Origin of the sequence: Serratia sp. FGI94, from assembly GCF_000330865.1 — a bacterium.
GTDB lineage: Bacteria > Pseudomonadota > Gammaproteobacteria > Enterobacterales > Enterobacteriaceae > Serratia_B > Serratia_B rubidaea.
In genome coordinates this window covers 3,207,345-3,265,015 of sequence record NC_020064.1, presented here as the reverse complement: position 1 = coordinate 3,265,015, position 57,671 = coordinate 3,207,345, and the positions used below count along the sequence as shown (strand labels likewise).

The following is a 57,671-nucleotide window of genomic DNA, read 5'->3' as shown; positions in this document are numbered from 1 at the left end:
GTGACCTCGTTTACCGCCGTTCATGACGTTGCGCGTTTTGGTGCGGAAGTGCTGCGTGCTTCCCCGCGTCAGGCCGACTTTATGGTGGTGGCGGGGACCTGCTTCACCAAAATGGCCCCGGTCATCCAGCGCCTGTACGAGCAGATGCTTGAGCCGAAATGGGTGATCTCCATGGGCGCCTGCGCCAACTCCGGCGGCATGTACGATATCTATTCCGTGGTGCAGGGCGTGGACAAGTTCCTGCCGGTCGACGTGTACATTCCGGGCTGTCCGCCGCGTCCGGAAGCTTACATGCAGGCGCTGCTGCTGCTGCAGGAATCCATCGGGAAAGAGCGTCGTCCGCTGTCGTGGGTGGTTGGCGATCAGGGCGTATATCGCGCCAACATGCAGTCGGAAAGAGAACGCAAGCACGGCGAGCGTATCGCAGTCACCAATCTGCGCACGCCTGACGAAGTTTAAGACGTTCATTTAACGTCCATCTTAATACGCTATTGATAAACACAGCGAAAGTTAAGCTTGCAGCGATTTGACCCTTCAGTGTGGTGAAAAAATATTATGACAGATTCAACGACGCACGACGCTCTGCCTGACTGGCAAACCCGCGATCACCAAGGCGATCCGGTGATTGGCGAACTGCGCAACCGTTTTGGGCCGGAAGCCTTTACTGTTCAAGCAACGCGTACCGGTATGCCCGTGGTATGGGTCAAGCGTGAACAGCTCCTGGAAGTAATGACGTTCCTCAGAAAACAGCCGAAGCCGTATGTCATGCTGTTCGACCTGCATGGCGTTGACGAGCGTCTGCGCACGCACCGCCAGGGTCTGCCTGCCGCGGATTTTTCTGTTTTCTATCATCTGATTTCTATCGAACGCAACCGCGATATCATGCTGAAGGTGGCGCTGTCTGAAAAAGACCTGCACGTGCCTACCGCGACCAAGGTGTTCCCGAACGCCAACTGGTACGAGCGTGAGACCTGGGAGATGTTCGGCATCACCTTCGACGGCCACCCGCACCTGACGCGCATCATGATGCCGCAGACCTGGGAAGGCCACCCGCTGCGTAAAGACTACCCGGCGCGCGCGACTGAATTCGATCCGTTCGTTCTGACCAAGCAGAAAGAAGATCTGGAGATGGAGTCGCTGACCTTCAAGCCGGAAGAGTGGGGCATGAAGCGCGGCAACGAGAACGAGGATTACATGTTCCTCAACCTCGGCCCGAACCACCCGTCGGCGCACGGTGCCTTCCGTATTATCCTGCAGCTGGACGGCGAAGAGATCGTCGACTGCGTGCCGGATATCGGCTACCACCACCGCGGCGCGGAGAAAATGGGCGAGCGCCAGTCCTGGCACAGCTACATTCCGTACACCGACCGTATCGAATACCTGGGCGGCTGCGTTAACGAAATGCCGTACGTGCTGGCGGTGGAAAAACTGGCGGGCATCAAGGTGCCTGAGCGCGTCGACACCATCCGCGTGATGCTGTCCGAACTGTTCCGCATCAACAGCCACCTGCTGTATATCAGCACCTTCATTCAGGACGTCGGCGCCATGACGCCGGTGTTCTTCGCCTTCACCGACCGTCAGAAAATCTATGACCTGGTGGAAGCCATCACCGGTTTCCGTATGCACCCGGCCTGGTTCCGCATCGGCGGCGTGGCGCATGACCTGCCGCGCGGCTGGGATCGTCTGCTGCGCGAGTTCCTGGAGTGGATGCCGAAGCGTCTGGACTCCTACGTCAAGGCGGCGCTGAAAAACACCATTCTGAAGGGCCGTTCCGTCGGCGTGGCGGCGTATAACGCCAAAGACGCGCTGGACTGGGGCGTTACCGGCGCCGGCCTGCGCGCCACCGGCATCGAGTTTGACGTGCGTAAATGGCGTCCGTACTCCGGCTATGAAAACTTTGACTTTGACGTGCCGGTCGGCGACGGCGTCAGCGACTGCTACAGCCGCGTGATGCTGAAGGTCGAGGAGCTGCGTCAGAGCCTGCGCATCCTCGAGCAGTGCCTGAACAACATGCCGGAAGGCCCGTTCAAGGCCGATCACCCGCTGACGACGCCGCCGCCGAAAGAGCGCACGTTGCAGCACATTGAAACGCTGATCACCCACTTCCTGCAGGTTTCCTGGGGCCCGGTGATGCCAGCGAACGAATCATTCCAGATGATTGAAGCCACCAAAGGGATCAACAGCTACTACCTGACCAGCGACGGCAGCACCATGAGCTACCGCACCCGGGTACGTACGCCAAGCTTTGCGCACCTGCAGCAGATCCCGTCGGTTATCCGCGGCAGCCTGGTTTCCGACCTGATTGTCTATCTGGGTAGTATCGATTTTGTAATGTCAGATGTGGACCGCTAACTATGCATGATCAAAAAGATAATCACGTGAGTCACCATGTGCCTGAACCTGTCGACGCGGCCGCGCCAGCGAGCGGCGTTGAGGCGTTTGAGCTGAGTGCAGCGGAGCGTGATGCGATTGAGCATGAAAAGCACCATTACGAAGATCCGCGCGCCGCTTCCATTGAAGCGCTGAAAATTGTGCAGAAGCAGCGCGGCTGGGTACCGGATGGGGCGATTTATGCCATCGCGGAAGTGCTGGGCATTCCTGCCAGCGACGTAGAAGGCGTTGCCACGTTCTACAGCCAGATTTTCCGTCAGCCGGTAGGACGTCACGTGATTCGCTACTGTGACAGCGTGGTATGTCACATCACCGGTTACCAGGGCATTCAGGCCGCGATTGAGAAGAAGCTGAACATCAAGCCGGGTCAAACCACCGGCGATGGCCGTTTCACGTTGCTGCCGACCTGCTGTCTGGGCAACTGCGACAAAGGGCCGACCATGATGATTGATGAGGACACTCACAGTCAGCTGAAGCCGGAAGATATCGATAATCTGCTGGAGCAGTACCAATGATCAAAGACATTGTACGCACTCCCGAGATGCATCCGCTGACCTGGCGTTTGCGCGACGACAAACAGCCGGTGTGGCTGGATGAATACCGCAGCAAAAACGGCTACGCGGGAGCGGAAAAGGCCATCAAAGGCATGGCGCCGGATGAAATCGTCAGCCTGGTCAAAGACTCCGGCCTGAAAGGGCGCGGCGGCGCGGGCTTCTCCACCGGTCTGAAGTGGAGCCTGATGCCGAAAGACGAATCCATGAACATCCGCTACCTGCTGTGCAACGCCGATGAGATGGAGCCGGGCACCTATAAGGACCGCCTGCTGATGGAGCAGCTGCCGCACCTGCTGGTGGAAGGCATGCTGATCTCCGCCTTTGCGCTCAAGGCTTACCGCGGCTACATCTTCCTGCGCGGCGAATACGTCGAGGCGGCGGAGCGTCTGCGCCGCGCCATCGCCGAAGCCACCGAAGCGGGCTATCTGGGTAAAAACATTATGGGCAGCGGCTTCGATTTCGAGCTGTTCGTCCACACCGGCGCCGGCCGCTATATCTGCGGCGAAGAGACGGCGCTGATCAACTCGCTGGAAGGCCGCCGCGCCAACCCGCGCTCCAAGCCGCCATTCCCGGCCTCCGCCGGCGTCTGGGGCAAGCCGACCTGCGTTAACAACGTGGAAACGCTGTGCAACGTGCCGGCGATTCTGGCCAACGGCGTGGAGTGGTACACCGGCATTTCCGGCAGCGAAGACAAAGGCACCAAGCTGATGGGCTTCTCCGGCCGGGTAAAAAACCCGGGCGTCTGGGAGCTGCCGTTCGGCACCACCGCGCGCGAAATTCTGGAAGATTACGCCGGCGGCATGCGCGACGGTCTGAAATTCAAAGCCTGGCAGCCGGGCGGGGCGGGGACCGACTTCCTGACCGCCGACCACCTCGATCTGCCGATGGAATACGGCGCGATCGGCAAGGCCGGCAGCCGTCTGGGCACCGCGCTGGCGATGGCGGTGGACCACGAAATCGGCATGGTTTCCCTGGTGCGCAACCTGGAAGAGTTCTTCGCACGCGAGTCCTGCGGCTGGTGTACGCCGTGCCGCGACGGCCTGCCGTGGAGCGTGAAAATCCTGCGTGCGCTGGAAAAAGGCGAAGGGCAGCCGGGGGATATTGAAACCCTGGAACAGCTGTGCCGCTTCCTTGGCCCGGGTAAAACCTTCTGCGCACACGCGCCGGGCGCCGTAGAGCCGCTGCAAAGCGCAATTAAATATTTCCGTGACGAGTTTGAAGCCGGCATCGCCGTACAGCATTTCAGCAATGCGCATGCCATCGGCGGTATTCAGGCCAACAACTTGTTGAAGCAACGCTGGTAAGCCCGCTTTTAGCCCGGCGTATTTCGCGGACGGCCACTCATGGCGCCGCCGGAAAATACGCGGGATAACAGAATTTTTGATTAACGCCTGCCGCAAGGCAGGCCATTTGGAAGCATGCTGACTATGGCTACGATTCATGTAGACGGCAAAGAATACGACGTTGACGGAGCAGACAACCTGTTGCAGGCCTGTCTCTCCCTCGGCCTCGATATTCCTTACTTTTGCTGGCACCCGGCGCTGGGAAGCGTCGGCGCTTGCCGCCAATGTGCGGTTAAGCAGTACCAAAACGCGGAAGACACGCGCGGCCGTTTGGTGATGTCCTGTATGACGCCGGCGTCTGATGGCACCTTTATCTCCATCGATGACGACGAAGCCAAACAGTTCCGCGAAAGCGTGGTTGAGTGGCTGATGACCAACCACCCGCACGACTGTCCGGTGTGTGAAGAGGGCGGCAACTGTCATTTGCAGGATATGACGGTAATGACCGGCCACAGCTTCCGCCGCTACCGCTTCACCAAACGCACCCACCAGAACCAGGAGCTGGGGCCGTTTATCTCCCATGAGATGAACCGCTGCATCGCCTGCTACCGCTGCGTGCGCTACTACAAAGACTATGCCGACGGCACCGATTTCGGCGTCTACGGCGCGCACGACAACGTCTACTTCGGCCGTCCGGAAAGCGGCACGCTGGAAAGCGAGTTCTCCGGCAACCTGGTGGAAGTGTGCCCGACCGGCGTCTTTACCGACAAAACCCACTCCGAGCGCTACAACCGTAAGTGGGACATGCAGTTTGCGCCAAGCATCTGCCAGCAGTGCAGCATCGGCTGTAACACCAGCCCCGGCGAGCGCTATGGCGAGCTGCGCCGTATCGAAAACCGTTACAACGGCAGCGTAAACCACTACTTCCTGTGCGACCGCGGCCGCTTCGGCTATGGCTACGTCAACCTGAAGGATCGTCCGCGTCAGCCGCAGCAGCTGCGCGGCAATGACTGGATTGCGCTGAATGCCGAACAGGCGATGGAAGGGGCGGCGGATATTCTGCGCCAGGCCAAGAAAACCATCGGCATCGGCTCGCCGCGCGCCAGCCTGGAAAGCAACTTCGCGCTGCGTGAGCTGGTCGGCGCCGAGAACTTCTATACCGGCATCGCGCAGGCGGAACAGCAGCGTCTGGAACTGATGCTCAACGTGCTGAAAAACAGCGGCGTACATACGCCGGCGCTGCGTGAAATCGAAGAGTACGACGCGGTGCTGGTGCTGGGCGAAGATCTGACGCAGACCGGCGCGCGCATTGCGCTGTCGGTGCGTCAGGCGGTGAAAGGCAAAGCCCGGGCGATGGCGGCGGCGCAGCGCGTGGCCGACTGGCAGATCGCGGCGGTGCAGAACATCGGCCAGCATGCCAAATACCCGCTGTTCGTCACCAACGTCGACAGCACCCGTCTGGATGATATCGCCGCCTGGAACTACCGCGCGCCGGTGGATGAGCAGGCGCGCCTCGGCTTCGCCATCGCGCACGCGCTGGACGCGGCTTCGCCGGCGGTTGACGGCCTGACGGACGATCTGCACAAGAAAGTCGATATTATCGTGCAGGCGCTGACCGGCGCGCGTAAACCGCTGATCGTGACCGGCAGCAGCGCCGGCAGCGAGGCGATGATCGAAGCGGCGGCCAACATCGCCACCGCGCTGAAGGGCCGTGGTTCCGAGGTGGGCATCACCCTGGTGGCCGGCGCCGCCAACAGCCTGGGTCTGGCGATGATCGGCGGCGGTTCGCTCGATCGCGCGCTGGAACAGCTGGCGAGCGGCCAGGCCGACACCGCCATCGTGATGGAGAACGATCTGTACCGTCACGCCGCGGCGGACAAGATCGACGCCGCACTCGCCAAGGTCAGCAACCTGATCGTGGCCGATCATCAGCGCACCGCGATTATGGATAAAGCCAGCCTGATTCTGTCAGCCGCCAGCTTTGCCGAAAGCGACGGTACGCTGGTTAACCAGGAAGGCCGCGCGCAGCGCTTCTTCCAGGTGTACGATCCGGCTTACTACGACGACGCCAAAAACAACGTGCGGACGGAAATTCTGGAGAGCTGGCGCTGGATGCACTCGCTGCACTCCACCTACACCAGCCGCCACGTGGACTGGACCCAGCTTGACGACGTGATCGAAGCCTGCGTCGAGGCGCTGCCGCAGCTGCAGGGCATCAAGGATGCCGCGCCGGACGCCAGCTTCCGCATCCGCGGACAGAAACTGGCGCGTTCACCGCACCGTTACAGCGGCCGCACCGCGATGCGCGCCAATATCAGCGTGCACGAACCGCGTCAGCCGCAGGATAAAGACACCATGTTCGCCTTCTCCATGGAAGGGAACAACAGCCCGCTGGCCGACCGTCAGCAGATCCCGTTCGCCTGGTCGCCAGGCTGGAACTCACCGCAGGCGTGGAACAAATTCCAGGCCGAGGTCGGGGGCAAGCTGCGCCACGGCGATCCGGGCGTGCGCCTGATCGAAGCAGGGGAGGGCAGCCTCGGCTACTTCGCCAACGTGCCGGCCGCATTCCGTGCGGAAGGCTGGCAGGTGGCGCCGTATTACCACCTGTTCGGCAGCGACGAGATGTCGCAGCGCTCCGAGGTGATCCAGCAGCGTATGCCGGCGGCCTATGCGATGGTTAACCCGGCCGACGCCGCGCGTCTGGGCGTTAACGAAGGGGCATTGGTGGAGTTCAGCTGTGCGGGCCAGACGCTGCGTCTGCCGGTGCGCCTGAGTGAAACCCTGACCCAGGGCCAGGTTGGTTTGCCGCTCGGCTTGCCAGGGATCCCGCCGGTGCTGGCGGGTGCGAAGGTTGAAAATCTGCGGGAGGCGGCACGATGAGCTGGTTTACCCCTGAGGCGATCGAAATAGCGATCGCCGTGTTGAAAGCGGTCGTGATCCTGCTGGTCGTGGTCGCCTGCGGGGCGTTCATGAGCTTCGGCGAACGCCGTCTGCTCGGCCTGTTCCAGAACCGCTACGGGCCAAACCGTGTCGGCTGGGGCGGCTCGCTGCAGCTGGTCGCCGACATGATCAAAATGTTCTTTAAGGAAGACTGGGTTCCGACCTTCTCCGACCGGGTGATCTTCACCCTGGCGCCGATGATCGCCTTTACTTCCTTGCTGCTGGCATTCGCCATCGTTCCGGTCAGCCCGACCTGGGCGGTGGCCGATCTCAACATCGGTATTCTGTTCTTCCTGATGCTGGCCGGCCTGGCGGTATACGCCGTGCTGTTCGCCGGCTGGTCGAGCAACAACAAATACTCGCTGTTGGGGGCGATGCGTGCCTCGGCACAAACCCTGAGCTACGAAGTGTTCATCGGCCTGTCGCTGATGGGGGTTGTGGCGCAGGCGGGTTCATTCAACATGCAGGACATCGTTGAATCACAGGCTCACGTCTGGAATGTCATCCCGCAATTCTTTGGTTTTGTGACCTTTGCGATTGCCGGCGTGGCGGTGTGTCACCGTCACCCGTTTGACCAGCCGGAAGCGGAGCAGGAGCTGGCCGACGGCTACCACATTGAATATTCCGGTATGAAATTCGGTCTGTTCTTCGTGGGGGAATATATCGGCATCGTGACCGTTTCCGCCCTGATTGTGACGTTGTTCTTCGGCGGCTGGCAGGGGCCATTCCTGCCGCCGTTCATCTGGTTCGCGCTGAAAACGGCCTTCTTCATGATGATGTTCATCCTGATCCGCGCCGCGTTGCCGCGTCCGCGCTATGACCAGGTGATGTCATTCGGCTGGAAAGTCTGCCTGCCGCTGACGCTGCTGAACCTGCTGGCGACCGCCGCAGTTATTTTGTACAACGCTCAATAAGGGGTGAATAAACCATGACATTGAAAGAGTTAGTGGTTGGTTTCGGCACCCAGGTACGCAGTATTTGGATGATTGGCATGCACGCCTTCGCCAAACGCGAAACCCGGATGTATCCGGAAGAAGAGGTTTACCTGCCGCCGCGCTACCGTGGCCGCATCGTGCTGACGCGCGATCCGGACGGCGAAGAGCGCTGCGTTGCCTGTAACCTGTGTGCGGTTGCCTGCCCGGTCGGCTGTATTTCGCTGCAAAAGGCAGAGCAGAAAGACGGCCGCTGGTATCCGGAGTTCTTCCGCATCAACTTCTCGCGCTGCATTTTCTGCGGCCTGTGCGAAGAAGCCTGCCCGACCACCGCAATCCAGCTGACGCCGGATTTCGAACTGGGCGAGTTCAAGCGCCAGGATCTGGTGTATGAGAAAGAAGATCTGTTGATCTCGGGCCCGGGTAAATATCCGGAATATAACTTCTACCGGATGGCCGGTATGGCGATCGACGGCAAAGCGAAAGGCGAAGCCGAAAACGAAGCCAAGCCGATCGACGTGAAAAGCCTGTTGCCGTAAGGAGCCAGCAAGCATGGAAATTGCATTTTATCTGGCAGGTTTGATTGCGATTCTCGCGACGCTTCGCGTGATTTCGCATACCAACCCTGTGCATGCGCTGCTGTATTTAATCGTCTCACTGTTGGCGATCTCGGCAGTCTTTTTCTCACTGGGCGCCTATTTTGCCGCCGCGCTGGAAATCATCGTCTACGCCGGCGCCATTATGGTGCTGTTCGTCTTCGTGGTGATGATGCTGAACCTCGGCAACGCGGTGCAGCAACAGGAGCGCGAATGGCTGAAGCCGTCGGTGTGGATTGGCCCCGGCCTGATGTCGCTGGTGTTGCTGGTGGTGCTGGTTATCGCCATCCGCAGCGTCTCCGACCAGGGGATCAGCGGCGAGATGGTCGACGCCAAGGCGGTCGGCATCAGCCTGTTCGGCCCTTACGTCCTGGCGGTGGAGCTGGCTTCAATGCTGCTGCTGGCCGGTCTGGTGGTTGCCTTCCATATTGGCCGTGAGCACAAGCCGGGCGAAGTGCTGAGCAGCGCCCCGGCGAGCAGCGAAATGGCGAAAAGAAAATCGGAGGAGCAAGCATGATCCCTCTTCAACATGGGCTGATTCTGGCGGCGATTCTGTTCGTACTCGGGCTGACCGGGTTGCTGATCCGTCGTAACCTGCTGTTTATGCTGATCAGTCTGGAAGTGATGATCAACGCCGCGGCGTTGGCGTTTATCGTGGCGGGAAGCTACTGGGGTCAGGCGGACGGGCAGGTGATGTATATCCTGGCCATCAGCCTGGCGGCGGCGGAGGCCAGTATCGGTCTGGCGCTGTTGCTGCAGCTCTATCGTCGTCGTCATACCCTGAATATTGATACTGTCAGTGAGATGCGCGGATGAACCTATTATATTTAACTATTCTGCTGCCGCTGATCGGGTTCCTGCTGCTGGCGTTCTCCCGCGGCCGCTGGTCTGAAAATACGGCGGCGACCGTCGGCGTCGGTTCTATCGGCCTGGCGGCGGTAGTCACCCTTTATGCGGCGCTGGATTTCTTCAGCCAGAAAGCCGCCGGCGTACAGCTGTTTGAGCAGCACCTGTGGACCTGGATGACGGTCGGCAACTTCAACATCGACGTGACGCTGGTGCTGGACGGTCTGTCGCTGACCATGCTGTCGGTGGTCACCGGCGTCGGCTTCTTCATCCACATGTTCGCCTCCTGGTACATGCGCGGTGAAGAAGGCTACTCGCGCTTCTTCGCCTACACCAACCTGTTTATCGCCAGCATGGTGGTTCTGGTACTGGCGGACAACCTGCTGCTGATGTACCTGGGTTGGGAAGGCGTGGGCCTGTGCAGCTACCTGCTGATCGGCTTCTACTACAAAGATCCGGCCAACGGCGCGGCGGCGATGAAAGCCTTTATCGTTACCCGCGTGGGCGACGTGTTCCTGGCCTTTGCGCTGTTTATCCTGTACCACGAACTGGGCACGCTGAACTTCCGCGAGCTGATGGTGCTGGCGCCGCAGAAACTGGCGATGGGCGACACCGCCATTACCTGGGCGACCCTGATGCTGCTGGGCGGCGCGGTCGGTAAATCGGCGCAGCTGCCGCTGCAGACCTGGCTGGCGGACGCGATGGCCGGCCCGACGCCTGTATCGGCGCTGATCCACGCCGCCACCATGGTGACCGCGGGCGTCTACCTGATTGCCCGTACGCACGGCCTGTTCCTGATGGCGCCGGAAGTGCTGAACCTGGTGGGCATCGTCGGTGCGGTAACCCTGCTGCTGGCCGGCTTCGCCGCGCTGGTGCAGACCGACATCAAACGCGTGCTGGCCTACTCCACCATGAGCCAGATCGGCTATATGTTCCTGGCGCTGGGCGTACAGGCCTGGGACGCGGCGATCTTCCACCTGATGACCCACGCGTTCTTCAAGGCGCTGCTGTTCCTGTCATCCGGTTCGGTGATCCTGGCCTGCCACCACGAGCAGAACATCTTCAAGATGGGCGGCCTGCGTAAGAGCATTCCGCTGGTGTACGTCTGCTTCCTGGTGGGCGGCGCGGCGCTGTCGGCGCTGCCGCTGTTGACCGCCGGCTTCTTCAGTAAGGATGAGATCCTGGCCGGGGCGATGGCCAACGGCCATATCAACCTGATGATCGCCGGTCTGGTCGGCGCGTTTATGACCTCACTGTATACCTTCCGTATGATCTTCATCGTGTTCCACGGTAAAGAGCAGATTAAAGCGCATGCGGGCAAGGGCATCACTCACCATCTGCCGCTGCTGGTTCTGCTGGTGCTGTCCACCTTCGTCGGCGCGATGATTGTGCCGCCGCTGCAGGGCGTACTGCCGGCGACGACCGAACTGGCGCACGGCAGCGTGCTGCAGCTTGAAATCACCTCCGGTGTGGTGGCGGTTATCGGCATTCTGCTGGCTGCGGCGCTGTGGCTGGGCAAACGTCGCCTGGTCAGCAGCGTAGCCGCCAGCGCGCCGGGCCGTTTCTTCTCGACCTGGTGGTTCCATGCCTGGGGCTTCGACTGGCTGTATGACAAAGTGTTCGTCAAACCTTATCTGGGCGTCGCGCGTCTGCTGCAAAGCGATCCGCTGAACAGCCTGATGAACATTCCGGCGGTGTTCTCCCGCTGGGGCAACCGCGGTCTGACGGTCAGTGAAAACGGACAGGTGCGCTGGTATATCGCGTCTATGGGTGTGGGTGCAGTGGTCGTATTGGCGCTGTTGATTTTGGTTTAACTGAATAATTTAAACAGACGTAATTTCGGGTTCGGCCCTTGATGCTCAAGGGCCAGATACATGTTTTAGATTATTCATATTAGGGACACAAAACGCCATGCTATTACCTTGGCTAATTCTTATCCCCTTTATCGGCGGTCTGCTGAGCTGGCAGTTCGAGCGTTTCGGCACCAAGGTGCCGCGCTGGATCGCGTTGATTACAATGGGGCTGACACTGGCGCTCTCGCTGCAACTGTGGCTGCAGGGCGGCTATACCTTGACCACGCCGCAGGGCATTCCGCAGTGGCAGGAAGAGTACCTGCGCTCGTGGATCCCGCGCTTCGGCATCAACATTCACCTGGCGTTGGACGGTCTGTCGCTGCTGATGGTGGTGCTGACCGGCCTGCTGGGCGTGCTGGCGATCCTCTGTTCCTGGCGTGAAATTCAGAAGTATCAGGGGTTCTTCCACCTGAACCTGCTGTGGATCCTGGGCGGCGTTATCGGCGTGTTCCTTGCTATCGACATGTTCCTGTTCTTCTTCTTCTGGGAAATGATGTTGGTGCCGATGTACTTCCTGATCGCGCTGTGGGGCCACAAGGCGTCGGACGGTAAAACCCGTATCACCGCGGCCACCAAGTTCTTCATCTATACCCAGGCCAGCGGTCTGGTGATGCTGATTGCGATTCTGGGCCTGGTCTTCGTGCACTACAACGCCACCGGCGTCTGGACCTTCAGCTATGAAGATCTGCTGAAAACGCCGATGTCGCACAACGTGGAATACCTGCTGATGCTGGGCTTCTTCATCGCCTTTGCGGTGAAAATGCCGGTGGTGCCGCTGCATGGCTGGCTGCCGGACGCGCACAGCCAGGCGCCGACCGCCGGTTCCGTTGACCTCGCGGGCATTCTGTTGAAAACCGCGGCCTACGGCCTGCTGCGTTTCAGCCTGCCGCTGTTCCCGGAAACCTCCGCCGAGTTTGCACCGATCGCCATGTGGCTGGGCGTTATCGGCATCTTCTACGGCGCCTGGATGGCGTTCGCGCAGACCGATATCAAGCGCCTGATCGCTTACACCTCGGTGTCCCACATGGGCTTCGTGCTGATTGCCATCTACACCGGCAGCCAGCTGGCTTATCAGGGCGCGGTGATTCAGATGATTGCACACGGCCTGTCCGCGGCCGGTATGTTCATTATCTGCGGCCAGCTGTATGAGCGTCTGCATACCCGTGATATGCGCCAGATGGGCGGCCTGTGGGGACGTATCAAATACATTCCCGCGCTGTCGCTGTTCTTCGCGGTCGCTACGCTGGGGATGCCGGGCACCGGTAACTTCGTCGGCGAATTTATGATCCTGTTCGGCAGCTTCCAGGTGGTGCCGGTGATCACCGTGATCTCTACCTTCGGTCTGGTGTTTGCTTCGGTTTACTCGCTGATCATGATGCAGCGCGCCTATTACGGCACGCCAAAATCTGACCAGCCGTTGCCGGGCATGACCGCACGCGAACTGTTCATCATTCTGCTGCTGGTGGTACTGCTGGTGCTGCTGGGCGTGTATCCGCAGCCGATTCTGGATACCTCTGCTGCCGCAATGAGCAACGTGCAACACTGGTTTGGTTCGTCAGTTTCTGCAATTTCAACAACAAGGCCGTAATTCGCCATGACAATAACTCCTCAACAACTGATCGCACTGTTGCCGCTGTTGATCGTCGGATTGACGGTGGTGGTTGTGATGCTAGGCATTGCGTGGCGACGCGACCACTTTATCAACGCGACCCTGACCGTGATCGGTCTTAACCTGGCGCTGCTTTCGCTGTACTTTGTCGGCCAGGCTGGCCCGATGGACGTTACCCCGCTGCTGCGGGTTGACGGTTACTCCATGTTCTACACCGGGCTGGTGCTGCTGGCGAGTCTGGCGACCTGCACCTTCGCCTATCCTTGGCTGGTCGGTTATCCGGACAACCGTGAAGAGTTCTATCTGCTGGTGCTGATTGCCGCAATGGGCGGCATTCTGCTGGCGAGCGCCAACCATCTGGCCTCGCTGTTCCTGGGGATTGAGCTGATCTCGCTGCCGCTGTTCGGCCTGGTGGGCTACGCCTACCGCCAGAAGCGTCCGCTGGAAGCGGCCATCAAGTACATGCTGCTGTCCGCCGCCGCCTCCAGCTTCCTGCTGTTCGGCATGGCGCTGCTGTATGCGGAATCCGGCACGCTGGCGCTGTCCGGCCTCGGCAAGAGCCTCGGTGAAAACATGATGCACCAGCCGCTGGTTCTGGCCGGTATGGGCATGATGATTGTCGGCCTGGGCTTCAAGCTGTCGCTGGTGCCGTTCCAGCTGTGGACGCCGGATGTGTATCAGGGGGCGCCTGCGCCGGTTTCCACCTTCCTGGCCACCGCCAGCAAAATCGCCATCTTTGCGGTGGTGATGCGTCTGTTCCTGTACGCGCCGGCGGCCGACAGCGAAGCGCTGCGTACGGTGCTGGCGATTATCGCCTTCTGCTCCATCCTGTTCGGTAACCTGATGGCAATCAGCCAGACCAATATCAAGCGTCTGCTGGGCTACTCTTCTATCGCTCACCTGGGCTACCTGCTGGTGGCGCTGATTGCGGTGCAGACGCACCAGCTGTCGCTGGAAACCGTCGGCGTTTACATGGCCGGTTATCTGTTCAGCAGCCTGGGCGCCTTCGGCGTAGTCAGCCTGATGTCCAGCCCGTACAGCGGGCCGGATGCGGACTCGCTGTTCTCCTACCGCGGTCTGTTCTGGCATAAGCCGATTCTGTCGGCGGTGATGACGGTGATGATGCTGTCGCTGGCCGGTATTCCGATGACGCTGGGCTTTATCGGTAAGTTCTTCGTGATCGCGATGGGCGTCAGCGCGCACCTGTGGTGGTTGACCGGTGCGGTGGTAGTGGGCAGCGCCATTGGCCTGTACTACTACCTGCGCGTGACCGTCAGCCTGTATCTCAACGCGCCGGAAACGCTGTCGCGCGACACGCCGCGCAACTGGGCGCTGACCGCCGGCGGGGTGGTGGTGCTGATCTCCGCCGCGCTGGTGCTGGTGCTGGGTATCTATCCGCAGCCGCTGATTACGCTGGTGCAGATGGCGCAGCCGCTGTTCTGATTGCGTTGTTAACGTCAAAAAGGTCGCCGCGGCGACCTTTTTTTATGCCTGCAGGAATTACTGCGGACAGTTCTGAAATGCGGTTTCCAGCGCCTGCACCACCGCGCGCACCCGCGCGGCGCGCTGCAGATCGGGGTGCAGCACCAACCAGATGTCGACCCAGTCCTGATTCTCCGGCAGCACCCGCACCAGATCGGGATCGTTATCCGCCAGGAACGAAGAGAGCAGGCCGATGCCGAGGCCGCTGCGGGTGGCGGAGCGCAGCAGCAGCTGCGAGTTGCACTGCAGCACCACGTTCGGGTCGATCAGGGCTTCGCCGCAGAAGTTGCTCCAGTGGCGTGGCACCAGCTCGCGTGGGAACATCAGCAGGTTGTGGCCGCGCAGGTGCTCGCCCTTGGCCGGCATGCCGTGTTCGTCCAGATAGTGTTGTGTGGCGTACAGCCCCATCTCAATGGTCGCCAGCCGTTTGATAATCAGTTCGTCGGACTCCGGCCGCGCGCCGCGGATCGCCAGATCGGCGCCGCGGTAAGAGATATCAGAAATATTCACCGCGGTCAGCAGCGTCACGGTGATCTGCGGATGCTGTTCGCGCAGGCTGCGCAGCGCCGGGATAACGAAGGCTTCAGCCATGGTGTCGGTAGTGGCGATGCGCACATTGCCGCACAGGCTTTCGTCGCCGCTGGTCGCCTTGCGGGCGATGGCCTGCACGGCGTTTTCCATATTCATCACGTCCGCCAGCATCTCTTCGCCCAGCGGGCTGAGGGAGAACGCCTTGGGGGTACGGATAAACAGCTTGGAGCCGAGGGACTCCTCAAAGGCGGAAATACGGCGTCCGACGGTGGCCTGGTCGACGTGTAGCTCATTTGCGGCCTTACGTAAAGTACCGCAGCGGGCTACGGCGAGGAAAAAGCGTGCATCATCCCAATTCATCAACGACTTCCTTTTTTGAGAGCGGCGGGATGCCACAGGGGGTTGTATTGGCTTATCCGGGTTGCAATGGGGGTTGCGCTAAAAATGAGGCACCCGTATCATAATTATCTATTATGTTTTATGGTATAAAAAAATGCATCATTGTGAAGCAATTTTGCATCTTTATTTTTACCTGCCGAACTTTATGCTAACGGATGCGCTGGCGTGATCTACCGCACAGTTCATCGTCGGCGACTCATTGGAGCCAGTCTCGATAGGCGGCAGCGCCTGGTGGAGATGCGCTCGACCCTCTATTGTGACTGGACATAAAACATGGCGTCTCACGCAGAAAATACGTGCGTTCCCGCAGCGGTGGCTAACGCGGGTGCGATCGCAGGCGGCTTCCCGGCCGCCGCCAAACCCGCGCTATATGGTAATAACGCCGACGTCATTATCCAGACGCTCGCCGAGCGCGGCATTCAGCATATCTTCTTGGTGCCGGGCAAACTGATCTATCCATTGATTAAGTCTATTGACGGTTCTTCGATCGCCGGGATCGTTGCAGCCCATGAAACCGCCTGCGGCTTTATGGCCGACGGCTATGCGCGCGCCAGCGGCAACTTCGGCGTGTGTCTTGGCATCTCTGGGCCGGGCACCATGAACTTCCTGCCGGCGATGGCGGCGGCGCAGGCGGATAAAATTCCGGTGATGTATCTGGCCGGCGGTATCGCCACCTATCACGAGGCGCAGGGCGCGTTTCAGGACGGCAGCAACAGCGGTATTGATGAGCTGACCATTGTCAAACCGCTGCTGAGCAACGCCATTGAGGTGAAGCAGGCGCATACGCTGCGGTACGAGCTGCGCCGCAGCCTGTCATGCCTGAACGGCCAGCGGAAAGGGCGCACCTATCTGAGCGTGCCGGTGGATATACAAAAACGTCCGGCGCAGGAATCCTCCTCGCCGGGAGCATCGCGCCGCCGTGAAACGGCGATTGACCTGCCGGCGCTGGACGCGCTGCTCGATGATTACCTGCTGCGCGGCCTGAATATCGCCTGTCTGGCCGGCAGCCGGGTGAATAATCCGCAGGATGCCGATTTGCTGCGCCGTCTGGCGGAAAAGTATCACCTGCCGGTCGCCACCACGCTGGCGGGGAAGGGAGCGTTCCCGGAGGGGCATCCGCTGGCGCTGGGCCTGTACGGCTTCGCCGGCCATACCCGGGCGGTGGAAACCATCAATGGCGACGAGGTCGATGTGCTGCTGGTGCTGGGGTGCGATCTGAACCAGCGCGACAGCCTGAACTGGCACCCGCAACTGCACGGCACCAAAACGCTGGTGGTGATTGATGAAGACTTCGACCAGATCGGCTCGCACTATCAGCCGGACGTGCAGATTTTCTCCAACCTGAGCGCCGCGCTGCAGCACCTGCTGGCGGCGGCTGACAGCAACGAGCCTCACCTGGCCTGCGTGAATAAGCTGCGTAGCCAGTGGATGGGGCACGTCAGCCAGCTGCCGCTGGAACAGCGACAGCCGGACCGTACGGCGCGTATGATGGCGGGGGAAAAGCATCTGTATCCCGGCGAGGTGGTGGAGCATTTGCGCAGCCGCACCGCCGCGGACGCCAATGTGGTGGTGGATTCCGGGGCGCACCGTATCTTTATGGCTCACCATTGGCAAAGCCACGGCGTTGGCGATTATCATACCTCCAGCGCGCTGGCGCCGATGGGCTGGGCGATTTGCGCCGGGATCGGCATCAAACTGGCGGCGCCGCAGCGTGACTGCCTGGTGGTGACCGGCGACGGCTGTATGCTGATGCACGGCATGGAGATTCAGACCGCCGCCCGCTACCGACTGAAAATGATCTTTTTGGTGATGAATAACTGCGCGCACGGCGCGATGCATATCGACACCCTGCAGCAGAGCGGCGTCGGCGAGGCATATACCGCGCTGCCGTCGCACGACTGGCGGGCGTTTGCCGGCAGTCTGGGCGTGGCCGCCGCCAGGGCCGCCACGCTGGCCGAGCTGGATACGGCGCTGGCCGCCGCAGCGGCGCATGACGGGCCGTATCTGATTGAAATGATGGTAGGAAACCATCGGGCACCCAATCGTTACTATGCCGAGAGCGTGGCGGAATATGAGCAACGCATCCGCGAACAATGATCGGGAGTATTTACGCGGTTTTATAAAATTGCGGAGTGATAACAATGATGTGTCGGTCGGGCGTAATGGCGGCCATGATGCTGGCCTGTATGAATGCGTGGGCGGAAGAGAGCCATGGCGAAGGGATTAATAAACAGACGTTGCTGAAGACGGAAAACTCCTGGGAAGGGACGCCGTACGGCCATTATCCCGCCGGTGCGCCGCAGATCACCATGCTGAAGGTGACGGTGGAGCCGAATCGGGTGCTGGCCTGGCATACGCACCCCTGCATCAGTGCGGTGCACATGACCGCGGGCAGCGTCTCGCTGACGGTGGCGAAGACCGGAGAAAAGCGAACCTTCCGTCAAGGCGATTCGTTCACCGATACGGTCGACATTGTCCATCAGGGGCAGGCAGGCGCGCAGGGGGCGGAGATGCTGGTGTTCTTTGCCTGTGCGGATAATCGCCCGCTGACCATCGCCGAGGCCAAATAACCGGCGGACTTATCAAGGCGGCGCGTTCGGCCGCGATTAACGGGGAATATATGGTTGCGTTATGGATGCTGGTGGCCAGCGTGTTTTTTGCGCTGATGGGCGCCAGTATAAAGCTGGCATCGGCGAAGGTCGGCTTTTTCGACATTATCTTTTACCGCTCGTTCGTCAATGTGCTGATCGTCGCCGCGTTGATCAAGATAAAGCGTCTCGGTTTCCGGACCCGGCATCTGGGGCTGCATATGAAACGCGCGGCGATTGGCAACGCGGCAATGTACTGCGGTTTCTATTCCCTGATCCATTTACCGATCGCCACCGCGACGACGCTGGGTTACACCAACCCGATTTTTCAATCGGTGATTACCTTTATCACCGCCAAGGGTCAGCTGACCGGCAAACTGCTGTTTTCGGTGCTGCTGGGGTTTGTCGGCATTTTGGTGCTGCTGCGGCCGGATATGCCGCACGGCGAGTATGCGGCGACGCTGATTGGCCTGCTGTCCGGCCTGCTGACTGCGCTGGCCTATTTTAACGTGGGCAAGCTGGTGCGCACCGGCGAGCCGGAACTGCGGGTAGTGTTCTATTTTTCACTGGTCGGCACGCTGGTGGGGCTGGCGATGGCCGGCGCAATCGGCTTTGCCGCGCTGGATGCCGTCACGTTACTGAATGTCTGTGCGATTGGCGTTTTCGGCAGCCTGGGGCAAATAACCATGACGCGCGCTTACGGCAGCGGCAACCCGGTGATAGTCAGCATTCTTTCCTACAGCACAATTATCTTCTCTACGCTGCTCGGCTATCTGATCTTTGATGAGAAACAGTCGTATATTGCCGCCGTCGGCATGGCGCTGATTATTCTTTCCGGCGGTCTGGCGATTTTGCGGCGCGCGCCGGCGAAGGTGCGTCGCCCGGCCGCGGCGGCGCAGGATTAAGCCTTTTCAACGGCGCGCGCTGATACGCGCCGTTTCACTATTTCATTTTTTTATTTTATTTTTTTTACTTATTTTTAGCGTGTTAGCCGATAAATAACGGGAAATTTTATTTATCGCTTAGTCGATTCTCTTATATCCTTATGCGCAATTTATCCATCGCCAGGGCTAGGCTTATGCGTAACTAACAGTGATAATAGATACTTATAACGCATTCGTCTGATAGCTTGCGAGAGTATATAACTGACGGCCGGTATGCATAATTGAATCACCCTGATGCATTCTTGGCTATTTTGGCGGTTATTCCTGAACGGTATGATAAACGCGTTTCCTGATACGTTTTGGTTTTCAGGAAGGGGTGTTTATTACGGCCAAAGGCCGCAAGTTTCAGGAGAAAGAGATGTCTGACGGAGTGGCCGTTGAAGAAGCCGCTAAAGTGAAATCGGGCGCGTCGCATTTTGCCATTTTGCTATTTTTGGCGCTGGCGTTAATGTCGGCACTATTAAATAGCAGTGCACCGACGCCGCTGTATCCGCTTTATCAACATGAGTTAGGTTTAACGTCAGTCAGCCTGACAATTATTTATGGTGCTTATGCCGGCGGCGTGCTGATCTCGCTGTTCGGCGTAGGCAATATGGCCGGCAAAGTTCGCGACCTGCGCAGCATGATTGTGCCGGCTTTGCTGGTGGTATTGGCCGGCGCGCTGCTGTTCTCCATGGCGGATTCGTTCGTGATGATGTTTATGGCGCGCCTGCTGGCCGGCATCGGCACCGGTGCCCTGACCGGCGCGGCGAACATTGCGCTGGTGCGCTTCGGGCCGAAAGACGGCGGCAAGGTGGCGGCGCTGATTGCTACGCTGTCCTTTACCACCGGCCTGGCGCTGGGGCCGATTTTCAGCGGTCTGGCGCTGCAGACCGGGTTTTACACCACGTCATTGCCGTTTATCATCATTATGGCGGTGGCGGCGATCGCGGCGCTGGGCGTGATGCTGAAGTGGCCGGGGTCGGCGGCGGTTGCGCCGGCGGGGGATGTGCAGAGCACCGCCGCACCGGCCAAGAGTTCGCTGGCAGATGGCCTGCGCGCTACCGGCATCAAGTTTTACCTGTGTGCCGGCGCGCTGTTTACCTGCTGGGCGGTGGCCGCCAGCATTCTGGCGATTGGTCCGAACGTCGCGGAGAAATTGCTGGGCATGCATAGCCGTGGTATGTATGGCTATGTGATCGCGGTTTACCTGGTGATTGCCGGTATCAGCCAGATTTTGAGCCGCCGGATTAACGCGCGTCACTCGCTGATGTTTGGCTGTCTGGCGCAGGCGCTGTCGGTGGTGGTGTTCGCCGAAGCGATTCAGATCCACTCGCTGGGTCTGGCCGCGGCCGGTATGGTTATCGCCGGCTATGCTTACGGGGCGATTTTTGTCGGCAGCGCGACGCTGGTGAACCTGATTTCACCGAAGTCCAGCCATGCGCGACTGATTTCGCTGTTTTATGTGATTGCTTATATCGCCAACTGGGTGCCGATCCTGTTGGGGGTAGTTATCGACCATGCCAGCCTGCAGCTGGCGGTGAATTTACTGTTTATGGTCAGTGCCGTGGTATGCCTCGCTTTGGGGCTGTTGGTAACGCGAGCGGGATTCCCGCGCTAAGCCTGCGTTAGCCGCATACTGCACGACCGACGATTTCCCTGGTGTTGTTGTGTGTCATTTCCAGCGTGCTTGCACGCTGGTTTTTTTTTGCCTGCTTCCCGCCTTGCCGCCGCCGCGTATTGCATGCGTTTGCTGATCGCGATCATATACAGCCGGACGCTTTTCGGTAAACTGCACGCTTCTTTTTTACCAGGGTCGGTATTATGAATGTACTTGTTGCCATTGCCGTTACCACCGGCATTCTTTCTGGCATCTGGGGCTGGGTTGCCCTCAGCCTCGGGTTGATCAGCTGGGCGGGTTTTTTGGGCTGCACGGCATATTTCGCCTGTCCGCAGGGCGGGGTAAAGGGTCTGTTGGTCAGTACGCTGACCTGTTGCAGCGGCGTGTTCTGGGCGATGCTGATTATTCACGGCAGCGCGCTGGAGCCGGCCTGGAGCCTGCTGGGCTATGTGCTGACCGGCGTGGTGGCGTTCCTGATGTGTATTCAGGCCTGGCAACAGTGGCTCAATTTTGTGCCGGGCACCTTTATCGGCGCCTGCGCCACCTTTGCCGGCGACGGTGAGTGGCGTCTGGTGACGCTGTCGCTGCTGGTGGGGCTGCTGTTCGGCTTTGCGATGAAAAACAGCGGTCTGTGGTTGGCGGCGCGCGGGCGCCGGGCTGGGGTGCCGGCCACCTCAACGGCGGGAGACGCCTGACGGGGAACGCCTGGTTAGCCGCTATTCGTCTGGCGAGCGCCGGCAGTTGTTGTCTATAGTTTAGGGACGGCGAACCTGCTATGCCGTACGGATCTTGGCACGGTGCTAAAATCCGGCGGCGACAACAATGGAGAACGGTGAAATGACAAGATATACGGACGAAAGTCGCACCAACCTTGATGACGATCTGCGCATGCTCAGCGATACCCTGCAGGAAGTGTTGGACTATTCGGGCGATCGCGCCGATCGGGCTTATGTGGATATCAAGAGCCATGCGGAGCAGGCGCTGAAGGAGGTAAAGGCGCGCCTGAACGACGCTTCCGAAGGGTATTATGCGCGTGCCAAAGAGGCGGTGCATCGCACCGACGATTATGTGCGTGATAACCCCTGGCACAGCGTGGGCATCGGCGCGACGGTCGGTCTGGTCTTCGGCCTGTTGCTGGCCCGGAAGTAGGGCCTCGTAATGAGGGCGGCCGCGTAGCGGTCGCCTGCTCTCTTTTTCTGATAGTTCTGTTTCTGCCTGGCCGCTGGGCTTTATTTTTCCGACTCTCTCGCGGTTTTTACCGTATAATCCCCTACATTTCGTTTGGTTAATGAGGTGGCGGTGGAACATATCTCAGCATTGTTGCAGCAGTTGCGTCAGCGGCTGGCGCAACCTTTCCCAGACGCGGCCGGTTTCCGGCAGATCTCCCTTCCCGTCAGTGACGCATGCAGCGACGACCTGCTGGCGTGGTTGGCGGCGCAATCCACGTTTCCGCAGTTTTACTGGCGTCATCGGGATGAGCAGGAAGAAGTGGCGGTATGCGGCGCGCTGCGCCAGTTCAGTGATGCGGCCGCCGCGCAGGCGTTTATTGCGGCGCACCCCACGGCGCGCGTCTGGGGATTAACGGCCTTTGACGGCCCATCCTGCCTGTTTTTGCCACGCCTGGCGTGGCAGCGGCGCGATAAGCGCGCAAGCCTGACGCTTAACCTGTTTACGGAAAATGCGGCGGAGACGGCCGACTGGCTGGCGACATTGGCGCCGGCGACGCCGATCGCGCCGCTGCGGACGAGGGTTGAGGCGGTGGCGCATTATCCCGATGCGGCGGGCTGGACGCAGATGCTGCAGCAGGCACTGACGGCGATTGCCGCCGCGCGGCTGGAGAAGGTGGTTTTGGCGCGCTGCAGCCGTCTCACGCTGGCGCAGCCGCTGCCTGCGCCGGCGCTGATGGCGGCTAGCCGCCGGGTAAATCATCACTGCTACCACTTTATGCTGCGTTTTAGCGCCGGTTCCGCCTTTCTCGGCTCCAGCCCGGAGCGGCTCTATCTGCGCGACGGACGGCGGCTGTTGACCGAGGCGCTGGCCGGCACGGTGGCCAACGACGGCGATGACGCCCGGGCGCAGCAGCTGGCGCAGTGGCTGCTGGACGACCGCAAGAACCAGCATGAAAACCTGCTGGTGGTGGATGATATCTGCCAGCGCCTGCAGGGGCGCGTCAGCGCGCTGGACGTGCAGCCGCCGGAAGTACTGCGTTTGCGTAAGGTGCAGCATCTGCGCCGCCGCATCGCCGGGCAGCTGCAGACGGCGGACGATACGGACTGCCTGCAGCGTTTGCAGCCGACGGCGGCGGTTGCCGGTCTGCCGCGGCAGGCGGCGCGGGCGTTTATCGCTGCGCATGAGCCGGCGGCGCGCGGTTGGTACGCCGGCTGCGCCGGCTATCTGTCCGCCGAGCGCTCTGAGTTTTGCGTGGCGCTGCGCTCCTGCCAGATTGACGACGACAGCCTGCAGCTGTATGCCGGCGCCGGCATCGTCAGCGGCTCCGACCCGGCGCAGGAGTGGCAGGAGCTGGACAACAAGGCGGCGGCGCTGCGCAGTCTGCTGCAGCCGGAGCCGACGACGGCTGCGGCCGCTGATTAATTGCGCGTATCTCCCTAATATTGATCGGCAAGAGGAATTCCTGTTAGCGGGATATCACCTGTTTTTGCGCTGGCGCAAGGGTTGCCGGAATAACTGCTCATATAATTATTGTTAATGACTTTTAGTGAATTTGGTCGTGATGGTTATGTTCCCGGCCAATCGCTGTGACTTGTGAGCCAACTATGTCGACAAGTGTTTTTAACCGCCGCTGGGCGGCGTTGTTGCTGGAGGCGGTGTCCCGCCACGGCGTACGGCATGTGTGTATTGCGCCCGGCTCGCGTTCAACGCCGCTGACGTTAGCGGCGGCCGCCAACCCCGCCTTTATCTGCCATACCCATTTTGATGAACGCGGACTGGGCCACCTGGCGCTCGGTCTGGCGAAGGCAGGGCGCGAGCCGGTGGCGGTGATCGTTACCTCCGGCACCGCGGCCGCCAACCTGTATCCGGCGCTGATTGAAGCCGGGCTGACGGGGGAGCGGCTGGTGTTTTTCACCGCCGACCGGCCGCCGGAGCTGATTGACTGCGGCGCCAATCAGGCGATCCGTCAGCGCGGCCTGTATGCGTCCCATCCGGCGAGCAGCATCGACCTGCCGCGGCCGACGCCGGATATTCCCGCCCGCTGGCTGGTTTCCACCGTCGACGATGCGATGGCGCGGCTGTCGCACGGCGCATTACACATCAACTGCCCGTTTGCCGAACCGCTGTATGGCGGCGATGAGCGCGAGTATGCCGACTGGTCCGCCGCGCTGGGCGACTGGTGGACGGGAAACCGGCCGTGGCTGCGCGAGACGACGGCGCAGCAGACGCAGCAGGCGCAGCCGGACTGGTTTTTCTGGCGGCAAAAGCGCGGCGTCGTGGTGGCCGGACGCATCGACGCCGAAGAGGGCGAACAGCTGGCGCAGTGGGCGGCGACGCTGGGCTGGCCGCTGATTGGCGACGTGCTGTCGCAGACCGGTCAGCCGCTGCCGTGCGCCGATCTGTGGCTGGCGCAGCCGCAGGCGCGTCGCCTGCTGGACAATGCGCAGCTGGTGATTCAGTTCGGCGGCAGCCTGACCGGCAAACGCCTGCTGCAGTGGCAGGCGAACTGCCAGCCGGAGGAGTACTGGCTGGTTGACGACCTGCCGGGGCGGCTCGATCCGGCGCAGCATCGCGGCCGGCGTATTTCTGCGACGGCCGGCGACTGGCTGGCGCTGCATCCGGCGCAGCCGCGCGCGCCCTGGGCCGCCGAGCTGCCGGCGTTGGCGCACGATGCATTCGAGACGGTGGCGGCTGAAGTACGCCACGACTTCGGCGAAGCGCAGCTGGCGCATCGCCTGCCGGAGCTGCTGCCGGAGAACGGGCAGCTGTTTTTGGGCAACAGCCTGGTGGTGCGGCTGGTTGACGCGCTGGCGCAGCTGCCCGCCGGCTATCCGGTGTTCAGCAACCGCGGCGCCAGCGGCATCGACGGCCTGATTTCCACCGCCGCCGGGGTGCAGCGCGCCGGCGGCAAACCTACGCTGGCGCTGGTGGGGGATTTATCCGCGCTGTATGACCTGAATTCTCTGGCGCTGCTGCGGCACTGTTCGGCGCCGACGCTGCTTGTCGTGGTGAATAACAACGGCGGACAGATTTTTTCCCTGCTGCCGACGCCGGAAGAAGAAAGGGAACGCTTTTACTGTATGCCGCAGGCGGTAGAGTTCCGTCATGCTGCCGCTATGTTCCAGCTGGCGTATGCGCAGGTTAGCGACTGGGAATCATTGCAACAGGCGGTTGAGTGCGGCTGGCGTCACCGCGGCGCAACGCTGATCGAGCTGCAGGTTACGTCAGCCGCGGGGGCGGAAACCTTACGCCGCCTGCTGGCGCAGATGGCGGCGCGCTGATGCTGGCCGCGCGCGTACTGCAACGGGGCGAGCGCCAGCGCCCGTGGCTGGTTTGGCTGCATGGCCTGCTGGGCAACAATAATGAGTGGCGGGTGATCGCCGCCCGCTGCGCACAATGGCCGTCGCTGGCGATCGATCTGCCGGGGCACGGCGAGTCGGCCGGCCAGCGCTGCCGCAGTTTTGCCGACGTCAGCCGGCAGGTCGGCGCCACGCTGCGCCAGCATCAGATTGAGCGTTACTGGCTGGTGGGCTATTCGCTGGGAGGGCGCATCGCCATGTATCACGCCTGCTACGGCGACACGGCCGGTTTGCAGGGGCTGGTGGTTGAAGGCGGCAACCCGGGGCTGACCAGCGATGAACTGCGCCGTCAGCGCTGCGAGCACGATGCCCGCTGGGCGGCGCGGCTGCGCGCCGAACCGCTGCCGCAGGTGCTGGCGGACTGGTACCGGCAGCCGGTGTTTCACGAACTGAGTGCGCCTCACCGCGAGGCGCTGATTGAAGCGCGCTCGCACAATGACGGCCCGGCGGTGGCCGCCATGCTGGAGGCCACCTCGCTGGGGCGTCAGCCTTGGCTGGCACCGCAGCTGCGGCAGTTACCGCTGCCGAAGCTGGTGCTGTGCGGCGCCGAAGACGCCAAATTTCAAGCGCTGACGCGCGCGGCCGGCTTGCCGCTGCGCATCATCGAGCAGGCTGGACACAATGCGCATCTGGCCAATCCGCGCGCGTTTGCCGCGCAGCTGAATGATTTTCTTGTTAATCCCGCTTAAAGGAATCGAACATGCTTTATCCGAATGAAGAACACCTGTATGCCGCCATCGACTGGCAGGACTGCAGCGGCGATTTCAGCGATATCCTGTATCACAAGTCGCATGATGGCATCGCGAAGATCACCATTAACCGCCCGCAGGTGCGCAACGCGTTCCGTCCGCAGACGGTAAAAGAGATGATTGAGGCGCTCGCCAATGCGCGCTACGACGACGGCATCGGCGCGATTATCCTCACCGGCGCGGGCGATAAGGCGTTCTGCTCCGGCGGCGATCAGAAGGTGCGCGGCGACTACGGCGGCTACCAGGATGACAGCGGCGTACACCACCTGAACGTGCTCGATTTCCAGCGCCAGATCCGCACCTGCCCGAAACCGGTGGTGGCGATGGTAGCCGGCTATTCGATCGGCGGCGGCCACGTGTTGCATATGATGTGCGACCTGACCATTGCGGCGGACAACGCGATTTTCGGCCAGACCGGCCCGAAAGTCGGCTCCTTCGACGGCGGCTGGGGCGCTTCTTATATGGCGCGTATTGTCGGCCAGAAAAAGGCGCGCGAAATCTGGTTCCTGTGCCGTCAGTATGATGCCCAGGCGGCGCTGGATATGGGGCTGGTGAATACCGTGGTGCCGCTGGCGCAGCTGGAGCGGGAGACCGTGCGCTGGTGCCGCGAGATGCTGCAGAACAGCCCGATGGCGCTGCGCTGTCTGAAGGCGGCGCTGAATGCCGACTGTGACGGTCAGGCCGGTCTGCAGGAGCTGGCGGGCAATGCCACCATGCTGTTCTATATGACCGACGAAGGTCAGGAAGGGCGTAATGCGTTCAACGAGAAACGCCAGCCTGACTTCAGCAAATTCAAGCGTAACCCGTAATGGCGGCCGCGAAGCGTAGTGCCGTCGTGTATCGCTATCGTCTGCCGATGGAGGCGGGCATTGTGCTGCGTCACCAGCGGCTGAAAACGCGCGACGGGCTGCTGGTGCATCTGCAGCAGGGCGAGTGCAGCGGCTGGGGCGAAGTTGCACCGCTGCCGGCGTTCAGCCATGAATCGCTGGAGCAGGCGCAGCAGGCGTTGCTGAGCTGGCTGCCGGGCTGGCTGGACGGCGGTTTGCCGGCCGAGAGCGCGCTGCCGTCGGTAGCGTTTGGCGTCAGCTGCGCGCTGGCGGAGTGCGAGCAGCAGCTGCCGGCGGCGGCTGATTATCGCAAGGCGCCGCTGTGCACCGGCGACCCCGATGCGCTGTTTGCCGAACTGGCGGCGCTACCGGGCGACAAGATCGCCAAGGTGAAGGTCGGATTGTATGAGGCGGTGCGCGACGGCATGGTGGTCAATATGCTGTTGGAGGCGCTGCCGGATTTGCGCCTGCGGCTGGATGCCAACCGCAGCTGGACGCCGGCGCGGGCCGCCGGCTTCGCCAAATACGTCAACCCGGCGTGGCGTCAGCGCATCGCGTTTATTGAAGAGCCCTGCAAAACCCGCGACGAGTCGCGCGCGTTTGCTCGGGAGAGCGGCATCGCCATCGCCTGGGATGAAAGCGTGCGCGAGGCGGATTTTGTGGTGCAGGCCGAGGCGGGCGTGGCGGCGATTGTGATTAAACCGACGCTGACCGGCAGCCTGAGCCGCTGCCGCTTGCTGATTGAGCAGGCGCAGCAGGCCGGGCTGACGGCGGTGATCAGCTCCAGCCTGGAATCCAGCCTGGGGTTGACCCAGTTGGCGCGGATGGCGCACTGGCTGACGCCGGATACCGTGCCGGGGTTGGATACCCTGGGGCTGATGCAGGCGCAGCTGCTGCGTCGCTGGCCGGACAGCGCGCTGCCGCTGCTGGAGGTTGAGGCGCTGGAGTGCGTATGGCGCAGCTGAACGACTGGCCGTGGCGTTACTGGGCGCGGCGGCGGCCGGTGGACACCGCGCTGACGGTAGACCGGCAGACGGTCAGCTGGCGGCAGTTGCGACAGCGGGTTGATGCGCTGGCGGCCGGCTTCCAGCGTCAGGGCGTGACGCCGGGCTGCGGCGTGGCGCTGTGCGGCAACAATAATTATCCGCTGCTGCTGGCCTACCTGGCGCTGCTGCAGTGCGGCGCGCGGCTGTTGCTGCTTAACCCGGCGCTGCCGGCGCAGACGCTGGCGGCGCTGCTGCCGGCGCTGGATATGCGGTTTGCCGTGGCGCCGGACGGGGCACCGGCGGGGCTCGGCGGCGTACCGCTGCTGGACGTCGATGCGGCGGGTAGCGCCGAAGCGTGCGACAGCGGTTGGCAGCCCGGGCGGCTGGCGACGCTGACGCTGACCTCCGGCTCCAGCGGCCTGCCCAAGGCGGCGGGGCACAGCTGCGCCGGACATCTGGCCAGCGCGGAAGGGGTGTTGCAGCTGATGACGTTTCAACCCGGCGACAGCTGGCTGCTGTCGCTGCCGCTGTATCATGTCTCCGGGCAGAGCATCGTCTGGCGCTGGCTGGCGGCGGGGGCGCAGCTGGCGGTACGCGCTGGCATGCCGCTGGCGCAGGCGCTGGCGGGCTGCAGCCACGCGTCGCTGGTGCCGACGCAGCTGTGGCGTTTGCTCAGTCAGCCGCAGGCATCATTAACGCTGAAAGACGTGCTGCTGGGCGGCGCGATGATCCCGCTGTCCCTGACGGAGCAGGCGGAGGCCCGCGGCATCCGCTGCTGGTGCGGCTACGGCCTGACCGAATTTGCCTCGACGGTGTGCGCCAAGCGCGCCGATGGGCTGCCGGGCGTCGGTATGCCGCTGGCGGGACGGGAAATCCGCCTGGTGGATGAGGAGGTGTGGATCCGTGCGGCGAGCATGGCGCTGGGCTACTGGCGCGATGGCCGGCTGTGGCCGATCGGCGATGCGCAGGGCTGGTTCCACAGCCGCGATCGCGGCGTGATGGCGCAGGGTGAACTGCGCATTATCGGCCGGCTGGATAATCTGTTTTTCAGCGGCGGCGAAGGCGTGCAGCCGGAAGACGTGGAGCGGGTGCTGGCGGCGCATCCGCAGATCTCGCAGGTGTTTGTGGTGCCGGTGGATGACGCCGAATTCGGCCAGCGTCCGGCGGCGGTGATTGAAGGGGACGGCGAGCTGTCGCTGGATGCGCTGCTGCAGTGGGCGCAGGGGCGGCTGGCGAATTTCCAGCGTCCCGTGGCGCTGTGGCATTTGCCGGAGCAGTTAAAAGGCGGCGGCATCAAGATTGCGCGCCGGCAGGTGCAGGAGTGGGCCGGCCGGCAGTGGCGGGCGGCGGATCGATAAGGGGCCGATATTCACGGCCCCCGTTGGCGCTGGTTTTAGTTAAGGCCCAGCGCCTTGGCGACGCCGGCGCCGTAGTCCGGATGGACGCGGGTGAACAGCGCCACCTGACGGCGCTGGATTGCCTCAGGCACCTGCGACAGCTCACCGGCGATGCGGGTGAACATCCGCTGATGCTCTTCAGCGCTTAACAACTCAAACAGCGCGCGCGGCTGGCTGTAGTAGTCGTCGTCTTCACGGTGGTTCCAGTGGTCGGCCGCGCCCTCAATGCTCAACGGCGGTTCGCTGAAGTCCGGCTGTTCCTGATACAGGCCAAAGCTGTTCGGCTCATAGGTTGCGCCGTTGCCGCTGTTGCCGTCCACGCGCATTGCGCCGTCGCGGTGGTAGTTATGGAACGGACATTTGGCGCCGTTGACCGGGATCTGGTGATGATTGACGCCCAGGCGGTAGCGGTGCGCGTCGCCGTAAGAGAACAGGCGGCCCTGCAGCATTTTATCCGGCGAGAAGCCGATGCCGGGCACCACGTTGGCCGGGTTCATCGCCACCTGCTCAACCTCGGAGAAATAGTTGTCCGGGTTGCGGTTCAGCTCGAAGAAGCCGACGTCGATCAGCGGGTAGTCGGCGTGCGGCCACACCTTGGTCAGATCGAAAGGGTTGTACGGCGTCTGCGACGCCTCGTGCTCCGGCATGATCTGCACCTGCAGTTTCCAGCGTGGGAAATCGCCGCGTTCGATCGCCTCGAACAGATCGCGCTGCGAGCTTTCGCGATCTTTGGCGATGATCGCCTCGGCCTGATCGTCCATCAGGTTTTCAATGCCCTGTTCGCAGCGGAAGTGGAACTTCACCCAGAAGCGCTGATTGTCGGCGTTGATCAGGCTGAAGGTATGGCTGCCGAAGCCGTGTATATGGCGGTAGGATTTGGGCAGCCCGCGGTCGCTGAAGTCGATGGTCAGCTGGTGCAGCGATTCCGGCAGGTGAGAGAAAAAGTCCCACTTGTAAACCGGGTTGCGCAGGTTGGTGCGCGGATCGCGCTTGACCACGTGGTTGAGATCCGGGAATTTGAGCGGATCGCGCAGGTAAAATACCGGCGTATCGTTGCCCACCAGATCCCAGTTGCCCTCTTCGGTGTAGAACTTCATGGCAAAGCCGCGGATGTCGCGCTCTGCGTCGGCCGCGCCGCGCTCGCCGGCCACGGTGGAGAAGCGCACGAACATCTCGGTCTGTTTGCCGATCTCAGAGAAAATTTTGGCGCGGGTGTACTGAGTGATGTCGTGGGTGACGGTAAAGGTGCCGTAAGCGCCGGAACCTTTGGCGTGCATACGGCGCTCCGGGATCACCTCCCGGTCGAAGTGGGCGAGTTTCTCCAGAAACCAGACGTCCTGCAGCAGCATCGGACCGCGTTTGCCGGCGGTGATGACATTATTATTATCCACAACCGGCGCGCCGGCCGCGGTGGTTAATCCTTTCTTGCTCATCCTGTGCTCCTTGATATGGCAGTTAACTGTGATAGCGCATACTCGGGTGACTCAGCATTACCTGCGGGGCGTGTCGCCGCCGCGCATCGGTAAAAGCACTATTATTTGTAGACCTATTAATCCGCTGCGGCAAATAGGTCTGAGTTATTGTTGTCGGTAACAGTGAGAATTTTCCTGTCGGCGGACAAAAATTTACATTCGTTTGATTGGAAAAGGTTTTTCTCAGGCAGGCTGCGCTGATAGGCTGTTGCGCTTCGGTATAGAGAGTTCGCGTTACGATGGCCCGTTCAGGCATCGCATATCAGGCGAACCGTTCAACGCAATAAGGGAAAGCACATGAAGAAAAGTTTAGTGGCATGCGCAGCAGGCCTGCTGCTGGTCAGCGGAACGGCGAGCGCCATCGGCGTGTCCGCCGAAGCCGGGCGCCATTACACCAACCTGGGCGTCGGCCTCGGCAGTAACAGCGCCGGGTTCGGCCTGAACGGCAACTGGGCGCGCAGCGATCATGACGGCAACGTCGGCAGCCTGGGGCTGACCTTCAGCCTGCCGGCCGGCCCGCTGAGCGCCACCGTCGGCGGCAAGGCGCTGTATCTGAGCCCGAAAGAGGGTAAGGACGGCGGGGCACTGGCGCTGGGCGGCGGTCTGGAGTGGACCATCAACCGCTACTTCAGCCTGCATGGCGAAGGCTACTTTGCGCCGGATGCCTTCACCAGCGGCGTGAAGTCGTACAGCGAAGCCAGCGGCGGCCTGCGTTGGAACGTTCTGCGTCCGCTGAGCGTGGATGTCGGCTATCGCTATATGAAGATGGAAGGGAAAGACGGCCACCGCGACAACACGCTGGCCGACGGGCCGTATATCGGTGTCGGTTTGAGTTTCTGATCCGACGTCAGCGCAATAACAACGGGGGCCGCCAGGCCCCCGTTGTTATTTCCTGCTTAGCCCACCGCCGGCAGCAGCCCGCCGGCAATGCTTAACTGAATGGCAATCACCGCGATACCGCAGACAAACACCAGCGCCAGCGCCGGCGTTCCTCCCCACACGCGATACGCCGTCTGATGCTGGCGACGGGTTTTCCACACCAGCAGCGAAGGCAGCAGCAGCGCCAGCACCGCCAGCGCAATGGCGGCAAAGCCCAGCGCCAGCACGAAGCCGCGCGGATAGAACAGCGCAAAGGCCAGCGGCGGCAGGAAGGTGATCAGGCCGGTCTGCAGACGTCCCGCGGCGTTGTCCTTGCGTTTGCACAGATCGGCCAGGAAATCGAACAGGCCCAGTGACACACCGAGGAAAGAGGTTGCCAGCGCCAGGTCGGCGAACAGGTGCACCGTCAGTTCGACGTGCGGCGAGGCCACCACGTCGCGCATCGCCTGCAGCAGCCCGTTTAAGCCTGCCTGCTGCGCCAGAATGCCGATAAAGGTGTCTGAATTGATGGTGCCGAGCGTCGCCAGCTGCCAGAAGATGTAGGCCACCAACGGAATCGCGCTGCCGATGATAAAAATCCAGCGCAGTTTACGAATGTTGCCGCCCATGTAGTTGACGATGCTTGGCACGCTGCCGTGGAAGCCAAAGGAGGTGAAGATCACCGGAATGGCCGACAGCGCCAGGCCCTGTTCCAGCGGCAACGTCATCAGATTGGTTTGATGAATATTCGGCAGCATCAGGCCGAGCATCACGATCAAAAACACCACTTTGGCGCTGAACAGCAGGCGGTTGAACATATCCACCGAATGCGTGCCGATACACACCACGCCGCCGGCAATCAGGGTAAACAGCAGTACGCCCAGCGCATTGGACATATGGCTATTGGTCCACTGGCTGATGCTGGCCGCCAGCAACTCGCCGGCGCCGCTGATATAGGCGGCGGTCAGGGCATACATCAAAAACATCATGCTGAAACTGGTGAGCCACTGCCCGCCGCCACCCAGGTAGCGCTTCGCCAGGGTGCCGAGGCCGGTATCGGCCTGTTCATGCTGGTAGACCTCCACCAGCAGCAGGGCGGTGTAACACATCAACAACCACAGCCCGATCAGTAAACTCAGGGTTACGCCAAAGCCGACGCCGGCCGCCGCCAGCGGCATCGCCAGCATTCCGGCGCCGATAGAGGTGCCGGCTACGATAAAAACACTGCCAAGAGTGCGATTCTTCACGTTTTTCTCTGTGGTTGATGAGTTTGAAAAAATTATAGGTAACGATTTGCGTGAGCGGCAGGATAGTTGAAGGCGCAAAATATGTCAAACAGGCGTTACATTGCTTGTAAACTAATAATTACACCGACGCGGACGGTACGGTTATTCAGAAAATTGCTTAGCGTGATAAGAAACGATTTATAGATAGTGAAAAGTTATTTACAGGCTTCTATAGTGGAATGACCAGAAAATGTGGGAGAGATCAATGTTAAGGGTTGAGATGCTCAGCACCGGCGACGAAGTGTTGCATGGGCAAATTATTGATACCAATGCGGCCTGGCTGGCTGACTATCTGTTCCAGCAGGGGATCCCGATGAGCGGGCGTGAAACGGTGGGGGACAGCCTCGCCTCGCTGATTGAAACGTTGCAGGCGCGCAGCCAGATTGCGGATATCCTGATCGTCAACGGCGGTCTGGGGCCAACCAGCGACGACCTCAGCGCGCTGGCGGCGGCGCAGGCCTCCGGCGTTGAGCTGGTGGAGCAGACGGCGTGGATCGCCCGTATGGAAGCCTACTTCGCCGAACGCGGCCGGCCGATGGCCGCCTCCAACCGCAAACAGGCGCAGATCCCGGCTAACGCCGAGCTTATCGATAACCGCGTCGGCACCGCCTGCGGTTTTATGCTGCGGCTGAATAAATGCCTGATGTTCTTCACGCCCGGCGTTCCCTCCGAGTTTAAGACCATGGTTACGGAGCAGATCGTGCCGCGTCTGCGCCAGCATTTTGCGCTGTCCGCGCCGCCACTGTGTCTGCGGCTGACCACCTTTGGCTGTTCGGAAAGCGATTTGGCCGCCGAGCTGGACGGCATGCCGCTGCCGGAAGGCGTGGTGCTGGGCTACCGCTCCTCCAGCCCGATTATTGAGCTGAAGCTGACCGGCCCGCAGGCGCAGCGGGAGGCGATGGAGAGCACCTGGCAGCGGGTGCGGCAGGTTGCCGGCGACAATACGATTTTTGAGGGCACGGCGGGGCTGCCGGCGGTGTTGGCGCAGCGGCTGCAGCAGCAGGGATTGAAGCTGGCGCTCAGCGAGCAGTTCAGCGCCGGCCTGATCAACCTGCAGCTGCAAAGCGCGGACGCGCCGCTGGCCGGGGGCGAGCTGCTGCCGTCGCACTGCCTGGAAACGCTGGAGACGGTGATCGCACGCGCGCAGTCGCTGGCGCAGCTGGCGGGCGCACAGCTGGCGCTGGCGGTCAGTGCGATGCAGGATGAGCAGGTCAGTATTGCGCTGCATACGCCGCGCGGCAGCGTCGGACAGACGGTGCGCTATCGCGCCTCACGCCATGGGTTGCGCCTGCGGCAGGAGTCGGTAGCGATGCTGGCGTTGGATATGCTGCGTCGCTGGCTGGCCGGCGGGCAGGTATGCGGTAAAAACGGCTGGCTGGAGATGGTGGAGATCATCGAATAGCAAAGCGTTGATGCTGATGATATATCCCTTATTAATCATAAAATTATAGGGGATATTCGTTGCGGGACAATGCTGTTATTCTGCTTGCGGGTGCTTGAGTCTGTTCGTCTTGAGCATGGTGTGGCAGGGCGGATAAATGAAAGCCCCAGACTGACTCTAAATCAGAATGGGGCTGCTCATACCGCCTAGACACCGGTATGGTAGCCCCTTCACCGCAAGGAGGCAAGCAGTGCATAAAAAATATGCGCTACACCTGTTAGTTGTTGTATGTATTACGGTTTTAATATTCTTTGGAATGATAAAAGGTTCGCTCTGCGAGCTGAAGATTGACCAGGGGAATATTACTATCCATATGACGCTGGCATGTGATGTGAAGCGGTAATCATAGTGCGGGATAACGTGATACGGCGAAAGGCGGACAAGGCCGTCGCGGCGTTTCGCCAAGGTTGCTGCAGGGCAGCAACCGGGTTATCCCGCCTATTTCCGGCATCCGGGCGTTGGTTCAGGCACCCTTTTACAATTCCAGTTCGATATCCGCCTGCGGCATACAGCAGCAGGGCAGGATCTCGCCGTCATTGATAAACGCCAGCGGCTGCTGGCGATAGACCACCTGGCCCTTCACCAGCTTGAGCCGGCAGGCGCCGCAATAGCCGGAGCGGCACTGATATTCCACCTGCACGTCGTGCAGCTCCAGCACGTCGAGCAGGCTGTTTTTATCCGCCGGACAGCGTAGCTGCGTGCCGGAGGCCCGCAGCGTGACGGTTGGCGTCGCCATCTTACAGCTCGAAATCGCTCAGGTCGTCGGCGTTGACCTCGGAATCGATCTGGCCGACCAGGTAGGAGCTGACTTCCACTTCCTGCGGCGCCACCTGTACGTTGTCGGACACCAGCCAGGCGTTGATCCACGGAATCGGGTTGGAGCGGGTTTCGAACGGCGCGCCCAGCCCGACGGCCTGCATGCGGATGTTGGTGATGTATTCCACGTACTGGCACAGAATATCTTTGTTCAGGCCGATCATCGAGCCGCCGCTGAACAGGTATTCGGCCCACTCTTTTTCCTGCTGCGCCGCCAGGACGAACAGGTCATAGCACTGCTGCTGGCATTCAACGGCGATCTCGGCCATTTCCGGGTCGTCGGCGCCGGAGCGCATCAGGTTCAGCATATGCTGGGTGCCGGTCAGGTGCAGCGCTTCGTCACGGGCGATCAACTTGATGATTTTGGCGTTGCCTTCCATCAGTTCGCGCTCGGCAAAGGCGAATGAGCAGGCGAAGCTGACGTAGAAGCGGATCGCCTCCAGCGCGTTGACGCTCATCAGGCACAGGTACAGCTGCTTTTTCAGCGCGCGCAGATTGACGGTGACGGTTTTGCCGTTCACCTGATGCTCGCCTTCTCCCAGCAGATGGTAATAGCCGGTCATCGCGATCAGATCGTCATAGTAGGACGAAATGTCTTTCGCGCGCTTTTTGATCTCTTCGTTGGTGACGATATCGTCAAACACCAGCGCAGGATCGTTAACGATATTGCGGATGATGTGGGTGTAGGAGCGGGAGTGAATGGTCTCGGAGAAGGACCAGGTTTCCACCCAGGTTTCCAGCTCGGGGATCGAAATCAGCGGCAGCAGGGCGACGTTTGGGCTGCGGCCTTGAATGGAGTCTAGCAGCGTCTGGTACTTCAGGTTGCTGATGAAGATATGTTTCTCGTGTTCCGGCAGGGCCTGATAGTCGATGCGATCGCGGGAAACGTCCACTTCTTCCGGACGCCAGAAGAAGGACAGCTGTTTTTCGATCAGTTTTTCAAAAATTTCATATTTTTGCTGGTCGAAGCGCGCGACGTTGACCGACTGGCCAAAGAACATCGGTTCGAGCAGTTGATCGTTTTTTTTCTGAGAAAAAGTGGTGTAAGCCATGAGCCTGAATCCTTTGATACCACACAGATAGAGGCCGGATTGCTCCGGCCCCTACGTGCTGACTATGTAGGGGCCGAACGCCCGGCCCTCAGCGTTAATTAAATCTTGCAGGCGCCGCTTTCGCAGTCGTTGTCGCCGCCTTTGGCCGGCAGAATATCTTCCTGAACGTCTTCGGCACCGTCACGGGTGTTTTGATAATACAGCGTCTTCACACCGAACTTGTAGGTGGTGAGCAGGTCTTTGAGCAGCTGCTTCATCGGCACCTTGCCGCCGGTAAAGCGGGTTGGGTCGTAGTTGGTGTTGGCAGAAATCGACTGGTCGATAAACTTCTGCATCAGGCCGACCAGCTGCAGATAGCCGTCGTTGCTCGGCATGTCCCACAGCAGCTCGTAGGCGTCTTTCAGACGCTCGTACTCCGGCACCACCTGGCGCAGAATGCCGTCTTTCGACGCTTTGATGCTGATATGGCCGCGCGGCGGTTCAATGCCGTTGGTGGCGTTGGAAATCTGCGAGGAGGTTTCCGACGGCATCAGCGCAGACAGCGTGGAGTTGCGCAGGCCGGTTTCCTGAATCTCTTTACGCAGCGTTTCCCAGTCGTAGTGCAGCGGCTCCTGGCAGATGACATCCAGATCTTTCTTGTAGGTGTCGATCGGCAGAATGCCCTGCGCATAGGTGGTTTCGTTGAACCACGGGCAGGCGCCTTGCTCCTGCGCCAGACGGTTGGAGGCTTTCAGCAGGTAGTACTGGATGGCTTCAAAGGTCTTGTGCGTCAGGTTGTTGGCGCTGCCGTCGGAGTAACGCACGCCGTGTTTCGCCAGGTAGTAGGCGAAGTTGATTACGCCGATACCCAGGGTGCGACGACCCATCGCGCCGCGGTGGGCTGCGGTGATTGGGTAGTCCTGGTAGTCCAGCAGCGCATCCAGCGCGCGCACCGCCAGGGTTGCCAGCTCTTCCAGCTCATCGAGGTTCTCAATGGCGCCGAGGTTGAAGGCGGACAGCGTACACAGCGCGATTTCGCCGTTTTCGTCGTTGACGTCTTCCAGCGGCTTGGTCGGCAGGGCGATTTCCAGGCACAGGTTGGACTGACGCACCGGTGCGATCTGCGGATCAAACGGGCTGTGGGTGTTGCAGTGGTCAACGTTCTGAATATAGATACGGCCGGTAGAGGCGCGTTCCTGCATCATCAGCGAGAACAGCTCAACCGCTTTCACGCGTTTCTGACGGATGCTGCTGTCCTGCTCGTATTTGGTGTACAGGCGTTCAAACTCGTCCTGATCGGCGAAGAACGCATCGTACAGGCCCGGCACGTCGGACGGGCTGAACAGGGTGATGTCGCCGCCCTTGATCAGGCGCTGGTACATCAGGCGGTTCAGCTGTACGCCGTAGTCCATATGACGCACGCGGTTGCCTTCAACGCCGCGGTTGTTCTTCAGCACCAGCAGGCTTTCGACTTCCAGGTGCCACATCGGGTAGAACAGCGTCGCTGCACCGCCGCGTACGCCGCCCTGAGAGCAGGACTTCACTGCGGTCTGGAAGTGTTTGTAGAACGGGATACAGCCGGTATGGAACGCTTCACCGCCGCGGATCGGGCTGCCCAGCGCACGGATGCGGCCGGCGTTGATGCCGATGCCGGCGCGTTGGGAAACGTATTTCACAATGGCGCTGGAGGTGGCGTTGATGGAATCCAGGCTGTCGCCGCACTCGATCAGCACGCAAGAGCTGAACTGGCGGGTAGGGGTGCGCACGCCGGACATAATCGGCGTAGGCAGAGAAATCTTGAAGGTGGAAATCGCGTCGTAGAAGCGTTTGACGTAGTCCAGACGGGTTTCACGCGGGTAGTTGGAGAACAGGCACGCGGCCACCAAAATATACAAGAACTGCGCGCTCTCGTAGATTTCGCCGCTGACGCGGTTCTGCACCAGGTATTTCCCTTCCAGCTGCTTCACCGCCGCGTAAGAGAAATTCATGTCGCGCCAGTGATCGATAAAGTCGTTCATCTGCTCGAACTCTTCGACGCTGTAGTCTTCCAGCAGATGCTTATCGTATTTACCCATTTCAACCATGCGCACCACGTGCTCGTGCAGCTTCGGCGGCTCAAACTGGCCGTAAGCCTTTTTACGCAGGTGGAAGATCGCCAGGCGCGCGGCCAGGTATTGGTAATCCGGCGCGTCGCGCGAGATCAGATCGGCGGCCGCCTTGATGATGGTTTCATGGATATCGGCGGTTTTGATGCCGTCATAAAACTGGATGTGTGAACGCAACTCTACTTGAGACACCGAGACGTTGTGTAAACCTTCCGCGGCCCAGTCGATGACCCGGTGGATTTTGTCGAGGTTGATGCGCTCTTTACGCCCATCGCGTTTAGTTACAAGTAGACTTTGGTTCATTTTTACCTGTCCGTGTGATTCCCCTAATGCAGAAGTGTAGTCGCTCTGCTCAGTATGTAAACACTATATATAGGGGGTGTTTATTAATGGGGTAACAAGATAGTGAGAAAGTTGGGGGTTTGCAAGTGAACAAAATGGCCCGATTTTGTGGATAACTTGGGGGTGAAATGTGAGGTTGCGTTGCCAGTGCGCGCCGTATCTGGCCCGAAGGATTGTCAATAAGCGCGATAAGATTTTCCTCTGATTTACAAAAATTTGATCGATTGCCGATTTCTTAAACGTTAGATAAAAACGGCATATTGATCGAACTTAATATGATTAAAAACAGTTTATATAGCGTTTTCAGTACCAAAGCGGAAAAACTGCAACATTGCAGGCGCGGCGCTTGACACGCCGGACGTTATCAGACCACGTCCGGCGCGGGATGACGGCGCTCAGCCGGCGTGCTGGGTATGAACCATATAGTTCACGTCAACGTTGCGGCCCAGCTTGAAATGGTCGGTGATCGGGTTGTAATGCAGGCCGATCATGTGTTTTTCCCGCAGCGGCGTGCTATCCACCCAGCGGATAAGCTCGGAAGGGCGGATAAACTTCTTATGGTCGTGCGTGCCCTGCGGCACCATCTTCAGAATATATTCGGCGCCGACCACCGCCATCAGCCAGGCTTTGGTGTTGCGGTTAATGGTGGAGAAGAAGACGTGGCCGCCCGGTTTGACCAGCTGCGCGCAGGCGCGCACCACCGAGGCCGGGTCCGGCACGTGCTCCAGCATCTCCATACAGGTGACGACGTCGTAGTGCTGCGGATGGGCTTCGGCATGGCTTTCCACCGTTTCCTGGATGTAGTTGACGGTGACGCCGCTCTCCAGGGCGTGCAGCCGCGCCACCTGCAGCGGTTCCGCGCCCATATCCAGGCCGGTGACCTGCGCGCCTTCACGCGCCATGCTTTCGGCCAGAATGCCGCCGCCGCAGCCGACGTCGAGCACTTGCTTGTCAAAGATGCCGTCGGCGCGCTGCATAATGTAGTTCAGGCGCAGCGGGTTGATGCGGTGCAACGGTTTGAATTCACCTTCCAGATCCCACCAGCGTGAGGCGACGGCTTCGAATTTGGCGATTTCCTGATGGTCGACGTTGGCGGCGCGGCCGGATGATTCAGCATTCATGGGCGTGTTGGGCTCCTTGTTCTCTTTGCGGCGGATTATACATGTTCTGCCGCCTCACTGTCGCCGTCGGCGCATTTTTGCCGACAAAGGCGGGTATATTTTTCCCGTAAAGCGCGCTTTGTGATATAGTTTTACACCTTTGGCACTATGCCAGGGCAGATGAATCATTCAGTATGAGGGATAGCAGCTCCATGAGCGACCTTGCCAGAGAAATCACACCGGTAAACATCGAAGAAGAGCTGAAAAGCTCGTATCTGGATTATGCGATGTCCGTTATTGTCGGACGTGCGCTGCCGGATGTTCGCGATGGGTTAAAACCGGTGCACCGCCGCGTGCTGTACGCGATGAATGTACTGGGTAACGACTGGAATAAACCCTATAAAAAATCCGCCCGTGTCGTCGGCGACGTGATCGGTAAATACCACCCGCACGGTGACAGCGCGGTCTACGACACGATAGTGCGTATGGCCCAGCCGTTCTCACTGCGCTATATGCTGGTGGACGGTCAGGGCAACTTCGGTTCCGTCGACGGCGACTCCGCCGCGGCGATGCGTTATACCGAAGTGCGCATGTCGAAAATCGCGCACGAACTGCTGGCGGATCTGGAAAAAGAAACCGTCGATTTCGTGCCGAACTATGACGGCAGCGAGCAGATGCCGGCGGTGATGCCGACCAAGATCCCCAACCTGCTGATCAACGGCTCCTCCGGTATCGCCGTAGGTATGGCGACCAATATTCCGCCGCACAACCTGTCTGAAGTGATCAACGGCTGTCTGGCCTATATTGATGATGAAAACATCAGCATCGAAGGGCTGATGGAACATATCCCGGGGCCGGACTTCCCGACCGCGGCGATTATCAACGGCCGCCGCGGCATTGAAGAAGCCTACCGCACCGGCCGCGGCAAGATGTATATCCGCGCCCGCGCCGAAGTGGAAGCGGACGCCAAAACCGGCCGCGAAACCATTATCGTTCATGAGATCCCGTATCAGGTGAACAAGGCGCGGCTGATCGAAAAGATCGCCGAGCTGGTGAAAGACAAACGCGTGGAAGGCATCAGCGCGCTGCGCGACGAGTCTGATAAAGAAGGCATGCGCATCGTGATCGAAGTGCGCCGCGACGCCGTCGGGGAAGTGGTGCTGAACCACCTTTACGCGCAGACGCAGATGCAGGTGACCTTCGGCATCAACATGGTGGCGCTGCATCAGGGGCAGCCGAAGCTGCTGAACCTGAAAGACATTCTGGAAGCCTTTGTGCGTCACCGCCGTGAAGTGGTGACCCGCCGTACCATTTTCGAGCTGCGCAAAGCGCGCGAGCGCGCCCATATCCTGGAAGCGCTGGCGGTGGCACTGGCCAACATCGATCCGATTATCGAGCTGATCCGTCAGGCGCCGACGCCGGCGGAAGCGAAGGCCGGACTGGTGGCGAAGCCTTGGGAACTGGGCAACGTGGCCTCCATGCTGGAGCGCGCCGGCGACGACGCCGCGCGTCCTGAGTGGCTGGAGCCGGAGTTCGGCATCCGCGACGGTAAATACTACCTGACCGAACAGCAGGCTCAGGCGATCCTGGACCTGCGTCTGCAGAAGCTGACCGGCCTGGAACACGAAAAACTGCTGGACGAATATAAAGAGCTGCTCAACGTCATCGCCGAGCTGATCTTTATTCTGGAAAGCCCGGAACGTCTGATGGAAGTGATCCGTGAAGAGCTGGTGGCGATCCGCGATCAGTTCGGCGACGAACGCCGTACGGAGATCACCGCCAACTCTTCCGATATCAATATCGAAGACCTGATCAATCAGGAAGACGTCGTGGTCACCCTGTCGCACCAGGGGTACGTCAAGTATCAGCCGCTGAGCGACTATGAAGCCCAGCGCCGCGGCGGCAAGGGCAAGTCCGCCGCGCGGATTAAAGAAGAAGACTTTATCGACCGTCTGCTGGTGGCCAACACCCATGACACCATTCTGTGCTTCTCCAGCCGCGGCCGTCTGTACTGGATGAAGGTCTACCAGCTGCCGGAAGCGAGCCGTGGTGCGCGCGGGCGTCCAATCGTCAACCTGTTGCCGCTGGAAGCCAACGAGCGTATCACCGCGATTCTGCCGGTGCGCGAGTATGAAGAAGGGCGTCACGTGTTTATGGCGACCGCCAGCGGCACCGTGAAGAAAACGGCGCTGACCGAGTTCAGCCGTCCGCGCAGCGCCGGCATCATTGCGGTTAACCTCAATGAAGGCGATGAGCTGATCGGCGTCGATCTGACCGACGGCAGCAACGAAGTGATGCTGTTCTCCGCCAACGGTAAAGTGGTGCGCTTCCCGGAATCTCAGGTACGCTCCATGGGCCGTACCGCCACCGGCGTACGCGGCATCAACCTGGGCGAAGGCGACAGCGTGGTGTCCCTGATTGTGCCGCGCGGCGAAGGCGATATCCTGACCGTCACGCAAAACGGTTACGGCAAACGCACCGCGGTCACCGAGTATCCGACCAAGTCGCGCGCGACCCTGGGGGTTATCTCCATCAAGGTCAGCGAACGTAACGGACAGGTTGTCGGTGCGGTGCAGGTGGAAACCACCGACCAGATCATGATGATCACCGATGCCGGCACGCTGGTGCGTACCCGCGTCGCGGAGGTCAGCGTGGTGGGCCGTAATACCCAGGGCGTGACGCTGATCCGTACTGCGGAAGACGAAAATGTCGTCGGCCTGCAGCGCGTAGCCGAGCCGGTTGAAGATGAAGAGCTGGACAGTCTTGAACCTGGCGAAGTGCCGGAAGAAGACGCAGCGCCGCTGGATGACGGCGACGACGGCGAAAACGCCTGATCCGCAGGGGATTCCCCGTCGGCGAAAGTGATGAAAACAGGGCCTGGCAGCGATGCTAGGCCCTTTTTCAGATATATGGTTTAATTGTGTCAGATTTCCCGGCGATAACCCGCGCGCAAGGCGTGCGTTACCCTCTCACTTTTGTATGGTATCCGATTGAAATACTTGGCCTCTTTCCGTACCACGCTCAAAATTTCCCGCTACATGTTCCGGGTGCTGGCCGTGTTGCTGTGGGCGTTGGGCGCGCTGCTGAGCACGTTCTATATTCTGAATATCCTGCACGATAAAGAGTCCGAACTGCGGCAGGAATATAACCTGAACTTCGACCAGGCACAGGGCTATATCCACCATTCGGCGGATATCATTCGCGATATCAAATATATGGCGGAAAACCGGCTGAACGGTTCGGTCAGCAGTCTGGATATTCTGGGCGGCATTTTCCCGGGCAAAAGCGCGCCGCCGGAGTTTTTCCCGCTGTACCCGGAGTCAAACTGCTCGCTGAACACCAACTACCGCAGCTCCCTCGACTCACTCAGCAGCCTGATCCAGTATTGGAAAGAGAACTTTGTTGCGGCCTACGACCTGAACCGGGTGTTCTTTATCGGCGGCGACAGCCTGTGCATGGCGGAGTTCGGCAAGGGCAATGACGTGGCGGACCGGGAAAATACCCTGAAATCGCTACATGAGCGCATTCTGACCTACCGCAACGCTAAGAATCAGGATAAAGACAGCAACCTTTATTGGATAAGCCCCAGCCAGCAGCGGCCGGACGTGGGGTATCTGTACGTGCTGGCGCCGATTTATATCGGCAATAAGCTGGAAGCCTTGCTGGGCATTGAGCAGACCATCCGGCTGGAGGACTTCGTCACGCCGGGCACGCTGCCGGTCGGCGTCACCCTGCTGGATGAAAACGATCGGCCGGTACTGCGGCTGACCGACGGCGAGCGCTACGCATCGGCGCTGAGCAGCTACCCCGAAGAGCACGCCTATTTTGGCTACGTGGACAGCTATCATGATTTGATCATGAAAAAAGCGCTGCCGCCGTCGTCACTCAGCATCGTCTATTCGCTGCCGGTCAAGAGCGTGGTTGAACGCTTTAAGATGCTGATTCTCAACGCGGTGCTGCTGAACCTGCTGTCGGCCATCGTGCTGTTCACCCTGGCCTGGCTGTTTGAACGCAAAATGTTCCTGCCGGCGGAGGAGAATGCCTTCCGGCTGGAGGAGCATGAGCAGTTTAACCGCAAGATTGTCGCGTCGGCGCCGGTGGGCATCTGTATCCTGCGCATCAGCGACGGCACCAATATCCTCAGTAACGAACTGGCGCACAACTATATCAACATGCTGACGCATGAGGATCGCGACCGCATTACGCGCATTATCTGCGAACAGCAGGTGAATTTTGTCGATGTGATGACCAGCGACAACAACAATCTGCAGATCAGCTTCGTGCACTCCCGCTATCGCAACGAGGACGTGGCGATCTGCGTGCTGGTGGACGTCAGCGCGCGTGTGAAGATGGAGGAGTCGCTGCAGGAGATGGCGGCGGCGGCGGAGCAGGCCAGCCAGTCGAAGTCCATGTTCCTGGCGACGGTCAGCCACGAGCTGCGTACGCCGCTGTACGGCATTATTGGCAACCTTGACCTGCTGCAGACCAAGGCGCTGCCGGAAGGCGTCGACCGGCTGGTCAACGCGATGAACAACTCATCCAGCCTGCTGCTGAAAATCATCAGCGATATTCTGGACTTCTCGAAAATCGAGTCCGAACAGCTGAAGATTGAGCCGCGCGAGTTTTCCTGCCTGGAGGTGATTACCCATATTGCCGGTAACTATCTGCCGCTGGTGGTGAAAAAGCGTCTGGGACTGTACTGTTTTATTGAGCCGAGCGTGCCGGAGCGTATTTCCGGCGACCCGGTGCGGCTGCAGCAGGTGCTGTCGAACCTGTTGAATAACGCCATCAAGTTTACCGATACCGGCTGTATTATTTTGCAGGTCTGCGCGCAGGACAATTACCTGACCTTCAGCGTGCGCGATACCGGCGTGGGGATCCCGGAGAAAGAGGTAACCCGGCTGTTTGACCCGTTCTTCCAGGTGGGGACCGGTGTCCAGCGTCACTTCCAGGGCACCGGGTTGGGGCTGGCGATCTGTGAGAAGCTGATCAACATGATGGACGGCGATATCGCCGTAGAGTCCGAGCCGGGGCTGGGCAGCATGTTCTCTGTCCGCCTGCCGCTGCTTAACGCGCAATATCCGGCGCCGCAGCCGAGTGACGCCTGGCAGGGCAGAACGCTGTGGCTGGATGTACGCAACCAGCGGCTGGAGCAGTATCTGCTGGCGCTGCTGGATGCGCGTGGCGCGACGGTCGTGCGCTATGAAGGTCAGGCCACCACGTCTGCCGATGTGCTGCTCAGCGATTACGATCTGCAGCTCAATACGCCGCTGCTGGCGCAAATTTATTTCTCGATTGAGCATATCGGTCCGTCACAGGAGCTGCATCCGGGCTATTGGCGACACAGCACCTCGACGCCGCGTGAGACTATCGGCCTGCTCAACCGGCTGTTTGGCCTTGAGGCAGGCAATGCCAAAACGCTGATGCCGCTGCCGTCGCCGAGTAAAACCAGCGGCGTCGACAATGGCGATATCCGCCTGCTGGTGGTTGACGACCATCCGATTAACCGCCGGTTGCTGTCCGACCAGCTGACGTCGCTGGGGTATCGGGTGGTCACCGCCAATGACGGCGTTGATGCGCTGGGAGTGCTGAACCATGAGTGCGTGGACATCGTGCTGACCGACGTGAATATGCCGAATATGGACGGCTACCGCCTGACCCAGCGGCTGCGCGAACTGAACTTCACCTCGCCGGTGATTGGCGTGACGGCCAATGCGCTGGCGGAAGAGAAGCAGCGCTGTATCGAGGCCGGCATGGATAACTGTCTGTCCAAGCCGGTAACGCTGGAAACGCTGGCGGAGACGCTGGCGATTTATTCCGCCATCGTGCGCAAGCAGAATCAGGATACGGCGCGGGAAGACGCGGAGTAGGACAGGACGGCAGGGATAAAAAAACGGGGCCATTCAGGCCCCGTTTCCGTTTCAGGATGGCTTAGTCTTTATCCAACTGCGTCATACTGACGGAAGAGAGATAGTTGAGCAGGGCGATGTCGTTGTCGACGCCCAGCTTCATCATGGCCGATTTCTTCTGGCTGCTGATGGTTTTGATACTGCGGTTCAGCTTCTTGGCGATTTCGGTGACCAGGAAACCTTCGGCGAACAGGCGCAGCACTTCGCTCTCTTTCGGCGACAGACGTTTGTCGCCGTAGCCGCTGGCGCTGATCTTCTCCAGCAGTTTCGCCACGCTTTCCGGCGTAAACTTCTTGCCTTTCTGCAGCGCCGCCAGGGCTTTCGGCAGGTCGGTCGGCGCGCCCTGTTTCAGTACGATGCCTTCGATGTCCAAATCCAGCACTGCGCTGAGGATGGCCGGGTTGTTGTTCATGGTCAGCACGATGATCGACAGCTGCGGATAATGGCGCTTGATGTATTTAATCAGCGTAATGCCATCGCCGTATTTGTCGCCGGGCATGGACAGGTCGGTGATCAGTACGTTGGCGTCCAGTTTGGACAGACTGTTGATCAGCGCTGTTGAGTCTTCAAATTCCCCAACGACATTCACCCATTCAATTTGCTCGAGTGACTTCCGGATGCCAAACAGTACGATAGGATGGTCATCAGCAATAATTACGTTCAGGTTATTCATGTAGTTGGTTACCTTGCTGCAGCAGTCTACTGACGAAAAAATCAATCTGACTGATGTTGTTCTCGATCTTAAGCGCATCACCGTCAGCGATGTGCTGTTCTAGCGATTCACACAGTTGCTTGCCGGGAAGCAAGTTTAACATGGCAAACACCCCCTTCAGGCGGTGAGCGGTTTGGGACAGCGCCTCAAAATCACTGCTGCCCGCCTCAGTATACAGTTTTTTGACGTCATCGGGTACTGTGTCGATAAACAAGCCATAGTAATCGCTTGATTTCAACTGTTTTTCATACAGTTGGATGTCATCTGCGCCAATTTCCCGCACGGTTTCAGGCTGGTCCAGCGCCGCCATCTGCTGTTCGATCAGCAGCAGGATAGCGTCGATCATTGCGCTGCCGAGGTTGTAGTTAACGCGGATATAGCGCTTGTTCAACTGCTGCCAGCCGTTTTCATCGCTGCTGAGCAGCAGGGTGTAGTCGTCGGCCCGCTGCGGGTTGTCGGTCAGCAGTACGTCGTAGTCGCGGTTGACTTTCCGCTCGTCGGCGATAATGCAGTCGGCGCCGTAGGCCTGCAGCAGGCGGGTGACGATGCCGCGGATTTCGTCGGACGTCACCTCCAGCAGGGCGGTGACGCCGTCCAGCAGTTTCTCCTGCTCTTCCTCATCCTGCCGCTCCAGCGTCATCGGCACGCGGATAGTGTAACGGGTGCCGATATCGACCTTGCTGCGGATATCCAACTGGCCGTTAAGCTTTTTACACAGCTGGTTGCACAGGAAAAACGTCAGGCCGGAGCCGTGGTCGAAACGATCCACCAGCGTCTGGCTGAGGAACGGGTAATTCAGGTTGCTGATCTCTTCGTTGGAGATGCCCGCCCCGGTGTCATTGATATGGAACACCAGCTGCTCCGGACGCTCCGGCTCGTGGTTGACGACGACGGAGATCTTGCCGTAGGAGGTGGTGATAATGGCGTAGCGGATCAGCAGCGACAGCGCCTTACGCAGCGCGTTGGCATCGCCGATATAGGTTTGGTTGACGTCGAGCTGATAGTGGTTGAACAGTGCCAGGCCCTTACGGTTAAGCGCCGGCAGTACCTCTTTGAGCAGCTCGTCCACCAGCGCGGCCGGGCTGAACGGCTGGCTGGCCGGCTGCCAGTCCTGCGTTTCCAGCCGGGTGAGCAGGGTGATATTGTCAATCAGCGCCAGCACCGACGACGACTCGTCAAACAGCTGCTCCACCAGCTGCTGTTGCTGCTGCGGATCCGCCTGGGTGCGCAGCCGGTCGGCCATGTCGTGGATCTGCTGCATCGGCTGGTTCAGCTCAATGCCGAGGTTGTGCAGCATCAGCTTGCGCGCCTGTACGTTTTTATCGTATTCGCGCTGCGCCTGCTGCAGGCGTTTGTTGACCATCACCTCTTTATCCTGGTCGTTGAGCAGGAACAGGTAGGTTTCCGGCGTCAGCTGGCTGCGGAAGATGCGTATCTCATACACCTCATTGTTGACCGTCGCCTGGATCACGCCGTGGTGCTGCTGCGCCATATGGGCGATTTTCTGCAGGCTGAGGTGCGGCAGCAGGTGCTCGGCAATCTTGTTGCTGGCGATCACCGTACTGCTGGCAAAGTCATACACCAGCAGCCCCGATGGCAGGCTGGCGATAATTTCCTGATTCAGCGCGCGCTCGGCGTCCAGCTCGTCGGCCAGCGATTCGCTCGGCTGAATATACTGGTGACGGATAAAATAGATGGCAATCAGCGACAGCATGAATAGCACCAGGTTGGTCACCAGCAGCCACATGTTGTTGCGCAGCAGGTCGATGGCCAGGCTGAGTACCGACACGCGGTACACCATATTCAGCGGCGCGTTGGGCAGGCTGGCGCTGAATTCGACCCAACTGCCTGACAGCGTCGCCTGCGGGCCGCTGGGCGCGCTGGCCGCATTGTCGTCTTCGCTGCCCGCCAGATCGGCGCTGTCGTCGATCGGCTGCAGCTCGAAGTTGGCGCGCGCCATATTGAACGGAATGATGTCGTTGATCGGCAGGTCGAAGGCGATCACCGTGGCCAGATGGCCCGGCTGGTTAAAGGTGGTGCGGATGGAGAACGAATAGGCATTCTGGAAACGCTGTTTGCGCAGGGTGGAGAAGCTTTCACGCTCGTCCAGCATATTGGCCTGCTGCAGCATTTCGGTGCGGCGATCCTCGGCCGAATTGGTCAGGTAGCTATCCCGGAAGCGTGACGTCAGATCCTTCAGCGATTGGGTGGTCACCAGGCTCAGGCTGTTATCCTGCCCGTTCAGGTAGTACATCGCGTAGTTCTCGGTATTGGCGCCCCAGCGATTATCCAGATAGTCGGAAATATTGGCCATCATCGCCAACGTGTTGGCATCGTGATTGCCAAAAATGACCGCGTCGGTCTTTATATACGGCTTATCAACGTAGTAGACGTCCGGGCGCAGGCGCGTTTCCATCACCGCCGGCCCTTCCTGCGGCATCGGCGTATTGCCGAAGCGCTCATAAACCTGCTCGGTGACATAGCGGTAGATATCCACGCGCTTTTGCAGGCTTTTGACGATGGTATTCAGCGCCGATTTTTTATCGCTCAGGTAGGCATTGGTGTAGTTGTAGCCATACAGGCCGAGGCTGACGAACAGCAGCACAATAAACACCAGAAAACAGCGGATGATATTGCCGGAACTGATGGTCAGTTGTTGATTTTGCATAGTCGACGCAGCGTCCTGAGTTAACGGGTAACGGCTTTGGCGCTGGCGGTTACCGCCAGCAGCAGCACGGTGACGCAGCCGAAGGCCACGGTCAGGCTGGAGACCTGGGCGATAAAGCCGATCAGCGCCGGCCCGGCCAGAATGCCGGCGTAGCCGAGGGTGGTGACCGAGGCGATCGCCAGATTGGCCGGCATATCATGCTGGTTGCCCGCCGCGCTGAAGAGGATTGGCACCACGTTGGAGGCGCCCAGCCCCACCAGCATAAAGCCCAGCAGGGCGATCGCGGCGCTGTCGCAGGCCACGGCCAGCGCCAGCCCCACGGCGGCGCACAGGCTGCCGAGCAGCAGCATCTTATAGCGCCCCAGCGCGTTGACCACCCGGTCGCCGTTCAGCCGGCCGATGGTCATGGCGATGGAAAACAGCGCATAGCCCAGGCCGGCCTGGCTGTGGTCGACGCTGCGCAGCGTCGTCAGAAACAGGGCGCTCCAGTCCAGCATCGAGCCTTCTGCCAGAAACATAATAAAGCACAGCGCGCCGATAAACATCACCCAGCCGCGCGGCAGAACGAACAGCGGGCCGCCGTCCTGTGCATCGCTGTCGCGCAGCAGGTTTTTCTGCGCCAGCGCGAGCAGCAGCACAATGGTCAGCACCGTGGCCAGTACGGCGGCAAGCGGGCTCAGCCCCAGCCACAGCAACAGGCTGACGCCGCCGGCACCGGCGATCCCGCCGACGCTGAAGAAACCGTGAAAGCCGGACATCATCGCCCGGCCGCTGGCGCGTTCGACAATCACCGCCTGGATATTCATCGCAACGTCAATCATACCGATGGCGGCGCCGAACAGCAGCAGCGCCAGCCCCATGCCCGGGGTTGAATCCATCAGCACCAGCAGCGGCAGATCGATGCACAGCGCCAGCCCGGCCAGCAGGATCACGCGTCGGCAGCCGAGTTTACCGGTCAGCAGCCCGGTCAGCGGCATCGCCAGCAGCGAGCCGGCGCCGATGCACAGCAGCAGCAAGCCCAGTGAGCCATCGTCCAGGTTCAGACGGAGTTTGGCGAAAGGCACCAGCGGCGCCCAGGCCGCCATGCCGAGGCCGGAGACAAAAAAGGCGATGCGGGTGGCTATCTGTTCGGGAACGCCGGGCTGCTGCTGTTCGGTGCACAAAGTGGATGTCATGTGGGCATCAAGGATCTGTTAGAAAGCGGGTGGCTGTAAGTCGTGCTGTGTTTTTATCACAAAGCGCGATCGGGGTCGAAAACATTTGCGCACGCCTCGGCCTGCACGCCGGCTTTACGCACCAGCCACAGGGCGATCAGCTGCACGATATAGCGCCGCTGCTGTTCGCTGAGTTCCTGCCCAGCGGGAATGGCGTGCCATTTGGCCAGGCAGCCGCGGCAGCAGGTGGCGGTAGCATGCTGGGCGACAAACACCGGGTGGCCGCGCATTGGCGTCTGTTTACCGTCGTTTTTCGGCCACGCGTCGGCCAGCCGCCGGTCGATGAAATCGCGGGCATGGCTGAGGATCACGGCGATGCCTTTATTTTCCAGGTAGAGCCGATCCTTATCGTTCAGGCGGAATTTGGCGCGGAACGGAGAGGTCTGCAGCCGCTGCCACTGGGTATCGAGTTGAGAGCGCATACTGGTTTGCCGTCAGCAATAATCACTTGGCTAGAATAACAGATTTTATCTCAGGCGACGAACGGTTACCGGCGGGGATATTGAACATTCATCTGGTCAATAATTAAGCCGAAAGTGTTTATTTATTTTCCAGCTATCAAGGTGTAGACCAAAATAAATAAAACGTTTAGCGATAAGTGCGGAAATTTAAATGGGCAATTATTTCTGTAAGTGATTATTTCTGGTCGGATAGTTTGCTTGTCGCTGCGCGGCGGAGGTAAATTGGCAATAAAAAACCGGCCCGGGGGCCGGCTGTAAAAAGTACAGGGATTATCATTACGATAATGAAGGTAATAATGAAAATAATGATGATAGCGAGTGAATTATAGTGGCTGTTTGCGGCAGGTATTTTGACCGTATGTGCTTATTGATCGCTATTTTTGTATGGAATTCTACATTAACTTAAGGTTTTGTATAACTGAGTGAATTTATTCAATTAAATTCATTTTTTGTCTTTAAGTGCGCTATTTTGTTTGTCGGTAAGTTTTTGTGAAAGTTCGCTAGCATTTACATTTTGCAACCTTTGCTTGCGTCATGGAAACACTATCGGACACTTGGTATCATTTTCTTTCTGGATTAATATAAACCGTGTTACCAGAATGGTAATGCACAGTCGTGCTAATAATGCTCAAAAGGGCAGTGGCCGTAGCTCGACATAATTAACGAGGATAATAACGATGAAACTTCGAGTACTCTCCCTGATTGTACCTGCCATGCTGGTTGCCGGCACCGCAGGCGCAGCGGAAATCTACAACAAAGACGGTAATAAACTGGATTTGTTCGGTAAAATCGATGGTCTTCACTATTTCTCTGACGACAATGGCACCGATGGCGACCAGTCTTACCTGCGTTTCGGCCTGCGTGGCGAAACCCAGATCAGCGACCAGCTGACCGGCTACGGTGAGTGGGAATATCAGGTTCAGCTGAACAAGACTGAGAGCGAAAACGACTCCTTCACCCGTGTCGGCTTCGCCGGTCTGCGCTTTGGCGACTACGGCTCACTGGATTACGGCCGTAACTATGGCGTACTGTATGACATCGGCGCCTGGACCGACGTCCTGCCGGAATTCGGCGGTGACACCTACGGCGCGGACAACTTCCTGTTCCAACGCTCTAACGGCGTGCTGACCTACCGTAACAACGACTTCTTCGGTCTGGTTGACGGCCTGAACTTCGCCCTGCAGTACCAGGGTAAAAACGACAGCGCTACCGAATCCAACAACGGTCGCGACGTGCTGGCGCAGAACGGCGACGGCTACGGCATGTCTGCTACCTACGATCTGGGCTACGGCATCAGCGCGGCGGCGGCTTACTTCTCTTCTGACCGTACCAACGAGCAGAATGGTTACAATAACCCAAACATTCTGGGCGGCGGCGACAAGGCTGAAGCCTACAGCGGTGGTCTGAAGTATGACGCCAACAACGTCTACCTGGCGGCGATGTACACCCAGTCTTACAACGCAACCCGCTTCGGCAGCCGTGGCAGCTCCGCTTATGGCTACGCCAACAAGGCGCAGAACATTGAACTGGTTGCGCAGTACCAGTTCGACTTCGGCCTGCGTCCTTCCGTGGCTTACCTGCAGTCTAAAGGTAAGGACATCGAACGCGGCTACGGCGATCAGGACCTGATGAAGTACGTTGACGTGGGTGCGACCTACTACTTCAACAAAAACATGTCCACCTACGTTGATTACAAAATCAACCTGCTGGACGACAACAACTTCACTAAAGCCGCCGGTATCAACACTGACGACGTGGTGGCGCTGGGCCTGGTTTACCAGTTCTGAGCCTCAGGTTGTTTTGCATAACGCGGCCATCGGGCCGCGTTTTTTTTTGCCTGCCGTCTGAGCACGGATTGCTAGCCCGCCAGAACCGCCCCAGCTAGGCTTGCTGAGTAACCCTTACTCAGGAGGCCCTATGCCGCTCACCCTTGAACGCATCATTGAAACGGCGCTGTACGTCAGCGACATGCCGCGCGCCAGCCATTTTTATGAAACCGTGTTACAGCTGCCGGCGATGGTGACCAAAGAGCGCTTCCGTGCTTACAACGTCGGCGGTCAGAACGTGTTGCTGCTGTTTATCCGCGGCGACGGACGGCAAGGGTTCCGCGAAGAGGCCGGCTATATACCGCCGCATGACGGCAGCGGCCCTTATCATCTGGCCTTTGCGGTCAGCAGGGCGCAGCTGCCGCAGTGGGAGCAACGCTTAAGCCAGCACGGCGTGGAAATCGAAGGGCGCATGCGCTGGCCGCGCGGTGCGGAAAGTCTCTATTTCCGCGACCCGGATGGCCATCTGCTGGAATTGGCGACGCCCGGACTGTGGGATAATTATTAAATATCGCCGCGGCGTTTGATTAATAAAAATAAACGAACGGGGTGGGGAAGATGTAATTAATAAATACGGGAAGCCCTACCTTAATAAATTAAAGTATAAACGTAGATTTACTATTATTGGCGTTAATATTTTTCGGCGGGGCGCGCGTTTGATAGGGCAGGAATAATCGGCGGATAACCGGAGCGGGAATAATAACGGCACTAATCGTGCCGGCGGATAATGGGGCGTGGAGGAAGGGCGGCAGCGTAATCTGCAGCGGCGGACTATGGTGGAACAGGCTGCAGTAACCGCAAAAATCGCCGCTGTCTTCGTCCATCATGCCGGCGGCGTGGTGCCGCGCAGCGGGGGCGTCGTCGGCCTGATGATGCATCATCATCATGTGCTCGCCCATCGGCATATTCATGCCCATCATACTGTTATACTGCGAGTTTTTTGCCAACTGTGCGGAGATTAACGGCCCGGCAAACACCATCAGCATGGCAAACAGGCCCAGCCAGGCCAGCGTGCGTATTGAGTGCGTTGACAGTTTCACCAGTATTCGGGCCCTTGAGCAGTGGAAAGCGCGGCATGTGATGCCGGCGCCAGTGTAACATCATTCACAAATTGCCAACACCATTAGAAAATTATTTGTTAATTAAAAATAGATCGGATAAATTCCCCCAGGCATTAAATTCACCTGTGGAAAATAATAATGACTGAACGCGTAAACGCGCTGCCTTCGGCTGCCCAAAATATGCGCCGGCGGGTAACCACTCGCAGCTGGTTTATTCCCTTGATGATGCGCCTGCATTTCTATATTGGCGTATTTGTCGGTCCCTTTTTACTTATTGCCGCATTAAGCGGAATTTTTTATGCCCTGACGCCGCAGCTGGAATCTTACTGGTACGCCGAGCAGTTGTATAACCACAGCAGCGGACAGCCGCAGACGCTACAGCGGCAGATTGCGGCCGCACAAACGCAGGCGCCGACGGAGGCGCAGCTGTCCGCCGTGCGTCCATCGCCGGCAGACGGCGAGAACACGCGGGTGCTGTTTAACGTCGGCGGGCTGGCGTCCGGCGAGCGCCTGGCGGTGTTTGTCGACCCCGTCACGCTGCAGACCCACGGCGCGCTGGCGGTGTACGGCACCAGCGGCGTACTGCCGCTGCGCACCTGGCTGGATCAGCTGCACCGTAGCCTGCTGTTGGGGGAAGTGGGCCGCAACTACAGCGAGCTGGCGGCCTCCTGGTTGTGGGTGGCGGCGCTGGGCGGGCTGATTCTGTGGGGCGCGCGCAAACGCGCGGCGCGGCGTCAGCGCGGCGTGCGCGCTCTGCACCGGCAACTGGGGGTACTGTTGTCGCTGGGGCTGCTGTTTTTCTCGATTACCGGCTTGACCTGGTCGAACTGGGCCGGCGATAACATCAGCGTGCTGCGCCATCAGTTCGGTTGGGCGACGCCGTCGCTGTCCACTGCGCTGCACGGTGCCTCTCATGACGCAATGGATGAACATGCGGAGCACCGCAGCCATGCTATACCGTCGGACGAGGCGGCGCCGGCGCTGGATAGCGGGCTGTACGACCGGGTGCTGCAGCAGGCGCGCGCCGCGGGCATTGATGCGAATAAAGTAGAGATTCGGCAGCCGCAGGGCGCCGGGCAGGCCTGGTCCGTCAGCGAAATCGACCGCAGCTGGCCGACGCAGGTCGATGCGGTGGCGGTGGATCCGCATACCCTGGCGGTGACCGACAGCGTACGATTTGCCAGTTTCCCACTGGCGGCCAAACTGACGCGCTGGGGCATCGATCTGCATATGGGGATTTTGTTCGGCCTGGTTAATGAGCTGGTGCTGGTGGTGTTTGCCGTCGGGCTGGTGGCGATGGTGATCATGGGTTACCTGATGTGGTGGCGCAACCGGCCGACGCGGGCGGCGGAACGCGCGCCGCGCTCGCCGCTGATGCTGCTGCGGCGTACGCCAAAAGGGCCGCTGGCGCTGATTTTACTGGTGACGCTGCTGCTGGGGTACAGCCTGCCGGTGCTGGGGGCCAGCATTGTGCTGTTCCTGCTGGCCGACCTGCTGCGCTACGCTTGGCTGCGCCGGCGGCAAGCCGATTAACGCTGCTGATGAATCAACCGGTTAAAATAGCACCCAGTGTTAAAGCGCAGTTTGTGGAAAAACCTTTCGCCATCTAGACTTAGAAGACAATAAACGCACTCTAAGAGGACAAGCTATGACGAAGAAGTTGGTTTTAGCCGTTTGCACTACAGCAGCACTTTCCATTCTTGCCGGCTGTACCGCTTATGACCGCGCGGCGAGCTATGTAAAAGAGCCGGTGGTCAGTGATGTTAAAGTCGGGATGACCAAGCAGCAGGTACGCGCGATTGCCGGGCCGCCGTCAACCACGGCAACGATGGTTCATGCGCAGGGCACCTGTGATACCTATGCCGTCGCGCCGCGTGACGGCAAGGCGCAGACCTACTTTGTCAGCTACAACGATACCGGCCATGTGATGAACAAAGGCTATCAAAGCTGTTCAGACTACGACTCGCAGCCGAAGTAATCGGCGCCAGATGCCAAAGGCCGGACGACAGTCCGGCCTTTTTGTTGGTGGAGCAAAAGGAAAGCCCGCCGTCGTACGGCAGAAAAAGCAGTCCGGGCTGATGAGATATTGCGCTGTTTTCGGCATGACTTGCACTTTTTAACCACTCTTGGCCTGAAGTTTGAGCAAACGCGCCGAAATGCCTATTTTTTTGCATGGCAACGCTAGACATTTCATAACGGTACCGCTAATATCTGCGCCCATTGGAAGGATGGCTGAGTGGTTTAAGGCAGCGGTCTTGAAAACCGTCGAGTGTAACAGCTCCCAGAGTTCGAATCTCTGTCCTTCCGCCAAATACAAAACCCCAGGCTTTAAACGGCCTGGGGTTTTTTCGTTGCGCCGCGGACGGTCTGAAAGCGAAGCGGCCCCGATAGGGCCGCCGGTGTAGGTTCAGCGCGGGAACACCACCGTGCGGTTCTCATAGAGAAATACCCGCCGTTCCACATGCCAACTGACGGCGCGCGCCAGAGTTACGCGTTCGATATCTCGTCCTTTTTCAATCAGATCCTCCGGGTAGTCGGTATGGGTTACCGGCTCCACGCTCTGGGCGATGATCGGCCCTTCGTCCAGCTCCTCGTTGATATAGTGTGCGGTGGCACCCACCAGTTTGACCCCTTTGGCCCAGGCCTGATGGTAGGGCTTGGCGCCCTTAAAGCCGGGCAGCAGCGAATGGTGAATATTGATTGCCTTGCCCGCTAGCCGGCGGCACATCCCGTCCGACAGTACCTGCATATAGCGCGCCAGAATCACCAGTTCGGCGCCGGTCTCTTCAATGATTCGCCATACCTGCGCTTCCTGCTGCGGCCGGGTGTCGGCGGTAACCGGCAGGTAGTGGTAGGGCAGGCCGTGCCAGGCCACCAGCGGTTCCAGATCGCGGTGGTTGGAGATCACGGCGCACACCTCCACCGGCAGCTGGCCGGTACGGTAGCGGTACAGCAGGTCGTTCAGGCAGTGATCGGTGCGGGAGACCATAATCACCACCGGCACCCGATGTCCGGGCGCGGTCAGTCCGAAGCTCATCTCGAAGTTCGCCGCGCGCGCTGCGAAACGCGCCTCAAAGGCCTGGCTGTCGAAACCGGACGGCGGCCGAAACTCGGTGCGGATAAAGAAGCGCCCGGACTCGCGGTCGTCGAACGAGTTCTGTTCGGTAATGTAGCAATCGTTCTCCCGCAGGAAGGCGGTCACCGCATCGACCGTGCCGAGCCGCCCCGGACACTGGGCGGTCATGATCCAGCAGTCATTATTACGACTCATGCTCTGTTCTCCGTCACGGGATAACGCCAATGCTGTACTCTTCCCCGGCATCCAGCAGCCAGCGCCAGAGGTAATCCGCAAAGCTGCGTCTGACGATCAGCTCCCAGCGGGCCTCGTCGGGCCGGCGCAGCACCGCGGTGGTTTTGGCGAAGACGGTGGTCACCGCCTTGCCCGCGGGGAAATTGTCCGGATGAACGTCATAGACCACCGACTTCATCAGCAGCTCGCGAACTTTTTCCCCCCGCAGCTCCAGCAGGGTCTGTCCGCCGCTGACGTTGACGATGGCGTAGTGGGCGTCGCCCAGCGCCGCCCGCAGCCGTTTCTCCACGTCAAACTCGCTGCCTTCCGGCACGATCAGCAGCCATTCGTCCGGCGACAGCCATTGGATGCTGCTTTCGCCGTCGTCGCTGCTGACCAGCCCCAGCGGCTGGCCGGGGAGTCCGATCCCCAGCACGTCGCGCAGCGCCTGATCGAGCACGATGGCGCCGCCGCGCAGAATCAGATGCCCGCGGAACGGGTGCTCGCGCAGCGTTACGCCGCTGTGTTCGCCGGCCTCCGGCCGGCCGGTATGACGGTAAGACAGCGCCAGCGGCGATTCGCGCATCACCTGCGCCTTGGGGTGGCTGTTAAAGGTGCTTATCTTTACGACATCAGACATTTTGGCGCTCTCCTTTGGGATCGACAAAGATCGGGCTGACAATTTCGGCCTCATGGATTTGGCCGTCGACCATCGGCAGCCAGACGGTATCGCCCATTTTCTGGTGCCCGTCTTTCACCACCGCCAGCGCGAAGCCGCTGTCCAGGGTAGGGCTGTAGTAGCTGGAGGTGACGTGGCCGACCATCGGCATCGGGATCGGATGGTGGGGATCCAGCACAATCTGCGCGCCTTCTTCCAGCACCACCCGCGGGTTTTTCGGCCGTAGGCCGACCAGCTGTTTGCGGTCGGTGCGTCGGGTGTCGACGCGCGTCAGCGCCCGTTTGCCCACCCAGGAGAAGCTTTTGTCGTAGCCTACGCACCACTGCATGCCGAGATCTTCCGGCGTCATGGAGCCGTCGGTATCC

The 57,671-nt window shown here is 59.9% G+C and carries 48 protein-coding genes and 1 tRNA gene (2 of these 49 cut by a window edge); 34 read left to right on the top strand and 15 right to left on the bottom strand.

What is annotated here, in order from left to right; genetic code table 11:
- The 12 genes from D781_RS14870 to nuoN all read left to right on the top strand — a co-directional run.
- A protein-coding gene (locus D781_RS14870; RefSeq protein ID WP_015673158.1) for an NADH-quinone oxidoreductase subunit B crosses the window boundary here: on the top strand, nt 1-459 show its 3' portion. It extends 216 nt beyond the left edge of the window; 459 of the gene's 675 nt are visible here — the last part of the coding sequence; its start codon lies off the left edge, out of view; it ends in the stop codon at nt 457-459.
- Nucleotides 460-555: 96 nt separating this feature from the next.
- Nucleotides 556-2,352, top strand: coding sequence for an NADH-quinone oxidoreductase subunit C/D (gene nuoC / locus D781_RS14865; RefSeq protein WP_015673157.1), 1,797 nt, complete (start codon nt 556-558; stop codon nt 2,350-2,352).
- 2 nt (nt 2,353-2,354) lie between these two features.
- On the top strand, nt 2,355-2,906 hold the full coding sequence (gene nuoE, locus D781_RS14860) for an NADH-quinone oxidoreductase subunit NuoE (RefSeq protein ID WP_015673156.1): 552 nt from the start codon (nt 2,355-2,357) through the stop codon (nt 2,904-2,906).
- Nucleotides 2,906-4,249 carry an NADH-quinone oxidoreductase subunit NuoF gene (gene nuoF / locus D781_RS14855; protein ID WP_099050067.1) on the top strand — a complete coding sequence of 448 codons (1,344 nt, stop codon included), beginning with the start codon at nt 2,906-2,908 and terminating at the stop codon, nt 4,247-4,249. Before nuoE ends, nuoF begins: the two co-directional genes overlap by 1 nt.
- A gap of 123 nt (nt 4,250-4,372) precedes the next feature.
- Nucleotides 4,373-7,108, top strand: a complete 2,736-nt coding sequence (gene nuoG, locus D781_RS14850; protein ID WP_102025018.1) for an NADH-quinone oxidoreductase subunit NuoG — start codon at nt 4,373-4,375, stop codon at nt 7,106-7,108.
- Nucleotides 7,105-8,082: an NADH-quinone oxidoreductase subunit NuoH gene (gene nuoH, locus D781_RS14845; protein WP_015673153.1), complete on the top strand. Its 978-nt coding sequence runs from the start codon at nt 7,105-7,107 to the stop codon at nt 8,080-8,082. Before nuoG ends, nuoH begins: the two co-directional genes overlap by 4 nt.
- A 14-nt stretch (nt 8,083-8,096) precedes the next feature.
- Nucleotides 8,097-8,639, top strand: a complete 543-nt coding sequence (gene nuoI, locus D781_RS14840; RefSeq protein WP_015673152.1) for an NADH-quinone oxidoreductase subunit NuoI — start codon at nt 8,097-8,099, stop codon at nt 8,637-8,639.
- 13 nt (nt 8,640-8,652) lie between these two features.
- Nucleotides 8,653-9,213: an NADH-quinone oxidoreductase subunit J gene (gene nuoJ, locus D781_RS14835; protein WP_015673151.1), complete on the top strand. Its 561-nt coding sequence runs from the start codon at nt 8,653-8,655 to the stop codon at nt 9,211-9,213.
- A complete protein-coding gene (gene nuoK / locus D781_RS14830) occupies nt 9,210-9,512 on the top strand; it encodes an NADH-quinone oxidoreductase subunit NuoK (RefSeq protein WP_004960562.1) in 303 nt (100 codons plus the stop codon). The genes nuoJ and nuoK overlap by 4 nt, the downstream gene beginning before the upstream one ends.
- Nucleotides 9,509-11,356, top strand: a complete 1,848-nt coding sequence (nuoL, locus tag D781_RS14825) for an NADH-quinone oxidoreductase subunit L (protein ID WP_015673150.1) — start codon at nt 9,509-9,511, stop codon at nt 11,354-11,356. The genes nuoK and nuoL overlap by 4 nt, the downstream gene beginning before the upstream one ends.
- 97 nt (nt 11,357-11,453) lie before the next feature.
- Nucleotides 11,454-12,983, top strand: coding sequence for an NADH-quinone oxidoreductase subunit M (gene nuoM, locus D781_RS14820; protein ID WP_015673149.1), 1,530 nt, complete (start codon nt 11,454-11,456; stop codon nt 12,981-12,983).
- A gap of 6 nt (nt 12,984-12,989) precedes the next feature.
- Nucleotides 12,990-14,447, top strand: a complete 1,458-nt coding sequence (gene nuoN, locus D781_RS14815) for an NADH-quinone oxidoreductase subunit NuoN (RefSeq protein WP_015673148.1) — start codon at nt 12,990-12,992, stop codon at nt 14,445-14,447.
- A 57-nt stretch (nt 14,448-14,504) separates the two neighbouring features.
- Here the strand turns inward: nuoN and D781_RS14810 are convergent, their stop codons facing one another.
- Entirely contained in the window at nt 14,505-15,380 is an 876-nt protein-coding gene (locus tag D781_RS14810; RefSeq protein WP_041411837.1) for a LysR family transcriptional regulator, read from the bottom strand.
- A gap of 309 nt (nt 15,381-15,689) precedes the next feature.
- Here D781_RS14810 and D781_RS14805 point away from each other — a divergent pair, with 309 nt between their 5' ends.
- From D781_RS14805 to menE, 12 genes are all read left to right on the top strand, one after another.
- Nucleotides 15,690-17,513, top strand: a complete 1,824-nt coding sequence (locus D781_RS14805; protein ID WP_015673146.1) for a thiamine pyrophosphate-binding protein — start codon at nt 15,690-15,692, stop codon at nt 17,511-17,513.
- Between the two features lie 65 nt (nt 17,514-17,578).
- The gene (locus D781_RS14800) at nt 17,579-17,986 is read left to right on the top strand and encodes a cupin domain-containing protein (protein ID WP_343228823.1); all 408 of its coding nucleotides are present in this window, start codon (nt 17,579-17,581) and stop codon (nt 17,984-17,986) included.
- A gap of 50 nt (nt 17,987-18,036) precedes the next feature.
- Entirely contained in the window at nt 18,037-18,909 is an 873-nt protein-coding gene (locus tag D781_RS14795; RefSeq protein WP_015673144.1) for a DMT family transporter, read from the top strand.
- Nucleotides 18,910-19,306: 397 nt separating this feature from the next.
- The gene (locus D781_RS14790) at nt 19,307-20,548 is read left to right on the top strand and encodes an MFS transporter (protein ID WP_015673143.1); all 1,242 of its coding nucleotides are present in this window, start codon (nt 19,307-19,309) and stop codon (nt 20,546-20,548) included.
- Between the two features lie 203 nt (nt 20,549-20,751).
- Entirely contained in the window at nt 20,752-21,243 is a 492-nt protein-coding gene (locus tag D781_RS14785) for a DUF1097 domain-containing protein (protein ID WP_015673142.1), read from the top strand.
- Nucleotides 21,244-21,385: 142 nt separating this feature from the next.
- Nucleotides 21,386-21,697, top strand: coding sequence for a stress response protein ElaB (gene elaB, locus D781_RS14780; protein ID WP_015673141.1), 312 nt, complete (start codon nt 21,386-21,388; stop codon nt 21,695-21,697).
- 144 nt (nt 21,698-21,841) lie between these two features.
- Entirely contained in the window at nt 21,842-23,140 is a 1,299-nt protein-coding gene (gene menF, locus D781_RS14775; protein ID WP_199557136.1) for an isochorismate synthase MenF, read from the top strand.
- 182 nt (nt 23,141-23,322) lie between these two features.
- Entirely contained in the window at nt 23,323-24,999 is a 1,677-nt protein-coding gene (menD, locus tag D781_RS14770; RefSeq protein WP_015673139.1) for a 2-succinyl-5-enolpyruvyl-6-hydroxy-3-cyclohexene-1-carboxylic-acid synthase, read from the top strand.
- Nucleotides 24,999-25,766, top strand: a complete 768-nt coding sequence (gene menH / locus D781_RS14765; protein ID WP_015673138.1) for a 2-succinyl-6-hydroxy-2,4-cyclohexadiene-1-carboxylate synthase — start codon at nt 24,999-25,001, stop codon at nt 25,764-25,766. Before menD ends, menH begins: the two co-directional genes overlap by 1 nt.
- Nucleotides 25,767-25,777: 11 nt before the next feature.
- A complete protein-coding gene (gene menB, locus D781_RS14760; protein ID WP_015673137.1) occupies nt 25,778-26,635 on the top strand; it encodes a 1,4-dihydroxy-2-naphthoyl-CoA synthase in 858 nt (285 codons plus the stop codon).
- Nucleotides 26,635-27,618 carry an o-succinylbenzoate synthase gene (gene menC / locus D781_RS14755; RefSeq protein WP_015673136.1) on the top strand — a complete coding sequence of 328 codons (984 nt, stop codon included), beginning with the start codon at nt 26,635-26,637 and terminating at the stop codon, nt 27,616-27,618. The genes menB and menC overlap by 1 nt, the downstream gene beginning before the upstream one ends.
- Nucleotides 27,606-28,997 (top strand): o-succinylbenzoate--CoA ligase, encoded by a 1,392-nt coding sequence (menE, locus tag D781_RS14750; RefSeq protein WP_015673135.1) that lies wholly within the window; start codon nt 27,606-27,608, stop codon nt 28,995-28,997. The genes menC and menE overlap by 13 nt, the downstream gene beginning before the upstream one ends.
- A gap of 35 nt (nt 28,998-29,032) precedes the next feature.
- Here menE and katA read toward each other — a convergent pair whose 3' ends face one another.
- On the bottom strand, nt 29,033-30,469 hold the full coding sequence (gene katA / locus D781_RS14745) for a catalase KatA (RefSeq protein ID WP_015673134.1): 1,437 nt from the start codon (nt 30,467-30,469) through the stop codon (nt 29,033-29,035).
- 336 nt (nt 30,470-30,805) lie between these two features.
- Between katA and D781_RS14740 the strand changes: the two genes are divergently transcribed.
- The gene (locus D781_RS14740; protein ID WP_015673133.1) at nt 30,806-31,348 is read left to right on the top strand and encodes a YfaZ family outer membrane protein; all 543 of its coding nucleotides are present in this window, start codon (nt 30,806-30,808) and stop codon (nt 31,346-31,348) included.
- A gap of 56 nt (nt 31,349-31,404) precedes the next feature.
- Here D781_RS14740 and tyrP read toward each other — a convergent pair whose 3' ends face one another.
- Nucleotides 31,405-32,613 carry a tyrosine transporter TyrP gene (tyrP, locus tag D781_RS14735; protein WP_015673132.1) on the bottom strand — a complete coding sequence of 403 codons (1,209 nt, stop codon included), beginning with the start codon at nt 32,611-32,613 and terminating at the stop codon, nt 31,405-31,407.
- Between the two features lie 244 nt (nt 32,614-32,857).
- On the opposite strand from tyrP, the gene D781_RS14730 reads away from it, so the two are divergent.
- Together D781_RS14730 and D781_RS24295 are read left to right on the top strand one after the other, a co-directional pair.
- The gene (locus D781_RS14730) at nt 32,858-34,054 is read left to right on the top strand and encodes a nicotinamide mononucleotide deamidase-related protein YfaY (protein WP_015673131.1); all 1,197 of its coding nucleotides are present in this window, start codon (nt 32,858-32,860) and stop codon (nt 34,052-34,054) included.
- 166 nt (nt 34,055-34,220) lie between these two features.
- Complete coding sequence (locus tag D781_RS24295) at nt 34,221-34,436, top strand: Hok/Gef family protein (RefSeq protein ID WP_015673130.1); 216 nt, start codon at nt 34,221-34,223, stop codon at nt 34,434-34,436.
- 132 nt (nt 34,437-34,568) lie between these two features.
- Here D781_RS24295 and yfaE read toward each other — a convergent pair whose 3' ends face one another.
- From yfaE to ubiG, 4 genes are all read right to left on the bottom strand, one after another.
- A complete protein-coding gene (gene yfaE, locus D781_RS14725) occupies nt 34,569-34,829 on the bottom strand; it encodes a class I ribonucleotide reductase maintenance protein YfaE (protein WP_015673129.1) in 261 nt (86 codons plus the stop codon).
- A gap of 1 nt (nt 34,830) precedes the next feature.
- Nucleotides 34,831-35,961 (bottom strand): class Ia ribonucleoside-diphosphate reductase subunit beta, encoded by a 1,131-nt coding sequence (gene nrdB, locus D781_RS14720; RefSeq protein ID WP_015673128.1) that lies wholly within the window; start codon nt 35,959-35,961, stop codon nt 34,831-34,833.
- A gap of 98 nt (nt 35,962-36,059) precedes the next feature.
- Complete coding sequence (nrdA, locus tag D781_RS14715) at nt 36,060-38,348, bottom strand: class 1a ribonucleoside-diphosphate reductase subunit alpha (RefSeq protein WP_015673127.1); 2,289 nt, start codon at nt 38,346-38,348, stop codon at nt 36,060-36,062.
- Between the two features lie 434 nt (nt 38,349-38,782).
- Nucleotides 38,783-39,508, bottom strand: coding sequence for a bifunctional 2-polyprenyl-6-hydroxyphenol methylase/3-demethylubiquinol 3-O-methyltransferase UbiG (ubiG, locus tag D781_RS14710; RefSeq protein ID WP_015673126.1), 726 nt, complete (start codon nt 39,506-39,508; stop codon nt 38,783-38,785).
- Nucleotides 39,509-39,699: 191 nt separating this feature from the next.
- On the opposite strand from ubiG, the gene gyrA reads away from it, so the two are divergent.
- Both gyrA and rcsC read left to right on the top strand, forming a co-directional pair.
- Nucleotides 39,700-42,321: a DNA topoisomerase (ATP-hydrolyzing) subunit A gene (gene gyrA / locus D781_RS14705; RefSeq protein WP_015673125.1), complete on the top strand. Its 2,622-nt coding sequence runs from the start codon at nt 39,700-39,702 to the stop codon at nt 42,319-42,321.
- Between the two features lie 156 nt (nt 42,322-42,477).
- Complete coding sequence (gene rcsC / locus D781_RS14700; RefSeq protein WP_041411836.1) at nt 42,478-45,357, top strand: two-component system sensor histidine kinase RcsC; 2,880 nt, start codon at nt 42,478-42,480, stop codon at nt 45,355-45,357.
- Between the two features lie 61 nt (nt 45,358-45,418).
- Here the strand turns inward: rcsC and rcsB are convergent, their stop codons facing one another.
- The 4 genes from rcsB to D781_RS14680 are packed head-to-tail and all read right to left on the bottom strand — an operon-like array spanning nt 45,419 to nt 50,412.
- Nucleotides 45,419-46,069, bottom strand: coding sequence for a response regulator transcription factor RcsB (rcsB, locus tag D781_RS14695; protein ID WP_015673123.1), 651 nt, complete (start codon nt 46,067-46,069; stop codon nt 45,419-45,421).
- Entirely contained in the window at nt 46,062-48,776 is a 2,715-nt protein-coding gene (gene rcsD / locus D781_RS14690) for a phosphotransferase RcsD (protein WP_015673122.1), read from the bottom strand. Before rcsD ends, rcsB begins: the two co-directional genes overlap by 8 nt.
- Nucleotides 48,777-48,796: 20 nt before the next feature.
- Entirely contained in the window at nt 48,797-49,951 is a 1,155-nt protein-coding gene (locus D781_RS14685) for an MFS transporter (RefSeq protein ID WP_015673121.1), read from the bottom strand.
- Between the two features lie 56 nt (nt 49,952-50,007).
- Nucleotides 50,008-50,412: a DUF4186 domain-containing protein gene (locus D781_RS14680; RefSeq protein ID WP_015673120.1), complete on the bottom strand. Its 405-nt coding sequence runs from the start codon at nt 50,410-50,412 to the stop codon at nt 50,008-50,010.
- Nucleotides 50,413-51,128: 716 nt separating this feature from the next.
- On the opposite strand from D781_RS14680, the gene D781_RS14675 reads away from it, so the two are divergent.
- Both D781_RS14675 and D781_RS14670 read left to right on the top strand, forming a co-directional pair.
- Complete coding sequence (locus tag D781_RS14675) at nt 51,129-52,238, top strand: porin OmpC (protein ID WP_015673119.1); 1,110 nt, start codon at nt 51,129-51,131, stop codon at nt 52,236-52,238.
- A gap of 130 nt (nt 52,239-52,368) precedes the next feature.
- Nucleotides 52,369-52,785: a VOC family protein gene (locus D781_RS14670; RefSeq protein WP_015673118.1), complete on the top strand. Its 417-nt coding sequence runs from the start codon at nt 52,369-52,371 to the stop codon at nt 52,783-52,785.
- Nucleotides 52,786-52,873: 88 nt separating this feature from the next.
- Here D781_RS14670 and D781_RS14665 read toward each other — a convergent pair whose 3' ends face one another.
- Nucleotides 52,874-53,317, bottom strand: a complete 444-nt coding sequence (locus D781_RS14665) for a DUF2946 domain-containing protein (protein ID WP_015673117.1) — start codon at nt 53,315-53,317, stop codon at nt 52,874-52,876.
- A 159-nt stretch (nt 53,318-53,476) separates the two neighbouring features.
- Here D781_RS14665 and D781_RS14660 point away from each other — a divergent pair, with 159 nt between their 5' ends.
- The 3 genes from D781_RS14660 (at nt 53,477) to D781_RS14650 (ending at nt 55,648) form a co-directional block, all read left to right on the top strand.
- Nucleotides 53,477-54,871, top strand: coding sequence for a PepSY-associated TM helix domain-containing protein (locus D781_RS14660; RefSeq protein WP_015673116.1), 1,395 nt, complete (start codon nt 53,477-53,479; stop codon nt 54,869-54,871).
- Nucleotides 54,872-54,986: 115 nt separating this feature from the next.
- Nucleotides 54,987-55,316, top strand: coding sequence for an osmotically-inducible lipoprotein OsmE (gene osmE / locus D781_RS14655; RefSeq protein WP_015673115.1), 330 nt, complete (start codon nt 54,987-54,989; stop codon nt 55,314-55,316).
- 244 nt (nt 55,317-55,560) lie between these two features.
- Nucleotides 55,561-55,648, top strand: a tRNA-Ser gene (locus tag D781_RS14650).
- A 97-nt stretch (nt 55,649-55,745) separates the two neighbouring features.
- Here D781_RS14650 and purU read toward each other — a convergent pair.
- The 3 genes in view from purU to D781_RS14635 are tightly spaced (at most 13 nt apart) and all read right to left on the bottom strand, a layout consistent with a single transcriptional unit that may run on beyond the window.
- Nucleotides 55,746-56,609 (bottom strand): formyltetrahydrofolate deformylase, encoded by an 864-nt coding sequence (gene purU, locus D781_RS14645; protein ID WP_015673114.1) that lies wholly within the window; start codon nt 56,607-56,609, stop codon nt 55,746-55,748.
- 13 nt (nt 56,610-56,622) lie between these two features.
- Complete coding sequence (gene soxG / locus D781_RS14640; protein ID WP_015673113.1) at nt 56,623-57,267, bottom strand: sarcosine oxidase subunit gamma family protein; 645 nt, start codon at nt 57,265-57,267, stop codon at nt 56,623-56,625.
- Nucleotides 57,260-57,671: the 3' portion of a sarcosine oxidase subunit alpha family protein gene (locus tag D781_RS14635; RefSeq protein ID WP_015673112.1), read on the bottom strand. It continues 2,615 nt past the right edge of the window; the window shows 412 of its 3,027 coding nt (coding positions 2,616-3,027); its start codon lies beyond the right edge, outside the window; its stop codon occupies nt 57,260-57,262. The genes soxG and D781_RS14635 overlap by 8 nt, the downstream gene beginning before the upstream one ends.

Coding starts and splice junctions, on each gene's coding strand:
- nuoC (WP_015673157.1), top strand. CDS start 556: ATGACAGATTCAACGACGCACGACGCTCTGCCTGACTGGCAAACCCGC.
- nuoE (WP_015673156.1), top strand. CDS start 2,355: ATGCATGATCAAAAAGATAATCACGTGAGTCACCATGTGCCTGAACCT.
- nuoG (WP_102025018.1), top strand. CDS start 4,373: ATGGCTACGATTCATGTAGACGGCAAAGAATACGACGTTGACGGAGCA.
- nuoH (WP_015673153.1), top strand. CDS start 7,105: ATGAGCTGGTTTACCCCTGAGGCGATCGAAATAGCGATCGCCGTGTTG.
- nuoI (WP_015673152.1), top strand. CDS start 8,097: ATGACATTGAAAGAGTTAGTGGTTGGTTTCGGCACCCAGGTACGCAGT.
- nuoJ (WP_015673151.1), top strand. CDS start 8,653: ATGGAAATTGCATTTTATCTGGCAGGTTTGATTGCGATTCTCGCGACG.
- nuoK (WP_004960562.1), top strand. CDS start 9,210: ATGATCCCTCTTCAACATGGGCTGATTCTGGCGGCGATTCTGTTCGTA.
- nuoL (WP_015673150.1), top strand. CDS start 9,509: ATGAACCTATTATATTTAACTATTCTGCTGCCGCTGATCGGGTTCCTG.
- nuoM (WP_015673149.1), top strand. CDS start 11,454: ATGCTATTACCTTGGCTAATTCTTATCCCCTTTATCGGCGGTCTGCTG.
- nuoN (WP_015673148.1), top strand. CDS start 12,990: ATGACAATAACTCCTCAACAACTGATCGCACTGTTGCCGCTGTTGATC.
- D781_RS14805 (WP_015673146.1), top strand. CDS start 15,690: ATGGCGTCTCACGCAGAAAATACGTGCGTTCCCGCAGCGGTGGCTAAC.
- D781_RS14800 (WP_343228823.1), top strand. CDS start 17,579: ATGGCGGCCATGATGCTGGCCTGTATGAATGCGTGGGCGGAAGAGAGC.
- D781_RS14795 (WP_015673144.1), top strand. CDS start 18,037: ATGGTTGCGTTATGGATGCTGGTGGCCAGCGTGTTTTTTGCGCTGATG.
- D781_RS14790 (WP_015673143.1), top strand. CDS start 19,307: ATGTCTGACGGAGTGGCCGTTGAAGAAGCCGCTAAAGTGAAATCGGGC.
- D781_RS14785 (WP_015673142.1), top strand. CDS start 20,752: ATGAATGTACTTGTTGCCATTGCCGTTACCACCGGCATTCTTTCTGGC.
- elaB (WP_015673141.1), top strand. CDS start 21,386: ATGACAAGATATACGGACGAAAGTCGCACCAACCTTGATGACGATCTG.
- menD (WP_015673139.1), top strand. CDS start 23,323: ATGTCGACAAGTGTTTTTAACCGCCGCTGGGCGGCGTTGTTGCTGGAG.
- menH (WP_015673138.1), top strand. CDS start 24,999: ATGCTGGCCGCGCGCGTACTGCAACGGGGCGAGCGCCAGCGCCCGTGG.
- menB (WP_015673137.1), top strand. CDS start 25,778: ATGCTTTATCCGAATGAAGAACACCTGTATGCCGCCATCGACTGGCAG.
- menC (WP_015673136.1), top strand. CDS start 26,635: ATGGCGGCCGCGAAGCGTAGTGCCGTCGTGTATCGCTATCGTCTGCCG.
- menE (WP_015673135.1), top strand. CDS start 27,606: ATGGCGCAGCTGAACGACTGGCCGTGGCGTTACTGGGCGCGGCGGCGG.
- katA (WP_015673134.1), bottom strand. CDS start 30,469: ATGAGCAAGAAAGGATTAACCACCGCGGCCGGCGCGCCGGTTGTGGAT.
- D781_RS14740 (WP_015673133.1), top strand. CDS start 30,806: ATGAAGAAAAGTTTAGTGGCATGCGCAGCAGGCCTGCTGCTGGTCAGC.
- D781_RS14730 (WP_015673131.1), top strand. CDS start 32,858: ATGTTAAGGGTTGAGATGCTCAGCACCGGCGACGAAGTGTTGCATGGG.
- D781_RS24295 (WP_015673130.1), top strand. CDS start 34,221: ATGGGGCTGCTCATACCGCCTAGACACCGGTATGGTAGCCCCTTCACC.
- yfaE (WP_015673129.1), bottom strand. CDS start 34,829: ATGGCGACGCCAACCGTCACGCTGCGGGCCTCCGGCACGCAGCTACGC.
- nrdB (WP_015673128.1), bottom strand. CDS start 35,961: ATGGCTTACACCACTTTTTCTCAGAAAAAAAACGATCAACTGCTCGAA.
- nrdA (WP_015673127.1), bottom strand. CDS start 38,348: ATGAACCAAAGTCTACTTGTAACTAAACGCGATGGGCGTAAAGAGCGC.
- ubiG (WP_015673126.1), bottom strand. CDS start 39,508: ATGAATGCTGAATCATCCGGCCGCGCCGCCAACGTCGACCATCAGGAA.
- gyrA (WP_015673125.1), top strand. CDS start 39,700: ATGAGCGACCTTGCCAGAGAAATCACACCGGTAAACATCGAAGAAGAG.
- rcsB (WP_015673123.1), bottom strand. CDS start 46,069: ATGAATAACCTGAACGTAATTATTGCTGATGACCATCCTATCGTACTG.
- rcsD (WP_015673122.1), bottom strand. CDS start 48,776: ATGCAAAATCAACAACTGACCATCAGTTCCGGCAATATCATCCGCTGT.
- D781_RS14685 (WP_015673121.1), bottom strand. CDS start 49,951: ATGACATCCACTTTGTGCACCGAACAGCAGCAGCCCGGCGTTCCCGAA.
- D781_RS14680 (WP_015673120.1), bottom strand. CDS start 50,412: ATGCGCTCTCAACTCGATACCCAGTGGCAGCGGCTGCAGACCTCTCCG.
- D781_RS14675 (WP_015673119.1), top strand. CDS start 51,129: ATGAAACTTCGAGTACTCTCCCTGATTGTACCTGCCATGCTGGTTGCC.
- D781_RS14670 (WP_015673118.1), top strand. CDS start 52,369: ATGCCGCTCACCCTTGAACGCATCATTGAAACGGCGCTGTACGTCAGC.
- D781_RS14660 (WP_015673116.1), top strand. CDS start 53,477: ATGACTGAACGCGTAAACGCGCTGCCTTCGGCTGCCCAAAATATGCGC.
- osmE (WP_015673115.1), top strand. CDS start 54,987: ATGACGAAGAAGTTGGTTTTAGCCGTTTGCACTACAGCAGCACTTTCC.
- purU (WP_015673114.1), bottom strand. CDS start 56,609: ATGAGTCGTAATAATGACTGCTGGATCATGACCGCCCAGTGTCCGGGG.
- soxG (WP_015673113.1), bottom strand. CDS start 57,267: ATGTCTGATGTCGTAAAGATAAGCACCTTTAACAGCCACCCCAAGGCG.